The 57,671-nt window shown below is 49.6% G+C and carries 54 protein-coding genes and 2 tRNA genes (1 of these 56 only partly in view); 3 read left to right on the top strand and 53 right to left on the bottom strand.

The features are described 5' to 3' along the window. Window positions 1–395: 395 nt before the first annotated feature. The 20 genes from LG198_RS00550 to LG198_RS00455 all read right to left on the bottom strand — a co-directional run bounded on the left by LG198_RS00550 (window position 396) and on the right by LG198_RS00455 (window position 23,639). The gene (locus LG198_RS00550) at window positions 396–1,835 is read right to left on the bottom strand and encodes a mannose-1-phosphate guanylyltransferase/mannose-6-phosphate isomerase (RefSeq protein WP_230341230.1); all 1,440 of its coding nucleotides are present in this window, start codon (window positions 1,833–1,835) and stop codon (window positions 396–398) included. A gap of 55 nt (window positions 1,836–1,890) precedes the next feature. Beyond that, on the bottom strand, window positions 1,891–2,997 hold the full coding sequence (locus tag LG198_RS00545) for a DUF1972 domain-containing protein (RefSeq protein WP_230341229.1): 1,107 nt from the start codon (window positions 2,995–2,997) through the stop codon (window positions 1,891–1,893). Between the two features lie 6 nt (window positions 2,998–3,003). Beyond that, complete coding sequence (locus tag LG198_RS00540; protein WP_230341228.1) at window positions 3,004–4,152, bottom strand: glycosyltransferase family 4 protein; 1,149 nt, start codon at window positions 4,150–4,152, stop codon at window positions 3,004–3,006. Then, entirely contained in the window at window positions 4,145–5,599 is a 1,455-nt protein-coding gene (locus tag LG198_RS00535) for a hypothetical protein (RefSeq protein ID WP_230341227.1), read from the bottom strand. The genes LG198_RS00540 and LG198_RS00535 overlap by 8 nt, the downstream gene beginning before the upstream one ends. Window positions 5,600–5,743: 144 nt before the next feature. Next, entirely contained in the window at window positions 5,744–6,970 is a 1,227-nt protein-coding gene (locus LG198_RS00530) for a polysaccharide pyruvyl transferase family protein (protein ID WP_230341226.1), read from the bottom strand. A gap of 11 nt (window positions 6,971–6,981) precedes the next feature. Further along, on the bottom strand, window positions 6,982–8,028 hold the full coding sequence (locus LG198_RS00525) for a nitroreductase family protein (protein WP_230341225.1): 1,047 nt from the start codon (window positions 8,026–8,028) through the stop codon (window positions 6,982–6,984). Then, window positions 8,028–9,272 (bottom strand): lipopolysaccharide biosynthesis protein, encoded by a 1,245-nt coding sequence (locus tag LG198_RS00520; RefSeq protein WP_230341224.1) that lies wholly within the window; start codon window positions 9,270–9,272, stop codon window positions 8,028–8,030. Before LG198_RS00520 ends, LG198_RS00525 begins: the two co-directional genes overlap by 1 nt. A gap of 27 nt (window positions 9,273–9,299) precedes the next feature. Next, complete coding sequence (gene epsI / locus LG198_RS00515; RefSeq protein WP_230341223.1) at window positions 9,300–10,010, bottom strand: exosortase-associated protein EpsI, B-type; 711 nt, start codon at window positions 10,008–10,010, stop codon at window positions 9,300–9,302. Continuing rightward, window positions 9,985–10,872, bottom strand: a complete 888-nt coding sequence (xrtB, locus tag LG198_RS00510; RefSeq protein WP_230341222.1) for an exosortase B — start codon at window positions 10,870–10,872, stop codon at window positions 9,985–9,987. The genes epsI and xrtB overlap by 26 nt, the downstream gene beginning before the upstream one ends. After that, a complete protein-coding gene (epsG, locus tag LG198_RS00505; RefSeq protein WP_230341221.1) occupies window positions 10,873–11,763 on the bottom strand; it encodes a chain length determinant protein tyrosine kinase EpsG in 891 nt (296 codons plus the stop codon). It abuts the gene before it with no gap. Window positions 11,764–11,765: 2 nt separating this feature from the next. Continuing rightward, complete coding sequence (gene epsF, locus LG198_RS00500) at window positions 11,766–13,175, bottom strand: chain length determinant protein EpsF (protein ID WP_230341220.1); 1,410 nt, start codon at window positions 13,173–13,175, stop codon at window positions 11,766–11,768. A gap of 41 nt (window positions 13,176–13,216) precedes the next feature. Further along, a complete protein-coding gene (epsE, locus tag LG198_RS00495; RefSeq protein WP_230341219.1) occupies window positions 13,217–14,014 on the bottom strand; it encodes a polysaccharide export protein EpsE in 798 nt (265 codons plus the stop codon). A 38-nt stretch (window positions 14,015–14,052) separates the two neighbouring features. Continuing rightward, window positions 14,053–15,024, bottom strand: a complete 972-nt coding sequence (locus LG198_RS00490; RefSeq protein ID WP_230341218.1) for an EpsD family peptidyl-prolyl cis-trans isomerase — start codon at window positions 15,022–15,024, stop codon at window positions 14,053–14,055. A gap of 38 nt (window positions 15,025–15,062) precedes the next feature. Continuing rightward, complete coding sequence (locus tag LG198_RS00485) at window positions 15,063–16,448, bottom strand: undecaprenyl-phosphate glucose phosphotransferase (protein WP_230341217.1); 1,386 nt, start codon at window positions 16,446–16,448, stop codon at window positions 15,063–15,065. A gap of 10 nt (window positions 16,449–16,458) precedes the next feature. Next, the gene (gene epsL, locus LG198_RS00480; protein ID WP_230341216.1) at window positions 16,459–17,679 is read right to left on the bottom strand and encodes an XrtB/PEP-CTERM-associated polysaccharide biosynthesis outer membrane protein EpsL; all 1,221 of its coding nucleotides are present in this window, start codon (window positions 17,677–17,679) and stop codon (window positions 16,459–16,461) included. 18 nt (window positions 17,680–17,697) lie between these two features. Further along, window positions 17,698–18,375 carry a CAAX prenyl protease-related protein gene (locus LG198_RS00475; protein ID WP_230341215.1) on the bottom strand — a complete coding sequence of 226 codons (678 nt, stop codon included), beginning with the start codon at window positions 18,373–18,375 and terminating at the stop codon, window positions 17,698–17,700. A gap of 145 nt (window positions 18,376–18,520) precedes the next feature. Beyond that, complete coding sequence (locus LG198_RS00470) at window positions 18,521–19,351, bottom strand: PEP-CTERM sorting domain-containing protein (protein WP_230341214.1); 831 nt, start codon at window positions 19,349–19,351, stop codon at window positions 18,521–18,523. A gap of 119 nt (window positions 19,352–19,470) precedes the next feature. Next, window positions 19,471–20,292 carry a PEP-CTERM sorting domain-containing protein gene (locus LG198_RS00465; protein WP_230341213.1) on the bottom strand — a complete coding sequence of 274 codons (822 nt, stop codon included), beginning with the start codon at window positions 20,290–20,292 and terminating at the stop codon, window positions 19,471–19,473. A gap of 364 nt (window positions 20,293–20,656) precedes the next feature. Further along, a complete protein-coding gene (locus LG198_RS00460; protein WP_230342029.1) occupies window positions 20,657–23,227 on the bottom strand; it encodes a TonB-dependent receptor in 2,571 nt (856 codons plus the stop codon). 335 nt (window positions 23,228–23,562) lie between these two features. Beyond that, window positions 23,563–23,639 (bottom strand) — tRNA-Val (locus tag LG198_RS00455). Between the two features lie 142 nt (window positions 23,640–23,781). On the opposite strand from LG198_RS00455, the gene LG198_RS00450 reads away from it, so the two are divergent. Both LG198_RS00450 and LG198_RS00445 read left to right on the top strand, forming a co-directional pair. After that, window positions 23,782–24,420: a 2OG-Fe(II) oxygenase gene (locus tag LG198_RS00450; protein WP_230341212.1), complete on the top strand. Its 639-nt coding sequence runs from the start codon at window positions 23,782–23,784 to the stop codon at window positions 24,418–24,420. Then, on the top strand, window positions 24,417–25,919 hold the full coding sequence (locus LG198_RS00445; RefSeq protein ID WP_230341211.1) for a pyridoxal phosphate-dependent decarboxylase family protein: 1,503 nt from the start codon (window positions 24,417–24,419) through the stop codon (window positions 25,917–25,919). The genes LG198_RS00450 and LG198_RS00445 overlap by 4 nt, the downstream gene beginning before the upstream one ends. 12 nt (window positions 25,920–25,931) lie before the next feature. Here LG198_RS00445 and LG198_RS00440 read toward each other — a convergent pair whose 3' ends face one another. From LG198_RS00440 to LG198_RS00305, 28 genes are all read right to left on the bottom strand, one after another. Then, window positions 25,932–26,435, bottom strand: coding sequence for an SRPBCC family protein (locus tag LG198_RS00440; protein WP_230341210.1), 504 nt, complete (start codon window positions 26,433–26,435; stop codon window positions 25,932–25,934). Next, a complete protein-coding gene (locus LG198_RS00435) occupies window positions 26,432–27,409 on the bottom strand; it encodes a vWA domain-containing protein (protein ID WP_230341209.1) in 978 nt (325 codons plus the stop codon). The genes LG198_RS00440 and LG198_RS00435 overlap by 4 nt, the downstream gene beginning before the upstream one ends. Before the next feature lie 44 nt (window positions 27,410–27,453). Next, entirely contained in the window at window positions 27,454–28,026 is a 573-nt protein-coding gene (locus LG198_RS00430) for a hypothetical protein (protein ID WP_230341208.1), read from the bottom strand. Then, on the bottom strand, window positions 28,011–29,012 hold the full coding sequence (locus LG198_RS00425; RefSeq protein ID WP_230341207.1) for a vWA domain-containing protein: 1,002 nt from the start codon (window positions 29,010–29,012) through the stop codon (window positions 28,011–28,013). The genes LG198_RS00430 and LG198_RS00425 overlap by 16 nt, the downstream gene beginning before the upstream one ends. After that, entirely contained in the window at window positions 29,009–29,881 is an 873-nt protein-coding gene (locus LG198_RS00420; protein WP_230341206.1) for a hypothetical protein, read from the bottom strand. Before LG198_RS00420 ends, LG198_RS00425 begins: the two co-directional genes overlap by 4 nt. Next, a complete protein-coding gene (locus LG198_RS00415) occupies window positions 29,881–30,618 on the bottom strand; it encodes a DUF58 domain-containing protein (protein ID WP_230341205.1) in 738 nt (245 codons plus the stop codon). The genes LG198_RS00420 and LG198_RS00415 overlap by 1 nt, the downstream gene beginning before the upstream one ends. 157 nt (window positions 30,619–30,775) lie before the next feature. Beyond that, a complete protein-coding gene (locus LG198_RS00410; RefSeq protein WP_230341204.1) occupies window positions 30,776–31,795 on the bottom strand; it encodes an AAA family ATPase in 1,020 nt (339 codons plus the stop codon). Between the two features lie 142 nt (window positions 31,796–31,937). Further along, window positions 31,938–32,213 (bottom strand): methanol dehydrogenase [cytochrome c] subunit, encoded by a 276-nt coding sequence (locus LG198_RS00405; RefSeq protein ID WP_230341203.1) that lies wholly within the window; start codon window positions 32,211–32,213, stop codon window positions 31,938–31,940. Window positions 32,214–32,306: 93 nt separating this feature from the next. Further along, window positions 32,307–32,801, bottom strand: coding sequence for a cytochrome c(L), periplasmic (gene moxG, locus LG198_RS00400; protein WP_230341202.1), 495 nt, complete (start codon window positions 32,799–32,801; stop codon window positions 32,307–32,309). Between the two features lie 25 nt (window positions 32,802–32,826). After that, entirely contained in the window at window positions 32,827–33,669 is an 843-nt protein-coding gene (moxJ, locus tag LG198_RS00395) for a methanol oxidation system protein MoxJ (protein WP_230341201.1), read from the bottom strand. 79 nt (window positions 33,670–33,748) lie between these two features. Beyond that, window positions 33,749–35,548: a methanol/ethanol family PQQ-dependent dehydrogenase gene (locus LG198_RS00390; protein ID WP_230341200.1), complete on the bottom strand. Its 1,800-nt coding sequence runs from the start codon at window positions 35,546–35,548 to the stop codon at window positions 33,749–33,751. A 360-nt stretch (window positions 35,549–35,908) separates the two neighbouring features. Continuing rightward, entirely contained in the window at window positions 35,909–36,739 is an 831-nt protein-coding gene (locus tag LG198_RS00385) for an SDR family oxidoreductase (RefSeq protein WP_230341199.1), read from the bottom strand. Beyond that, entirely contained in the window at window positions 36,736–37,320 is a 585-nt protein-coding gene (locus LG198_RS00380; RefSeq protein ID WP_230341198.1) for an NUDIX domain-containing protein, read from the bottom strand. Before LG198_RS00380 ends, LG198_RS00385 begins: the two co-directional genes overlap by 4 nt. A gap of 26 nt (window positions 37,321–37,346) precedes the next feature. Beyond that, window positions 37,347–37,640 carry a DUF2818 family protein gene (locus LG198_RS00375; protein ID WP_230341197.1) on the bottom strand — a complete coding sequence of 98 codons (294 nt, stop codon included), beginning with the start codon at window positions 37,638–37,640 and terminating at the stop codon, window positions 37,347–37,349. 44 nt (window positions 37,641–37,684) lie between these two features. After that, entirely contained in the window at window positions 37,685–39,133 is a 1,449-nt protein-coding gene (nuoN, locus tag LG198_RS00370) for an NADH-quinone oxidoreductase subunit NuoN (RefSeq protein ID WP_230341196.1), read from the bottom strand. Between the two features lie 21 nt (window positions 39,134–39,154). Then, on the bottom strand, window positions 39,155–40,642 hold the full coding sequence (locus tag LG198_RS00365; protein ID WP_230341195.1) for an NADH-quinone oxidoreductase subunit M: 1,488 nt from the start codon (window positions 40,640–40,642) through the stop codon (window positions 39,155–39,157). Between the two features lie 6 nt (window positions 40,643–40,648). Further along, a complete protein-coding gene (gene nuoL, locus LG198_RS00360; RefSeq protein WP_230341194.1) occupies window positions 40,649–42,700 on the bottom strand; it encodes an NADH-quinone oxidoreductase subunit L in 2,052 nt (683 codons plus the stop codon). 59 nt (window positions 42,701–42,759) lie between these two features. Continuing rightward, complete coding sequence (gene nuoK, locus LG198_RS00355; protein WP_230341193.1) at window positions 42,760–43,068, bottom strand: NADH-quinone oxidoreductase subunit NuoK; 309 nt, start codon at window positions 43,066–43,068, stop codon at window positions 42,760–42,762. 13 nt (window positions 43,069–43,081) lie between these two features. Then, the gene (locus LG198_RS00350; protein WP_230341192.1) at window positions 43,082–43,720 is read right to left on the bottom strand and encodes an NADH-quinone oxidoreductase subunit J; all 639 of its coding nucleotides are present in this window, start codon (window positions 43,718–43,720) and stop codon (window positions 43,082–43,084) included. 145 nt (window positions 43,721–43,865) lie between these two features. Continuing rightward, window positions 43,866–44,357: an NADH-quinone oxidoreductase subunit NuoI gene (gene nuoI, locus LG198_RS00345; protein ID WP_230341191.1), complete on the bottom strand. Its 492-nt coding sequence runs from the start codon at window positions 44,355–44,357 to the stop codon at window positions 43,866–43,868. A gap of 42 nt (window positions 44,358–44,399) precedes the next feature. Continuing rightward, window positions 44,400–45,416, bottom strand: a complete 1,017-nt coding sequence (gene nuoH / locus LG198_RS00340) for an NADH-quinone oxidoreductase subunit NuoH (RefSeq protein ID WP_230341190.1) — start codon at window positions 45,414–45,416, stop codon at window positions 44,400–44,402. Then, window positions 45,413–47,836, bottom strand: coding sequence for an NADH-quinone oxidoreductase subunit NuoG (gene nuoG, locus LG198_RS00335; RefSeq protein WP_230341189.1), 2,424 nt, complete (start codon window positions 47,834–47,836; stop codon window positions 45,413–45,415). Before nuoG ends, nuoH begins: the two co-directional genes overlap by 4 nt. Next, window positions 47,829–49,154 (bottom strand): NADH-quinone oxidoreductase subunit NuoF, encoded by a 1,326-nt coding sequence (gene nuoF, locus LG198_RS00330; RefSeq protein ID WP_230341188.1) that lies wholly within the window; start codon window positions 49,152–49,154, stop codon window positions 47,829–47,831. The genes nuoG and nuoF overlap by 8 nt, the downstream gene beginning before the upstream one ends. Further along, the gene (gene nuoE / locus LG198_RS00325) at window positions 49,151–49,630 is read right to left on the bottom strand and encodes an NADH-quinone oxidoreductase subunit NuoE (RefSeq protein WP_230341187.1); all 480 of its coding nucleotides are present in this window, start codon (window positions 49,628–49,630) and stop codon (window positions 49,151–49,153) included. The genes nuoF and nuoE overlap by 4 nt, the downstream gene beginning before the upstream one ends. Further along, window positions 49,627–50,880, bottom strand: coding sequence for an NADH-quinone oxidoreductase subunit D (locus tag LG198_RS00320; protein WP_230341186.1), 1,254 nt, complete (start codon window positions 50,878–50,880; stop codon window positions 49,627–49,629). The genes nuoE and LG198_RS00320 overlap by 4 nt, the downstream gene beginning before the upstream one ends. Further along, window positions 50,873–51,469 (bottom strand): NADH-quinone oxidoreductase subunit C, encoded by a 597-nt coding sequence (locus tag LG198_RS00315; RefSeq protein WP_230342028.1) that lies wholly within the window; start codon window positions 51,467–51,469, stop codon window positions 50,873–50,875. The genes LG198_RS00320 and LG198_RS00315 overlap by 8 nt, the downstream gene beginning before the upstream one ends. A gap of 8 nt (window positions 51,470–51,477) precedes the next feature. Next, complete coding sequence (locus LG198_RS00310) at window positions 51,478–51,954, bottom strand: NuoB/complex I 20 kDa subunit family protein (RefSeq protein WP_011480281.1); 477 nt, start codon at window positions 51,952–51,954, stop codon at window positions 51,478–51,480. Between the two features lie 13 nt (window positions 51,955–51,967). Further along, window positions 51,968–52,324, bottom strand: a complete 357-nt coding sequence (locus tag LG198_RS00305) for an NADH-quinone oxidoreductase subunit A (RefSeq protein WP_230341185.1) — start codon at window positions 52,322–52,324, stop codon at window positions 51,968–51,970. 518 nt (window positions 52,325–52,842) lie between these two features. Here LG198_RS00305 and LG198_RS00300 point away from each other — a divergent pair. Then, window positions 52,843–53,730 carry a bestrophin family protein gene (locus tag LG198_RS00300; protein ID WP_268866752.1) on the top strand — a complete coding sequence of 296 codons (888 nt, stop codon included), beginning with the start codon at window positions 52,843–52,845 and terminating at the stop codon, window positions 53,728–53,730. Window positions 53,731–54,256: 526 nt separating this feature from the next. Here the strand turns inward: LG198_RS00300 and LG198_RS00295 are convergent. From LG198_RS00295 to LG198_RS00275, 5 genes are all read right to left on the bottom strand, one after another. Then, a tRNA-Leu gene (locus tag LG198_RS00295) sits at window positions 54,257–54,341 on the bottom strand. Between the two features lie 28 nt (window positions 54,342–54,369). Then, window positions 54,370–54,705, bottom strand: coding sequence for a preprotein translocase subunit SecG (secG, locus tag LG198_RS00290; RefSeq protein WP_230341183.1), 336 nt, complete (start codon window positions 54,703–54,705; stop codon window positions 54,370–54,372). Window positions 54,706–54,728: 23 nt separating this feature from the next. Next, a complete protein-coding gene (tpiA, locus tag LG198_RS00285; RefSeq protein WP_230341182.1) occupies window positions 54,729–55,487 on the bottom strand; it encodes a triose-phosphate isomerase in 759 nt (252 codons plus the stop codon). A gap of 69 nt (window positions 55,488–55,556) precedes the next feature. Then, window positions 55,557–57,251, bottom strand: a complete 1,695-nt coding sequence (gene recJ, locus LG198_RS00280) for a single-stranded-DNA-specific exonuclease RecJ (protein ID WP_230341181.1) — start codon at window positions 57,249–57,251, stop codon at window positions 55,557–55,559. Then, window positions 57,251–57,671, bottom strand: partial view of a hypothetical protein gene (locus LG198_RS00275; protein WP_230341180.1) — the final stretch only. It continues 524 nt past the right edge of the window; only the last 421 of its 945 coding nucleotides appear in the window; its start codon lies beyond the right edge, outside the window; it ends in the stop codon at window positions 57,251–57,253. The genes recJ and LG198_RS00275 overlap by 1 nt, the downstream gene beginning before the upstream one ends.

The raw sequence follows: 57,671 nt of genomic DNA, 5'->3' as shown, positions 1-57,671 counted from the left end.
CGATTCGACAAGGCACCCCAAGAAATCAATACGGCGCGTAATCATGTTGACACCAAAATCCTTGGAGGTTATTAGCGCCTAACGCAGGTGCTCGCCCCTAGGAGCGTAGTTGCATTCATGCTGGCTACGCGACGTAAAGGTTCAGGTTGCGGAAGCTGCTCGAAGCGATGAATCCTTACTTGCCCAGCATCTTAATCCAGTGCTGGGAAGCATGGCTTCGTAGAGTCGACACTCTTGTATTCGATACTGAGATGGCTTAGATGGAACGCAGCGTACGTATTCAACCCTCCCTTTGCTAACATCCATGTAGATGCAAGCAACTGCATAACCTGAAGCCGCCGAGAATAACCTGCCAAGAAACTGCTGGTCGAAGCCTATCTCATGGTAGCAGCTTATTATGACCTGCCGTATTGGTCATTGAACCGCACGATATCATCCTCGCCCAGATAGGCGCCAGATTGGACTTCAATCATTTCCAGAGGTAGCTTGCCTGGGTTAGCCAGCATATGGGTCACACCCAATGGGATATAAGTCGACTGATTTTCAGAAACCAGGAATTCTTCATCCCCTCTGGTCACCTTAGCTGTACCAGTCACTACGATCCAGTGTTCTGCTCTATGATGATGCATCTGTAGGGAAAGCATAGCCCCTGGATTAACCACAATACGCTTTACCTGAAAACGAGCGCCCATATCAATACTGTCATACCATCCCCAAGGCCGGTGCACTTTGCGGTGAGTCCTGGCCTCGGGTCTCTCCAGGGACTTAAGCTGCTCCACGATCTTCTTCACATCCTGAGTTTTGTTTTTATCAATCACCAGCACAGCATCGGTCGTCTCAATTACCGCGATATTCTGCAGGCCGACACAAGCCAGTAACCTGCCCGATGACACAGCAAGAGTATTCGAACAATCATTGAACAGCACATCCCCTAGCGAGGCATTACCCGAGTTATCCTGCGGCAGGATCTTCCAGAATGAATCCCAGGCACCTACGTCTGACCAACCGGCATCCAAGGGGATAACTATACCTGCAGGTAACTTGTCGACACCACGGGAAACATGCTCCATCACGGCATAGTCTATAGAATCGCTTGGGGTTTCCTGGAATTTAGCCTTGTCTACACGGACAAAATCACCGTCCCGCTGCTGACCATCCCAGGACTGTTCACACGAGGAAAAGATATCGGGACGGGTTTTTGCAATCGCATCCAGCCATACCGTTGCACGCATCATGAACAGACCGCTATTCCAGAAATAGCTCCCACTCGCTACATATTGCTGAGCAGTAGCCTCATCCGGCTTTTCAACAAACTGATCAATGCTGAATGCGGAGCTAAACCCATCCAGCGCAGCACCCGATTTAATATAGCCATAGCCTGTTTCCGCCCTGTCAGGCACGATACCAAAAGTGATAATCTTGCCGGCAGCAGCATGCTCAGCCCCAGCCCTCACGGTATTCTGGAATGCCTCTGCATTGACGATGGCATGATCGGCGGGCATGACCAGCAAGATGGGATCCTGGCCATGCCTTGTAGCCTCCAAGGCAGCCAGGGTTAACGCGGGGGCAGTGTTCTTGCCTACAGGCTCGAGCAGGATAGACCCACGCCTTCCCATAAGCCGCAATTGTTCAGCGATGACAAAGCGGTACTCTTCATTACATACCAGAATCGGGAGAAACTCAGATCCAACGACTGGATCGACCCTGCGTAATGTCGACTGTAATAAAGAATCATCATCAAGCAATGTCAGCAATTGCTTGGGATAATTTTCTCGGGAAAGTGGCCACAATCTTGTGCCAGAACCACCTGATAAAATCACGGCTTGAATCTGCATAATTTTCTCGCTGGATAGAAATATATAGGGGGAAGATAATAGGAGCAGCGCCTAACTACTTATTAGGTAGAAATCTTGCCAGTAATGTCTCATATTGCTGCAACACTGACTCCCAGGTAAATAAAGCGTCATATTGCGCCAGGCTGCCGCTTTTCATATCGTGCAACCGGTTTTCATCACTCAGCAGCGTCTCAAGTATGGTTTCGCAGTCATTCTCATTGGAGAAATAGGCTGCCTTATCCCCGGCAACCCAGCGATTGAAGCGGTTATTGTGCGCCAATACAGCATTGCCAGCTCCCAGCGCCTCAACCAGAGAGGGATTGGTGCCGCCAACCTGGTGGCCGTGAATGTATACCCTTGAGAAATATCTTAATGATTCAACCACGGGCTTATCGTAAATAGCGCCAGGAAAAAGCACTTCATCGGAACCGGCAGCCTTGACCGCAACCTGGTAGGCATGCTCAGGATTGTACTTGCCTAGCACGACCAACTTCATACCACGGGGCTTTGCAGACCAAGCTTTCACTACTTCCAGTATGGAATTTTCAGGCTCTGCGCGCGCAATCAGGATTGCATACTGACCCGCTTCCAGGCCATAAGACTTGAGATGGTTCAGATCAGGATTTTTAATCTTGTCTGCCCCGTAAGGAATCATCGTGATCTTCTCAGCCGCTACCCTGGTTTCCAAGTGCACAGCAATATGAGGATGATCCGCAACCAAGTGGTTACCTAGCAGCGAGCCAGCCCAGTCATTGAACCAGAACCAGGCCTTGGCAAGCTTGCCCCACTTTTGTCTATGCCATTCAATGCCATCCATGTTGATCAGGTTCTTAATACCCAGGAGCCGGTACAGCAGGCAGAAAATTGCCGTGTTGTAACCCAGCGTAAGAATCAGGTTGCGCCTTTTGGCGGCATGGATGGTCGACTTGAGGTCGAAAATAATGGTGCCCGCAGCGCCCAGGATATTCACCGGTATGTTGACTCTGTGCACACCTTGCCAGTTATCTTCAAAGACTGGGCCTTTACCATCGACCTGGCAATACACAGTCACTTCCCAGCCTTTTTTAACCAGATAAAGAGAAAGAAATTCTGCAAATGTCTCAAAACCACCATGTGCTGCAGGAACACCTCTCGTACCAAGGATGGAAAGAATTTTAGCCATTATTATTTACCTATAATTAGAAACTTCTTCATAAACAGACCCCGTGGTCTTACCAATAGTATTCCAGTTGAACTTGCCATTCATATCCCTGGTAGCATTATCAATGACGGCGTCAATATTTCCACTGTTAAAGATAGAATCCAGTTGCTTGGCAAGATCATGCGTATTTTCAGACTCGAACAAATAGCCATTTTCACCATGTTTAATTATCGCAGTCATACCAGGCAAGTTAGACGCAAGCACTGGACGGCCGAAACTCATGCTCATCAACAGGACGCCGCTTTGATAAATTTTCCTATAGGGAAGAACCACCAAGTCAGCAGCACTGTAGAAATAGGTAAGCTCACTATCCGGGATATACCTGATGAATAATTTACAAGACTCACTCATCTGGTACTGATCGATAATTTTCTGGTATTTAGCAAAATCATCCTTCCATACCTTGCCGGCAATCACCAACACCAAGGATTGATTTTCCGCGTTACTTTTACCGAATGCCTCCAGCAAAAGATCCAGTCCTTTTACCTCTTTGATCTGACCAAAGAAAAGAATGGTCTTGGCAGTCTCAGCAAGGCCTAGTTTAGCCCTTGCTTCAGCCTTGTTGACGGGAGCATCGATCAATCCATTGTAACTACCGTGAGGAATAATGGTAATTTTCTCAGGATTCAGATCGCTACTCTGCAGCAGCTCTTTCTTACTGATTTCATTATGGACAATGATCTTTGCTGCCAGCTTGTAGGCAATGGACCTTAAACTGTCGCTGGTCAGGCCGGCCTTGAAGGCTTCGACATCATGAACCGTGATGATCACTTTCAATGCAAACAGTCGTGCCAGCAATACACTGAGGAACTCCATGATCCCGACATGGAAAAAATGGAAATGCGCAATGTCTATCTTGCGTTTTTTTGCATCGATATAAGTTTTGAACAATCCTGCAACATATCTCAGCCCCCGCTTCCAGCTAGGATCCTTGCCCCAAATGTTACTGAAGGTTTTGACGATATTGATGTTGTAACTACCCCTGGCGCTGGAGATATCCGAGGTATACCAACTAACATCGATCCCATTTTCCTGCAGTCCGGCGCATAAGCCTGTATCGTAATAGTCCATCCCTCCGTGGCTGCCCACAGGTTCTATTATTGCCACCTTAACCATGCACCACCTCAGTCTTATTTATTTTATTAGAAATTTTTTCATACTCTGTTGCAGCCAGAATTAATCCCAGGATCATGAAATACCCTGCTGACGAGTTCGGACTCAAAGCTACCTCATTGAAGGCGATATTGATCAAGATACTAACAGCCAGTGTGGTAGCAAACACCTTATCCCTAACAGTGGGAATCGATAGCGACATTTTGATGAGTACACTAAAGAAGAAACCATACAGCAATATGCCAAACACACCCAATTGACCGATAATGATTCCCAGGCCGCTCTCCTTGATGTCACCGCCCTCTCCAGACAATATTCCCACATTGCCCAGCCCTCGACCCAGAGGGTAACTTGGCAGTGTCATCAAGGCAGACCACAAGCCCTGTGAGTGCGCTGCGACACTCTGTGTAGAATGCAGAGAAGAATAAATCAGGAATGCGACACCTACTGCAGCGGCGCCCATGCCAGCGATCGCGAATATCACTCTGTTGGTGTAAAAGTATGACCAAACCACAAATAAAACCAGCAGTCCTAGGAATGCCCCTTTACTGATCGCCAGCACCATACACACGATAGAGAGTATCAACAGCAAATATCTCTTTGTATACCAACCTATGCTGGCAATCAGGAATAGCACTGTACCGAAATTGACAGGGTCAGCATAGGATGATGCCATGCGCCTAACTTGCTCGCCAAAAATCCGCTCCGAGGAAACGAAGTTCAGTGGGAGGCCCCATTCTGCAATATTCCGCAAGCCTTTCTTAGCCCATAACATTTCGATATTCAGGTAGAGCCAGACTTGCTTGTCGAGGAAATACTCGAGAAAACCAAAGAAAATAATGAAATATCCCAGGAAGGATATCATCTTTAGCAAGGTATCAAATTTGACGACCCGGATACTCAAAAAGCCCAGCAGGAAAAAGATCCAGGGGGTGGATAGGTTACGGAATGAGCCAAACAAGCCTATAGGGCTGCCGCCCATGAATGCAAGCAAAACAACAGAATAGCCAATCATTAAAACCAGCATGGCAAACAGAATGATAGGCAGTTTGCTGCCTGATTTACTAACGCCGGTCACCATCAGCCCTGTCAGGGTAATCACGGCAAACATCCAATGCAGCATCAGAAACATCTGCAAAGCAAAAGCATCCATGTCATTCGCGAGCAATCCCAGGTATATATTCTGGAAAGCCGAAATAAACAATGGGAAGAGCAAATAGCCAGAAAGGTCCAGCTTGGTAATATTTGAAGTGCTGTAAAAAACAGTGACTAAGGATAAAGCAAAGATAAACAAAAACGATAGCAGCAGGATGAGTGGCCCACCATAGGTGGCCATCCCCAGCATGACGAATAAGAGAAAAAGCAGGAAAAATATCGGGAAATAACTATCCTTACCTTGAAATACATTAAAGCAAGGAGAAGTTAAAGACATATTATTTGACACATTCATCCCTAGCTCCTTGAGCTTCTCTCGTTTGAGTAATCGCTGTTAACATTGCATCATTAGGTATCCAGCCACGCCAGATTCCATACGCATTGCCCATGGCCCCAAGGGAAATGATTGCCAGAAGATATTTCATGTGCTTGATCAATATCATAAATATTCAAAGTTTTTCAGTGAGAGCTTCTGAACCTCAGGCACCTTGTCCTTTACCACTTTGGTTGCGGCAGGCAGGCGACTCAACCATTGATCAAAGAAGTCATTAACTGTATCAATTTCCGCTGCCGCGGCAGGGGAAATAGTTTCGCCATCACTAAAGCCAAAATGCTGGAACAAGCCTTCAAACTTCCCTTGATAGACTATGCCGGCAATCGGCACCCCTTGCCCCAACGCAGCTATCCCCAAATGCATGCGGCCAGTAAATAAGCCATCTAGATATGACACAGCCTTTTTGATTTCACTTGCATACAAGGGAACATCCAGTAAATACACGCTCTCTGGCGATGCAACTTGTTTTGCTATGTCAGCAAGAGGCACTCTATCATCCACCCCAGGACGGAAATCATGGGGCAAGAGTACAAAAGCGATATCAGGATGATTGCGGATAATTGATGCCAATGATGTCACCAGCTTATCCACATGCCCACTACCATTGGTTTTATTGAACAATAAATGAATGTTCAATCCGATGATTAATTTATTCTTGTCGTGGTTCTTTTTGACGAAATCCTCCAGACCACGCAATTTATTGGTAGTTTCATTCGGCTTGACCAGAAATGCCAGGTCAGCCACCAGGCTCATATCTAGATTGCCGATTTTGGCGAAACGGTCATAAGAGATGGGATCTCTCAGGCAATAATGAATACCTTTGCCGATCCGGGCGATTTCATTTGTAATCAGAGGATGGGGATTTTTGTTGAAGCTGAAGCCTAGGAAACTAACTTTTAGTCCCATATCCCGTGCCAGCTCGGCATAGCGTAAGCGGCGGATAGAGTCTGAATATGAATACAAACCATCCATCACATCAGCGCCCATGACATAAAAATGGGAATAGCGCGAAAAAACTTTCTCCGCCTGTTTAATCCCACCCCATTGAGTCCAGAAAAACTCTTCGTGCAGGGTGTGTTCAAAATTGTAAATGCTCTGGGCAGCACTATATCGGCCAACTGCAGTACTGTGTTGGTGAGTCTGACGCTGAGCAACACCATTAAGGGCGCCAGAGATCATCGCATCATCGCCTATGCCCCCGGCATCGGCGGCAGGCAGGAAAAGAATAGAAGGTTCAAGACTGTTGCTGCTCAGCTGGGGCTGGTAAGGCCTCATTGAAACTACTTGCAGATAATTTCTGATACTTTTTAATTTATTTTTTACACCAGCCATCTTTAATTCCCTTAATTGATTGTCAAGAGATTATCAACCGAAATCCGGGCTGAATCGCACACACTATAATTCTCTTCATAGTGCCCCCCAGCAATAAACATTATGATGACTTCATCATCAGGAATTCCGAAAGCCTGCCTGAAGGATTTATCCCTTTTTGCATCAGTACTCCAATTCAGCGGGCAGCTGCCTATACCCAATGCATGCAAGGCGTTAATCAATGACATGGCGAACATACCACCATCTATCCAGCCCTGATTTCTTTCTGATGGCGAGACAAAGGTCGTCAGCTTGGCACTGACGACAAACAGCACGGTTGCTGTATGACCAAACCCCCTATTGCCATTTTGGAATTTGAGCGCATGATCAATCTTGCTTCTTTCGGTGAAAGCTTTAACCCGCCAGGATTGTCTATTGCATACCGATGGCGTGAAGGTAGCTAAATAAACCGCTCTATTGATGATATCCGTGGAGACAGGCTCAGCAGAATAATGACGGACCGAATGGCGTTCATTGAAGAAGAAGTTGATTTCCTCGTCATTTGCATGATCACGAAACACCCGTGCATTGACCCCGCCTTTGGCGATATGCGGGCTTGGGTTATTCAGCCTGGAAATGATGTTGGCCAAATCGGTTTTCAGGTTAGAGATATAGTCTGAATGCAAGTCCTGCTTTTCATGCCATTGAATATAAAAACTGATGGTATTAAGGGCAGTTATAGTGCTTTCCCTGCTGCCATACTCGCGTTGATGATGCTCAATAGTGCGCAGCAAGTATTCAACAACCTGCTTACCAAAGAATGGTTTGGGTTCGCGCAGAGACAGGCCTTTTTCCAGTCGATGATAATTCATGGTAATCAGGGCATCATATTGCTCTACATTACCAGCCGCCTCACCCATGCAACTTGCGCGGTGATAGCGTGAGAAATCATAAACATAATTGATCACAAGCTGGGCATAGGCTCTGACCGACAGCAGTATCCTCACCACGCTTTTTGGCAAAATCTGTTTCAGTAATTTATAGCGCCCCTCTTCAGCAACTGCATAGCTCTTTGACATTAGTTAACTTTCACATTAATTTTTTTAATAAAGATAAGAAGATAGGAAGTATAAGCAAGCGCAATCAATATTTCACCAGCCACCAAAAGCTTGGCCATAAACGTTGATAGGTCGACTACTGGTGCAAAATAGAACGTCGTTGACAGAAAAAGCACTAGGACAATAAATTGCACAATCACCCTGAACCGTGTTTGCACATAGCTATTCAACGCTGTGCCACTCGCTGTGGCGGCAAATCTGAAGGGAATTGAAAATGCAACGATGGTCAGGATGCTCGATGCATTGATGTATTTTTCCCCAAATATATACAGTATTAAATAATAGGAAAGCAATGCAAATAATAAAGCAATTATCAGACCAGATGCTAGGGCTACCGACATGGCCTTAACGAAATATGGCTTCAATCTCGATGGGTTGTTTGCCACCAGATCATTGATCTTTTTACCCTGCACCCTTTGGAATATCGCAATCGGCAACAGATAGCACGCCATCAGCAATGAAATCGCAATAGAGTAATTCGCGGCAGCAATGGGGCCATCAAGGTAGTTTGCTACAACAACCCCCCCCTGCGTGTATGCCAAATATATAGACATGCTTAGTCCGTAAGGCCATGTCTTGATAAGCAACTCCTGAATGGGGATACTACTGCTTGGTTCAGGGGTTCTGACTAACGTCCACGCCCCAAAATTGTAAAGTGAGACTAATGTAGCTATAAGCGAGCCCAAACCAATCCCTGCCGCTAATACTAAGGGTGAGTTTGTAAAACTGATTAACACCAAGACGATAAGCAGTCTCAGTAGGTTGGGGGTGACTTGCGATATAGCCAGCCGGTAAAACGATTCCTGTATCTGCATTCTGGCAATTGCCAATTCAGTATAAGCATATGAGAGTGCTACAGGAAACATCAGCAACATCGTATAGGAATGCAAGGCATCACCATGCGAAGCAAAAACGATGGTAAAAACCAGGGAGATCCCCAAGGAGACCAGGCTAACGGTCAAAGTGGATTTAAGCAGATCTTCCAGCTTTGAGGATTTCTCAACATAGTTGCGGATGAGAAAATTGCCCATGCCGAAATGGCCCAGGGCGCCCAGAACAGCAAATAGGGAAAGATTGGAAGCCAGAATCCCGTATGTGGAAGCATGCAGGTTTCTGGCCAGTATCACTTGCAATAAAAGTGCTATAAAAGCCGCAACAATTGACGCAGACCATACTGCAATAATTCGGAAGACAGTTTTTTGCACGATATTTGAGACTGTGCTGATTAAAAATTAAGAGTTAACTGTACCAATTAATTGTGTACGTTCTGTTTCTCTGAGGGAGTTGAGCAGTTGTTGAACAAACTCTTGTTGCAAGGCAAATTCTTCTGCGGAATTTGTACCTACACTTGAAACACGGAACAACAGACCATCTGGCACATAACCATTCAGGCCGTATTTGATTCTGGCAACAGTCTGGCCCAGGCCGCCGTATACGGTGTGCTCACCGACACGCATCCAGTATGTAATTGGCTCTACGCGATTGCCGTTCGTGGCAATCAGCTTGCGGATCGAGATGTTGTGGTTCTGGTATTGAATGGATGAATTGCCCAGGGGTTTAACTACAAAACCCTGAGCAGTGTAGCAAGTTTCCGGCTTGTGTGCCTGCAGGGCTCTACTTTGATCCCCACCGTAGGCAATTGACAGCATGATGCGCTGGCCAGCGGCATTGATATAGGTTTTTGATAATGTCTTTTCATAGACCCTATCCAATGTGGCCTGCACCTCAGGGCTGACTTGCACCGGGACTATGGTGTCATCCACACTCCAACCGGCAAACTCTGTCGGGATATTATCAAAAGAAGAAATGGCAGGAATGACATCAAGGTGCTTGCTAGGCTTTAAGGAAAACCCCGCCCAAGCTGCAATAGCAAATACTATAAAAATCCAGAAATCATTTTTTCTTAGAAAAGTCATCTTATCCTCTTTGTAAATCAGCACCATGCTTATTCTTAATGCGTCGTGCTACAAAAAACTGCAACAAAGAGTCAACAGAAATAATCAAGGTCAACGCCACTACGAACAGCAATATCCCGGCAAAACCATGGACAAAACCTTGCCCGACCGCATCGCCAAAATAGTAGGTAACCAGCGTCAGTACAATGACGCGGATGACATTCGCAGTAAATGAAATCGGGATAATCAAGGTAGCGAGAGCTATATTTCTCAACAATGAATCATGCTTGACGATATTCAAGTAGAGCAAGCCCAGGGCCTCGAGGGAAATCAGCGTATGCAAACCGGCACAAGCATCCGCAACCAGTAGTTGATACTGGCCAATCTGCAATATGACACCCGTTCTCGAGATAGGATAATTAAAGAAATACAGAATATCCTCAGCAACATAGGACACGGCTATTTTCATGGGCAGTGTCACTGCATCCACCAATACCCCTGGCAAGGGGATCATGAAGATAAGGAAGAATATCGGAAACCAGAACGTCCTGACCCCTTTATAGCCAAAGTAGATGAGTAACAGCCCGATAATAATGGGAATCTGCGACCCCAGATCCAGAATGACGATATCTTGAGAACGCCCTAGGATATAGGCACATAAGCCGATGGCAATAAGCAACCAGCCAAGGACAGGAGAGGTCTTTCTGCTTTCTTTGCTGAAAATAAACTCTTTTTGCGTCCAGACCAGATAGCCGACCACCAATAATATCAGCGGGCCATGGGCCTGATCTTCACTGGTCCATACTGTAGTCACAAGATTTATGAAGGTAGGGACATACAGAACCAGTATGCCCACCCACAACAACCAATGCGCTTTCAGTCCATCTACTAAGCTAGTATTTTTGAACATTTAAAACTCTACAAGCACAGATCCGACAATGTGGGTCCCATTATTTGCCAGGCTTTCTGCCGCTGCGGAAATATCGTTCATTCTGGCCTCATGGTTTTTGATAACCATGACCAGACCATTGGTTGCAGTGGAGATGGCTTGGACATCTGCGCCATAAGAGAAGGCCGGAGTATCCAGCAGAATCACATCATACTGATTGGATAAATCGTAAATCAGCTTTCTGAATGAAGGCCTGGAAACAAGCTCTTGTGGATTTGGTGGCAATGTACCGGCAGGCAATACGGATAGGCTTTCAAATACACCCACCTTAGAAATGACCTCTTGTCCGGCCCGGCCAGCCAAAATGTCTGAAAGACCTTTTCTTTCTTCCAGCTCAAAAATGTCATGCTGACGTGGCGAACGCAGATTAGCATCGATCAAGAGTGTATTTTCACCTAGCTGTGCAAAAACAATGGCCAGATTTGACACAAAGTAGCTGACACCTTCCCCAGCATTCATGGAGGAAAAGCTCAAAGCTTTACGTTCGGGAGAAAACCAATGAAGCATTAACTGACTTCTCACCGCACGAAACACTTCGGACTTTTTGCTAAATGGCTGGTATGCGGAAACAAGCTCTTTTGCGTGCTTGCTATTACTTTCCTGAATCAGGTATGGATAGTCGAACTGCCTAGCCAAAACTTGCTGGATATCGCCTTCTGTAATCAAGCCCAAGCTTTTTGCAGCCTCACCAAAGCGCATGCCTTGATCTTTATGCAGCTTCATTATTTTTTCTGCATCTTCAGGGCTAATTTTGCCCATGCGTAGTAGTAGGCTACCGATATTAAACTCGGAGAATGGATCCACAGCTAATTGCTTATCTGTTGAAGCTACTGAATGTTGTGTCGAACTCATAATTAAACTTTCGATATTCTCAGTTGCGATGACTTATTGCCAAGTGAGCGCGCAAATTTTTGCTTTGAGCCATCTTTAGGAAACACACCAAGCACAGGCGCATCCAAAAGTACTCTTAAATCCTCTGCCGAACGAACCCTTCTATCGAGGACTTCTACCAGTATGCCCAGACCTAATCCAAGCAGGCCTCCTAAAAAAATAGCAATCACAGTATTAAGAAGTAACTTTGGAGAGTCAGGCTCCACAGGCGGTGTCGCTGGGTTAAGAACAGAAATATCTGACTGGTTGGAGTGTCCTTCAACATTAGTTTGTGTATATCTCTGTGTAATAAGTTGGTATGCATTCTGAGCGTTTTCAACTTCACGCGTCAGCACAGTCAATGCATCTCTATCTTTATTGAGCTCCAAGACTTTTGCACGCTGATTATTCAAGGCAGCACGAATTTCATCTTCACGCTGTTTCAAGATACGATAATTGCTGGCTACATTTACCGATGCTGCCTGGATTTGCTTATTTAACTCCTGCTTAAGGTTGTCAATTTCTGCCTTGGCTCCTAAATATGAAGGATGATTCCGATCAACTTTTTGACTGACATCGGCAAACCTGGATTCTGCTCGCGCTATATCAGTTTTCAGACCCTGAATAAGGGGATTAGCTGCAATATCAGGAGAGTCAAATGCATTACTCCCTGAAGAATTCCTTTGCCGAGATTGTGCTTCCATAGTTTGTGCCTGAGCAATAACGAGTTGCGAAGATAATTCATTAAGCCTCGCGCGCTCTACATCAAGACGCTCATCTACACTGATAATACCTTTCTCTTGCTGGTATTGTGAAAGACGAAGTTGGGCATTATTCAAGTCATCTTTAAGGCCTCTAACCTGCTGAGTAAAATACTCAGAAGCCTGACGTGATGGCTCCACTTTTAATTGAATATTGGTACGAATGTATTCTGCAGCAAAAGCATTTGCCATGACTGCAGCAAACTGAGGATTGGAGCCTTTAAAATTGATATCAATGGTACTACTTGTTCTAGATGGGCTGACATCTAGATTCTTCAGCAGTAATTTGGCTAGCCAGTTGTTGATATCCCCCTCCCCGCCGTCTTCTTCAAAACTAGCTTTAACACCTTCACTATCAGCCAATTTAAGTTGATCAATCACTTTAAGTGCAACGTGTTTACTGGAGATAATATCGACTTGGGTGGCCATATATCCCGGCAACAATTGGGCTGGCGATGCAAGACCAGTTACCGGATCAACCCCTTTGTAATTAATAATTACCGTGTTGGTCGCCTTATATGTTTTAGACAACACCAAACTGATGCCCAACGTGGCAACGACAATTACAAGCATCGTCAACAAAATAATTTTGTATCGAGCTTTGAGAATATGAAGAAACTGGGACAAGCTCATCGTGTTACCTTTTCGTCATGATTATTTGCACATTTAAACTTTTAGAAGAAGCTTTCCTTGATGTAAACAACATCATTTTGTTGAATCAGGTCATCATGCTTTGCCTTAATGACTTCGATAGAACCACTCTCATTTTGCCTCTTCAAAACAACACCCTTTTCTGTTCCGCGCATGGTGAGACCACCACCTACTGACAAAGCTTGCAGAACGGTCATGTTATGTTCTAGGCGATACTGACCAGGACGTTGCACCTCACCATAGATATAAAACTTCGGTGAACGTTCAACGTAAACAATATCGCCGCCCTTGATCTCGATGTTGTTGTCCAGATTTCCACTACGCATCATATCGGCGATGTCGATAGTGGTACGTGTGGTCTTGTCATTGACTTTCTGAACAATCGTAATGATGTCGGCACCATCTGGAGCAATGCCACCCGCCAATGCCAATACATCTGCCAGTGTCCGTGCACTATCTAGGGGATAGCGGCCAGGGCGACCAACTTGACCAAGTACCGAAGCCTGAAGGCTTTGCAACTGTGCAACAATGATGCTGACATGAGGATTTTTGAGATAGCCTCCTGTCTCCAACATATTTGCAATTTTCTTTTCTGCCTCAGCCGGCGTTCCACCGCCCACATGCACAGCCCCAATCAGCGGATAAGTAATTGTGCCTGAATCACTCACCCTTACTTCAAGAGAAAGATCTGGTTGCTCAAATACCGACACCTTCAAAATATCTCCCGGGCCCAGCAATACATCATCGGCCGCAAAAGAAACAGAAGATAAAAACAAGAATGTTAGAACTAGAGAAAAAAAGCTTTTATATAATTTATTCATAATAGTTCAGCCATAATTAAACGTTGAAATTTTGTTGCTTACTTCAGACCCTTGACGCCGCTTGCAATGTCATCATTTTTTTCAGGTACTTTCTCCGAGGCAGAAGCATTCTTACTGTTATCAGTACCGGATTTTTGATTACTTGAATCATCCACAACCTTTGGACTTAAATACTCAATCTTTGCTTGCTCTCGCAGTTGCTTGATTTCTGCCTCTCCAACTTCTTTTCGTTTTTTATTCAGCAATGTCTGCTCAATTTGCGGTGTTGCATCAGCAAGCGATACTGGACTATCCTTCACACTATCCATCAAAACCAACATTGTTCTTGGCCCCATGCCAATTACAAAAAGCTGACCTTTTCTAGCATCATTTAATCTTTCAGAAATTTGCGGGGGTAATTCCGCAATGCTACGAGCCACCTCACCGCGATCATACTGGATACCTTTCGTATCCAGCCAAGCTGCCACTTCCTGCAAGGTTTTGAACCCACCAAGCGCAGCTTTAAATTCATCACTGATATAACGTGAATCTATTAACAATTGCTCCATTTCAACTAACTTACGCTCCGCGAACAACGCAGGATTGTCTTTGTAGAAGGACTCAACCTCACTATTTCCAGGTTTAGTGACACTTGCGACCTTAGCTTGCAAATAAGCCTGAGCAACAATTTGCGATTTAGCTCTCTCAATGGCTTGCATCACATTAGGATCGCGATCAACCTTAGCCTTGAGTGCAGCCTGCTCAAGTAATTGCCTATCGATAAGTGCATTAAGAATTTGCTTTGATGCTGCATCTTTTTGCGCCGCTTGAATATTCGCGCGCGCCAACTCCTCATTGAGTTGATGAACCGTAATCTCTTTACCGTTTACACTGACAAGTGACTGACTAGCTTTAGCTTCTCGCCCCTTATCACCACAGCCTGCCAAACCAACACTAATGATGGCGCACACTAATGCACCTGCACTAAGTTTTGGCCACTTATTCATTGCATTCCCGCGTTGTGTCTTCAACGTACAATCTCCTCAAAATCCAGTGGTGCCACCATTAATTAATAAGCGTTGTCTTTTTTAAATACAACCAAAACCGTCCTGACGATAATCCAAAAGTCAAATGCTAATGACCAATGTCGAAGGTAATCTAGATCGTATTCAATACGAGCTTCCATCTTGTCCAATGTTTCCGTTTCACCACGTAAGCCATTTACTTGAGCCCACCCAGTAATTCCAGGCTTAACCTTATGTCGCAACATATAGCCCCGAATCAGCTTTCTATATTGCTCATTATGAGCAATGGCATGTGGACGTGGTCCAACTATACTCATTTGCCCTTGTAGCACATTGATAAATTGGGGCAACTCATCAAGCGAGTTCTTCCGCAAAAACCCGCCAATAGGGGTTAACCGCTGGTCGCGCTTTTGCGCTTGGACAACCTTATCGCCATCCTCCATTACCGTCATGGAACGAAACTTATAAACAATAATTTCTTCACCATTCAAGCCGTAACGCCGCTGCTTGAAAATTATAGGGCCTTTTGATGTCAGTTTCACAGCCAATGCAATCGCCAACATAAAAGGGGAAAGCATTAACAGGATAAGTGAGGCAAGAATAATGTCACTAGTCCGTTTGATTAAACTGTTAAAACCTGTGAAAGGACTTTCACAGATTGCCACCACAGGTACACCAGCCACATCATCAAACCGGGCTTGTACCAGGTCAAAAATGTAGATATCTGGAACAAAGTATATAGACGCCGTTGTATCCTGAAGCTCTTCAAACAACTGCCTAATTCGTGGCTGTGCGGACATTGGCAAACTGATAAAAATAATCTGGGTATTGTTAGCGCGCACATAGGGGGCAATATCCCCCATTGAGCCAAGCAAAGGTATATTACGCATACCTTTGGGATGACGGGTTACCTCTCGGTCATCAAACAGGCCCTTAATGTTCATAAATAAGTAAGGATCATCGTTAATACGGTTAACAAGACGCACACCAATATCATTTGCACCCACAATTACAACTGAACGCACCTCTCCATTTTTGTGCAAGTCTGAGGCAATCTTACGAATTGCCAAATGCGCCATAATAAAAATGGCTGGTACACAAACAAACCAAATATAAATCATTTCATCTAAATACTGGCTGGAGAGATCTGCGGCATACCCAATGAATAACAGTACAGCAACCACAATTGCCCACCCAAAAAGGATGTCTCGAATATATCCCAAGACTTTTCCACTGCGCCAAGTGCGATACAGATCAAGGCGCTCATAGACATTAGATGAAACAAAATAAGCTAATAGCGCCAAAATCAGGTAATAGCCATTAAATGGCTCGCCATACAGGAGAGTGAATCCATACAACGTCCCCAAAATAACAAGAGGATCAAGCAGCTGCTTAAAAAAAGCGACTAAAGGAATATCATTAACTGTCATTTAATCACCATTAAAATTCGTATTGCCCAGTGATTGAGATACTTGTAGAAGTAAATTCTGCTCCACTTAAATTGGAGTCTCGTTTAACCCTACGCAATGATGAGTTTATAGAGAATGACTGGGTCGGCCTATATGTCATATTCAAAGCAGCAGTTTTATTTTTATCTACGCGCTCTTGATTAAACAGCAAATCACCTTTGAAATCCATTTCTTCATAACGCAATGCGCCCTGTAATGAAATTTTACTGGTAGCAAGCCAATTTACCGCCGTACTTAAACCTCTATTCTGAGTATAAGTAGTAGTTACAAATGACCGGGCATTATTATCCTGCCATGCACTAAAGCCAAAATTAGTTTTGCCTGTCATCGAATACCGATAATCAAGGCGCGAGTTCCATACTCTGAAATCGCGCTGAGATAGATCATCATGCTTTCGCTCGACAATACCCCCAAGAAAATCAATATGGGACTTACCACTAAATTTCCATTGCACACGAGCTTTAATTTCATTCTGATCATAGCTATTATCAATCAGAAAAATCCCAAACCGCTGTGCTACTGGCCTATCCCCACGGGCATGTCGATAAACAATCCCAATCAAATCGTCATCAGTGGCAAGATAATCTATCCCCACATTTTGTGATGTTTCATTTAAAGCCGCAGCACGCTGTTCAGTAGCACTGTACTCGACATCGTAGTCAGCCACACCTGTGCGCAACTGCCAACTAGGATGGAATCTCCAAATCAACTCAAATATTTTTCGATTTTCAGTTCTTAAGTTCTGCGTAATACCTCTAAAATCAGAAAAAGGCACCAAGGCCTCTTTGTGAAATCCTTCAATTTTCCCATGCAACCTGCTACCTAACTGCCAATCCCACCTTGCAGTCGCGGTCTTACCATCGTTATCAAGCTCTGTTGCACGATCAAATTTGGTTTTATTAACATTCACATCAACATAAAAATTTTGTTGACTAATTTTCTTATCGAGAATAATACCGACTTGGCTTTGAATAAAAGTGTCTGAACGATCACGCCGACCTGTGGCAGCCAAGGATCGTTCCTCAGTGCTAAATCTACGTAAATTACTATCATAAAAATAAGTTGCACTCGCGTAAGGCCGTATGACATCCCCTTCCGCTGCCCACGCAACAGAATCAACAACTGCGACCTTACAACTAATGGCCAGAGCAAGAGCTGTTTTTTTTAAATTGATTGAGTGAGGTAACCGCAAAGAATACTTTCCCAATTATTACCAGTAATACCAGTTACCGGTGTAAATGACCCAAATCCCCAATATGCCATTAGTCACCGCATGGGCGATGATCGGCATCCATAAATTTCCGCTACGTATATAAAGCAAACCATATGCCAACCCAGCAATCAGACCAGCAAGCCATTCCGTGTGCTCTATAGCAAATAATACGGATGAAACCAGCAAAGCTATGAATCCTACCTGCTGCGGCTCGACTTTGAGGAAGTTCTGATTTTGAATCCAGCGCATCAAGAATGACCGCCAGAATAACTCTTCCATTAAGGGCACAACTAATGCCGCCCCCATCACTCTTGTCGCCATTAGCAGACAGGCTTCTAACCCACTACCTGGATTAAACCCTTCAGATTGATCGCCGAGCAACATCCATGGCGCATCCAGATTTATCCAGGCGATAAATACTAACACACCTATTACGACCGCGCTCAGCCACAACTTTAAACTCAATAGGGATAACTTAGTAAGCTCCACATAGTGTTTACGCAAAGTCCAAAGCAATAAGGCAACCAAGACTACCTTGACGCCATAAAGCCATCGCACATCCAGGCCTGCTGGGCCGAACTGGACGACCAAATCCACTGCAGCCATGAACAGCATATATAATGCAAATGGCGCAACACGGCTCAACCAGGCTGGATCTAGTTTAGAGAGAAACATTAGTTTGAAGATGAATTAATCTTGTACATGATACAAAACTTTACCCACAAATGATATAAATTCTCATTTGAGTAGTCCGTTTGGGCTAAAAAATAAGTCGGCATAAAGCCGACTTATTAAATATTACTGGGCTACTGCTATAAATTTATGACAAGTCTTTGTTTTTGCGACGACGCGCAACAAATCCCATCATACCCAAACCAATCAACATCAGCGCATATTCAGATGGCTCAGGTACAGCAGCGACACGGAAACCACTCAGCCAGATTTCTTGGCCTACGCGGCCACCTTCGCTGGTAGAGGCACCCTGAATGATACCAATAGCATTGCTACCAAACACATAGGTGTACTGGGATGCATCCACGCTCAGGAAATAGATTCCGGAATTGGGGTTGTTTTCACCGATGCTGACATCGGTACGAATCGCTACCTTATCCAAGTCTAAGTAAGCGCCCGCAGCTGCAGCTGTTGCATTATACGAAGCTACATAGCCGGAACGGGATGGGTCACGCAAGCGATAGCCATCTTCAGCGCCACTATAAATGCCTTCAGCGAAATACCAAGCGGCAGAGATAGTGTCAACGTCAGAGAATCCGGTGCGGACAATGGAGTTGATTTCAGAGATACCGCCACCGCCATGGATATTGCCTGTGGGGTAGTTAGGCAACAACTGGAAGTAACTGCCGATAATCAGTTGGTTGGTCGTTGCATCAATCCATACAGTGTCAATAAAGTTACCAACCTGAATACTATTGTTGATAGGAGAGTATACAGCTGTAGTAATGGAGGCTTGCTGAGCCCAGCCGGAGGGAATACCGCCGGTCAGGAAGAATGGATCAGTAAGCACATTGTTGACGCTGCCTGGAGTACGTTCACCTGTGTTCAGGACATCGACAAAACCACCAGCATAGACACTGCTGACACTCACAAGAGTCAGTGCAGCACCAACAATAGCTTGTTTGAATACTTGTTGCATTTTAAGAATCCCCTCTAATATTGAGTCATTGCCTTATGAACAGGCAATGACTCTGTTCTTGATTAAACTACTTTCTCCATAGTGCTCGGCATGATTACTTACGCCAAGCGGCCTGGCCATTAAGCCAGATTCTGTTTTTTGCGACGTGAAGCCACAAAACCAACCACACCAAGGCCCAGCAGCATCAGTGCATATTCCGATGGTTCAGGCACTGCAGCCACTGTTGGAACAAACCCACCGATAAAGCCACCAACCACCGCCTGACCTTCTTCACCAGCTTGGTAATAACCAATTGCCTTGTCACCAAATGCGTAATCTGTGGCATCGGTCTTGACTAGGAAGAGGCCACTATATGGATTCCCTTCACTTACACTGATATCAGATTTCTGACGTACTGCATCTGCATCATATGCAACCGTGGAACTAAACGAGTAGTCATCAGTGCGCCCCGTTTCATACAAACGCAAGTCATAATCGGACAGGAACAACCATGCGGCAGAAGTTTCATATCCTTCAAAGCCGTAACGGTAGAGGAAGTTCACTTCTTGGTTGTTGTTGATTTGGTTGATATAACGAGTACCGAATACCAGAGAGTTGTCGCTGCTATCACGGAACACAAAGTCATAAACAGTTGCCTGGGCCACGCCTGGCAGCAATTCAACACCCGTATTGATACGGTAGTCCAACAAAGTAAGAACGCCACTGCCAGAGTTTGCCGAATAGGAAATAGAAGTGGCAATCAACTGGCTTGGGTGGCTGCTATAGCCATCCAACCATGTAAAGCTAGTTGCATCCAGATACAAAGGATCCCTGAACGGATTATTGGCGCCAACGATCAAACCGCCATTTGCCGCATTGAGATTCGCCAAATCATCGCGCAAAGTCACAAAGTCACCCGCATATGCCGATGACGCTGTGACCAGCATGGCAGCAATTGCCATAGACCTTAATTTCATCATCAATCTCCTTTTTGTTTATTAATGATTCAGCCTCTATGAACGAGGCCGCATCCCGAGACAGCTCGCAATGTAGCCATCACATAGCCTCTACTGCAAAATCCAGGCCCAATCAGGAATAAAAATGAAGGCGGAACGAGAAGGAGAAATTAAGTGGGAGCAACAAAATATTTACAAATCATTTACATATGGCTTATTTTCAGCAGGAAGGTGTGAAACAAAATAGGCAAAAATTAGTCCGAATGGACTAATAATCAAGACTTTTGGAGCCGTAATTAACCAGCCGTATTTACATTTATTCCGGTTATAAACAACCAATGCGGCTATCTACAACCACCAACAACCAACTCTATTTCTGGGTATTGGAATCTGCAGCGAATTTCTTCCAGTTCAGGTCGAAAGCGAGACCGATCCATATGGCCCGTGGTGCCCCTGGCCCGATAAATGTGGTGTTCTGCCACTGGGTAGTATCAGAATTAAAAACTCCGCCTGACCCAAAAGGGCTGCGTCCCAAATCCCCGGCTGTGGAATATTCCTTGTTGAAAATATTGTCAGCTTTGACAAAGAGGGTCATGCCATAATCAAACTTGTATGTAGCCCGCAGGTTGAATATGGCATAACCAGGAATGGCTCCCTTGCCAATATAGTCATAAGGATCGGCATTGGAGCATCCGCTTAATGTGCAATACTGGGCATCAGTTGCCGAACGTGGCCGATGCTCATTATTCTCGTTGCCACGCACATATGAAAATGAATGCATGATCATGTTCAAGGTGGCATCGAACCTGTCGTTGAATTGATAATTCCAGTTGGCCTGTACAATATGCCGTGGCATTCCCGATAAGCTATCCCCTGGCTCGATATTTACATAAGATTGCAATGTCTGCGGGGCAGTATTGCTGCTGTTGTTGGGGTTAATCGCATTGGCTGGAGATTCAAACGTCGCCAATAAATACGTGTAATTAATCCCGAGCCGGCTTCTGCCTATTTCCGCCTTGAAGCCCATTTCAACCCCCTGGCGCAGGGTTTCACCAAAGTTATCGAACACGCCACGGTTTTTACGTCCCAGAGGCATGAATAAAATATCGTTTTTAAGTTCTGTTCTGAAAAAACCAACATTCCAGATAATTCCGTCATGCCTCCCGCGCACACCAGCTTCATATGAAGTTGATCGCACCTGCTTCAGGTAAGGATCGGCAGATAATGAAGTAGGAATCGAACATCCATATTGAAAATTGGTACTACCAGGCTCATTGTCCCTGGTATGGTCACGCGCGCACCCAAGCTCAACGATGGTCGGAATGCGCGCACCGCGGCTGATATTTCCATAAAGGCTAAGACTCTCGATAGCCTCCCAGACTATCCCAATAGATGGATTAAAGCTTTTGTACTTGTAATCTCCATCCGTACAAACAAAACGAGCAAAAGTTTCAAAAGGATCGCCAGGAAGCGGGCAACGTTGTCTTCTGGGATCCAGTAACCGACCGCTATTCCCATTAATCGGGTTTGCAGGATTGATTTCGAACTGATAAAGATCATTGCCAAAATCAGACATCAATTCATTCACTACGTGCGACCAGTTAAACCTCGTGCCATAAGTGATGTGCAGATTGTCCTTGGGAGACCAAGTATCACTAAAAAATAAGCTTTTGGTTGTGCTATGTCCTTTAAGGTCATTACGCAATACAGGATACTTTGCCGCATACAACCCATCCCAGTAATACCCCTCATCCCTGACCGGGTTGACTTGACGGTCACCATCAATCTCGCCGTACATTTCCTGCTGCCTGAATTTGACCTTGTTCTTATCAAAGCTCCCGCCAAATACTATTTGATGGTTACCGGCATCCCATGCCGCCTGTAGGGTAATGCCAACACTATCTTGGTTCAGATCAGAAAGATTAAATCGCCCATTGATGTAATCAATATTCAACCGGCCAACAAGCTGCTGATACTCATCATAAAAATCGCCGTTCATGGCAGACTGGTTCATCTTACGTTTATATGCCAAGGCGGAAATTACGAAATTGTCACTCACATCCCAGCGCCCATTCAGGTTGTAGTGATCAAGCTTGTTGCTCGACTCATCCGGCGAAGTAAACACCCATTTGCGGTTGACTTCTGCCATTTCAAAAGGCACCAAGCCATTGCCAGTCAATGCTGTATCCACATTGAGCGCGCTCAGGTTGATTTCGCCTTTTGGCAACTTCAAGGTAGCGTTGTTGTATAACTGGCGAAGATTGCTAGGCGAATTCCGGCGCCAGCCATCTTCCTCGAAATGGTTATAGGCGGTAAACAAGCCCAGAACGCCGTTATTGATACCATTGGAAAGCTGCATCTGTTGGCGCCCCCAGGCACCTCCAATGACTTCCCCACGGGCGAAATTATCAGTGAACCCGGTCTTGGTGCGAATTGCCAGTGCCCCACCCAGGGTATTCAAGCCGAACAACGGACTGGAACCAGGCAGCAGATCCATGGAGGCAATCGCATTCATGGGCAGCAAGTCCCAGTTCACTACATCGCCGAATGCTTCATTGACCCGCACGCCGTCCAGATAGACTGAGATTCCCTGCGGGGTGCCGATCATCGGCGAGGCGGTGAATCCGCGAAAGTTGAGATCCTGTTGGAAAGGATTGCCTGCATAATCGTTGATGCTCACCGACTGCATGTTGTTGTTCATGAATTCGGTGATATTGATCGCGCGCGACTCTGCGATTTCTTTTCCCGTCGCGCTCTGGATATTGGTTGCAGCCTGTTCCCGATCTATGCCGACACCAGGCAGTGGACTGACAATACGCACGCGTGGCGCCCTGATCACGATTTCCTCAACCCTGATCGCAGGTTCGGGCACCGCATTACCTTCAGCTACGTCGGGCTCGAGATCATCGCCTTCAGCCGCTATAGCCGCTCCTGCCAGCATCAATAATATGTACGCCACCCCAATACGGCCGGCCCAACCCAGCCTTTCTGCAACCAACACGCGCACTCCTTCTCCATGTCCATCATTTTGTTTTTTTGGTCAATACCGGCTTTATAGCCGGCTTGGAGATCAGTTCAGCAAAAGTTGAGCCATTAAGGTTAATAAACACTAACTGTTTGTTTATTAACCAAGACTACTGAACACTTAACCGGAAAACGTTCGGAGTTGGCTGTAAATAGACCAGGTGGTTACAACCATGTGGCTGTATATAGCCAATCAAGCAATAAGGAGGGAGAACAAGCAAAAAGCCACCGAGGGGGTGGCTTTGGCAATGTTGGTAGACCCGAATGGACTCGAACCATCGACCTCTGCCATGTCAAGGCAGCGCTCTAACCAGCTGAGCTACGGGTCTATTTGCTCTTGCTTGAACAAGAGAGTTGCGCATTCTAGCGCAATGCCCCTGGGTTCGCAATCCTGCCCAGCAAAAATGTGGGTGCTTCCATGCATGCACCGCACTGCCGCTATAATGGCAATACACTCGAATAAAGGCCTGTATGCTTCCTTTTCCCCACTTAAGCCACCATATTGACCAGCTCACCGAAATCATCGCCGACCAGGGCTATGCAGTCGTGCCTGAGTTCTTCCCAGCCAGTTTTATTGCAGCGCTACGGCAGGAAGCGCTAGCATTGCAAGAGGCAGGCAAGTTGCAGCGCGCTACGATAGGCAGAGCGGAAAGCAGCAAGCTGGACAACAAAATTCGTGGAGACCTGATCCATTGGCTTGATCACGCCCAGCCCAGCTCAACACAGCAGGATTTTTCCAACAGCATGGAAGCCTTGCGTGAATCATTCAACCGCCACCTCTTCCTTGGATTGTTCGAGCTTGAAAATCATTTTGCAATCTACCCGCCCGGGGCAGTTTACAACAAGCACCTGGATCAATTCCGTGGTAACGAGGAGCGCCAAATCAGTTGCATCCTCTATCTAAATGAAGACTGGAAAGAAGAATATGGCGGCCAGTTACGCCTATATCTGAATGGTAAAGAAGCCGAGCCATACATTGACATTTCCCCAACAGGCGGCACATTGGTCGTTTTCCTGTCAGGCAGATTCTGGCATGAAGTATTGCCTGCCATCCAACCACGCATCAGCCTGACCGGATGGTTCAGAAAGCGCGGATCAACTTTGCCATGACCTTAGCAGAGCTTAACCATCTATTTGACCCGGAACAGTTTCGCGTCAGTGGTCATGCGCTCATTGATTTATTGGCTGAGCAATTGACTAATCAATTAAACGGCGATGCAAGCCTGGTCAAATGGCAATCTCCGCTTGAAGCAGAACAAGCTTGGCGGCAGCCTATGCCGGAATCGCCAGAATTCAGCAATGAAGAATTCATTACCTGGCTAAAACAAGAGGTATTACCCCGCAATCTGTCCATGCATCATCCGCACAGCATGGCCCACCAAGCCGCACCGCCTTTACCAATCGCGGCACTATGTGATCTGGTCGCCGCATTAAGCAACCAGGCAATGGCTGTATATGAAACTGGTCCTGCTGCCACCCTCATAGAGCGCCAGGTCATACGCTGGCTCAACACGGCTGTTGGCTGGCCCCAAGGCGCTGGTGTGCTGACCTCGGGCGGCAGCCAAGCCAACCTCACCGCCCTACTTGCTGCAAGACAGCATATGGGGGCCAATATCTGGAATAAAGGGATGGCCGCAACGCCGCGCTTGCGTATTCTAACGTCGGAGTTTTCGCATTATTCCATCAGGCGCGCGGCCGGCATCATGGGCCTGGGTGTTGAAGCCGTCATTGCGGTAGCAGTAGATGAGCAAGGACGCATGCTGCCCCAGGCCCTGAAGCAAGCACACGAAGCATGCGCACAAAACCAAGAGCAGGTTATGGCGGTTGTTGCCACCGCGGGCTGCACTCCGACGGGCAGTATCGACCCTTTGCAGGAGATAGGAGAATACTGTCGCACGCATGGTTTATGGCTGCACATTGATGCAGCCCATGGTGCTTCTGCGTTACTGTCTGAGCAACACCGCGCAAAACTGCACGGTATGGAAATGGCGGACTCGGTAACCTGGGATGGGCACAAGCTTTTATATATGCCTGCAACAGTATCTGCTGTGTTATTTCGCGATGAAGCAGCGAGCTATAGCGCTTTCGCCCAAGATGCTTCCTACCTATTCCATGAGGAGGAGGATTCAGAAGCACGTGGTTTCAACACGAGCTATCGAACGTTGGAATGCACAAAACGCATGATGGGACTGAAGCTATTGGCTGCATTCAAGCTCTATGGCAGGCAAGGCATGGCAAGCCTGGTTGAACATGCATTTACATCAGCCGGATATTTTGCCAACCTGGTCGCCCGCACCTCGGGTTTCACGCTGCTAATGCATCCGCAAACCAATATTGTTTGTTTCCGCTATCACGGCAATAGCACTTTAACCTCAAGCTCTGCCATGTTGAATGAACTGCAGGCTAATATCCGTAAAAAGTTGCTGCACCAAGAGATGTTCCATTTAAGCCAAGTCAATATTGGCGACAACATCTGGTTACGGTGCACATTCATGAATCCATATACCCAGCAAGCACACCAGGAACAGTTGTTAAAGGCAGTTGCCTGCATGGGTGATGACTTAAGTGCAAATAGGAAAAGGGCGTTTCCGCCCTTTTTCTGTAACTAAAGCCTGGCCTGACTACTTGCCAGATTCCAAACCTGCCAGACCTGCCTTGATGAAATCATCAATGGCATTTTGTGCAGTCTCATCATCCTGACCTTCTGGAGGCTCATTGCCGGTATCAAAACGGTAGAAACGTGCCAGCCAGCTTACCTTGGAATTGCTGCCATCTGCTTCCACCTTGATACGTCCGGTTAACGAACTGACTGGCAACGCTTCCAAGGCAATCTCGCCACCAAGGCGATAAGACAAAGTCTTGTTTTCTACATCCAATTCATCCACTTGTTGCTGAATCTTGCCGCCGTTCTGCAAAGTCAGGTTGACAGTCTTGTCATCAACCGCCTCGCAAGCCTTCACCTCAGGATGCCATTTGGCAATGCCGCAAGGCTCGGCAATCTTAGCCCATACTGCGTCTGGAGCCGCCTTGACTACCACCGCCTCATCCGTTTTACGGGGAGTAGGTCCATGTGCAAATGCAGGTGCTGCAATGGCAAGGCTGAGTATTGCAATGAGTAACTTCATTTCTTCTTAAACCTCAAATGTTGTTGAACGAAATCGAAAAATCTTGGCGGCATGAAAAACGCCAAAATCAATAATAGTGCTGGCAATGCAAACCACGGCCTTAAATCGGTTTTTCCCGAGCGCCAACTTGCCATAGTGGTTGCTGTAGCATCCCGTGCAAACCCATGCAATGAATTCAGGCGTTCGTAGTTAAGACCCGTCACCTCTGCCAAATGTTTCAAAGTTTTTTCATCCAGACCGGAAAGATTGGCCTTGGTATCTTCTGCCGGATTACGCCCGTGAGGAGCGTTACGATTATGCACGCCGCTTTCCTCTACCTCCATATCCGACTCCATCTCGGCAACAGATTTTGAAGTCATAATACCGAAGGTAGCAAAACGCATTACCTCTTCCAGCTCCCAGTAGCCAATGATATTGTCGTGTTCATCCAGCTTGGGAATACGGCTAAGCTCCTCTTTGCCAGTACCCACCAATACGCCCTCCACCTCGCCAATCTTTCCTTCAAACTGAGGTAGGTAATCAGGGTTTGCCGGTGGCGCTTGATGCGCATCGGTGAAGAATGCCAGCCGGGTGTCCGGGCCAAGTTTGGCTGTCAGATCAACCGCACTAAATACCCCATGGGTAATAAATGAATCGGCAGCCCAGGCCATGCGCCAGTCCATATGGTCTATGGTTTGGTCAAGTGAAGAAAAATGCGCGCATACTTCAAGGGGCCGTACGATATTCTGGGTACCACGCTCGGTAAACATGCCCAATGCCACTGTGGAACCACAAGGCAAATCCCGCAAAGCCTCACGCATTGCCCTTTTGGAAAACTCAAGGCGACTGATGCTTTTACCGTCCAGTGTGTAATCACGAACGTTCATGCTCTGGGTAATATCCAACACGAAAAACCAATCGAACACCCGCCGTGGCAAGGTGGCATGTGGGCTCAGCATAGTGATCGCAAGCAACACTACCGTTGCCAGCATCATGCGGCCGCGCAGGTCCAGATTGGAAAAGTTCAGACGCTGCAAAATCAAGGCATCCCTCTAGGAAAACCCGGGATTGACGGCCAACCGTCAGGACGCTTTTCGTCCTCCTCTATTTCGTCGTCTTCCTCATTGTAACGATTGGGTGTTTTTACTCCGGCAAAAGACGGGGACAAACGCAACGCGAGCTCAAGATTATATTTTGCTTCAATCCAGTCAGGGTCAATGAACAAGGCCTTGCTGTAGTTTTCCTTACACAGCGACATCAAGGGCCCCACCTTATCCCAGGATACATATCCTTCGCTTTCCAGAATATCTACGCTTTGCGTCAGGTAGAGGTTGCCGGAATTAAAATAGGCCGCCTTGCGCAGGTCGTCATCTCCTTTTGCTGCAGCTTCAATGTAAAGCTCCAGCGCCTTTTCTGTTTGTCCTTGATCAGCCAGCAGCCAGGCATCTGCAAACAACTCCCGTGCAGACTTTCCTGCCTGCTGTTCTCCAGCCGCAAGCTTCTGGTTGTAAACATGTGCACGATATAAACTGACACTGCTCCAAATCAGCCCTGCCACAGCCAGCACCAGCAAAAGCAACATCCATGGGAACAGCCTTAAACGGCGCGCCATCTCTTAACCTCCGTCAGGTGTAGGGCAAACAACGCTGCGGCAGACAGCAGCGCCAGCAAATAAAACATCCAGCTCAAATCCTGCCGGGCAGCAGCCTCGAAATATTTCACTGGTTGGTTCTTGAGCTGGGAAATATCGGCAAGCGCATCTTCCACAGCTTTGGGGCTTTCTGCTTCATAAACATGATAATTCACGCCGAGTGACTTGAAATAATCATGCAGTTGATGCTCAGGGTAAGCGTCCCGGTCGTCATCGTCGAGGTTCTCCTTGAGGCTGACACCATTGGCAGAGCGTAGATAGACCCAATAAAGCGAGGCGCCCTGACGATGGAACATTTCACGCAACAAATCCTGCGTTTTTACATCCAGATGCGCACCACCATCAGAAACCAGCAAAATCGCACGGGCACCGGTCACAGGCCGGCCTTCAAAATAATCCAGCCCCATGCCGAGACCACGCGCCACCGCAGTAAAGCCCATACCACCGGCTTCAGTGGCACGCAGTGCAGCCAAAACAGCTTCACGATCGCCACCCAAGGGAGCAACCAGAATAGGAGAAGTACTAAATGTCACCATCCCAAGCAAATCTTCTCGGCTTTGAGCAACAAACGATTGCAGCACCCGCCGGGCTGCTGCCATTTTCGATTCGCTGTCACTTTTAGCCGTATCGGCAAAACTGTCGTTCATACTGGCGCTGCGATCCAGCACAATCATGACGTGGGCGCCACGCCCAACCTTCTCCAGTTGTTGTTCTCCCCAGTAGGGGCCAGACAGTGCAATTGCCGTTGCAGCAATCGCCAATGCCCCTGCCCAGCGCCAGAAACGCTCAATCCATAAGGAAAGCTCATCTTCCGGCAGGCGCGAAATGGCAGGATAAGGAAATGCGGCATGCCCACGCACCAGCAATGGCACCAAGGCGAGCAGCAACAACACCAGCCAGCCTGGCGACTGTAAGCCAGCCCCTGCAGTTTGGAGAAACTCGCTCACGGCGTCTCCATCAGGCTCAACTGGCGTGCCAGTTTTTCCACCTCTGCCTGGGTGATCGTGTCTGCCTTGCCGGCAAAAAACATCTCGTGGGAAGCCACAAAAAATTGCTCTATGGTTGCCTGGAACTGTTGCATCTCAGGATGCCTGACAAAAAACTGCTTGAGTTCCTCTTGCGTCACCGCCATTTGTGCATAGTCATTAAATGCGCGGCTCAATACACGCACGGAAGCCTGCACACCATTCTCCTGTGTGCGGAGACTGCGGATTTCCCGCGCAGCATGGCGGAAAGGCTTGGCATGCTGCTCCCTGAAAGGCAGCCAATCAAATCGCCAGGCAAAATAAAGAACCGCTACCAATAACCCAATCACCGACCAGCCCAACTGTTGCAGGATAGGTTTCAGTGGCTGCAAATGCGGCTCAATCGCCGCACGCGGTGTTGCCTGCTCTTTAGTCAGCATGGTAGGCAGCATTGGCGCCATCAACACTTCAGCTGCGTGCAACCTGGCTACCAATATCTCGTCACCTTTGCGGAACTGCAATTCCAGGTCACGCAGTGGAATGAGTCTGACATCTCTCAACGCGCGGAACACCTGCCAGTCAAACAATAGAATATGCTTGACGCCCTGAGCCGTACTCTCAGTCTCGTGAGTAAGCTCGCGTAGCTCGATATGCGCCCCTGCCCCCCTGCGTTTCGGCAAGGAGCCTTCATCCAATTGGAAACCTTCAGGCGTCACCACCTCGACCCGCTGCTCCACAACGTCACCCACGCGGTAACCTATGTCGCGCACAAAAGACTGGGCATTAATACTTTTTTCCGCAGCAACAGCAGGCAAGCTCAGAAATAACAAAGACAAGATCAGATGTCGCATCAACCAGCCTCCAAAAGATGACGCGTCAGCAAACCAGCATCAAATTTATCTTCAATAAAAAATGGAGCCCGAGCACCGAATTTACGACATAGCGTCTTCAGCTCATTCCTACGCGCGAGATACCTTTGCTCGATTTCCCGCTTAAGGCTGCGCCGCAAGAATATGGAGCGGTCGCCCCCACCTTCCATATCCCTGACCCGTGCCCAGCCCCAGTCAGGCAGATCGCGATATTCACTGCTATCCCAAAGCACCAGCGGCACCACGTCATGAGTAGAAAAACTTGCCAACGTGCTATTCAACAAAGCTTCGTCCAGGTGAAAATCAGAAATCAGAAAAACCAATGATCGACTTGGGCGCATTTGCTCGATCGCGCACGGCAAGCCTTTGGCTCCGGATTGCGGGCGAATTTCCGCGCTTAGTATTTTTTTATGTGACTCCTGAGCCAAGCCGCGCCGTCCGGAAGGGGGAATAAACAAATCCTGCCGCACCGCATCATCACAAGCCAGTAATGAAAACGCGTCACCATGGCGCGTGCTGGACCAAGCAATCGCAGCAGTAATATCGGCAAGCAAACGTTTCTTCTCGGCATTGCCGGCAAAACGCATGGAGGCGGACACATCCAGCAGGGCATAGACCACAATTGCCCCGCGCTCAAAAAATGAGCGCACGACATAGCGCCGGGGAATCACGCGAAGACTCGCGCGCAAATCCAGGCGGCGCGGGTCAGGGTTATCCATGAAGGATACATGCCCGGCAAAATCCGCCCCGCTGCCGGGAGTACGGGTTGCATGGGCACCTGGCTGGGCACCGCGAGCGCGCCAGCGCAGGTGATAATAGAATTCCTGTGGTGTAAAACTTGCCAAAATAACGCTTGCCTGTCAGGGCCTGTGCAGACTAAGGCGCAGGGATTTTGTTGAGTACGCCGCTCAGCAACTCAGGGGCAATTTCGTCGCGACGCAATTCATACGCTGGCGTAAAGAACACCCGGTGACCTACAGTCTCGGGGAAAACGGCACGAATATCATCCGGGGTCAGGTAATCACGACCTTCCAGCCAGGCCCGTGTACGTGCAGCACGCATCAGCATTGCCATGCCACGCGGACTGGCGCCACCCGCCACTAGACGACTGATATCAACATCTTCAATTTGTATGCCTGCGCGTTCAGGATTACGCAGTGCCTGCCAAATATTGATTGCGTAATCCTGCAAAGCCAACTCAGCGCGCACACTTTCCTGAATGGTTGCAGCAACGGCATTGAGCTTGTCATAAGGCACCAGGCCGGCTTCCAATGTATCAATCAACGCATCCGCATCATGGAAACGGGTACTAAACATCAAGTCACGCTGCAGCTCTCTATCCTCAGGTGCCGTCACGGAAACTTCCATAAAGAAGCGGTCACGTGCCGCAGCAGGAAGTTCAAAGGTTTCTTCACGCTCCAAGCGATTGCGGTCGGCGAATACGATCAGGTGAGGGAAGGCATAATCGCGGTTAAAGGCATTGACACTACGCTCTGCCATTAGACGCAACAACAGCGAGTGAGCTTGGGGACGGGCACGATTGATTTCATTAAAGAAAAAGACGGCAAGATTTTCTTCATGTCGCAGTAATGGGCCTGGAGCCACAGCGGGCTGGCCATTCTGGTCGATATAGGCATGATAAAGAAAATCACCAGGCATGAGGTCAATAGCACCCTCGATCCGTTGGTAAGCGCCACCAAGCAAGCGGGAAGCTGCTTTCAGCAAAGTGGTTTTACCAACCCCCACATCGCCTTCAAGGAGAACATGACCTCGCGAAAAAATGGCAATCGTCAGGGCACGAACTTGTCTCTCCAGCCCAAGCACTACCTTATTGGCAGCTTGCTCAAATGATAATGCGCGTTCCCGCCATTCATTCAGATTTATTTGCTCTTGCATGGTATTGCATCCTGCTGACTGAAGATTTTATTTAAATGCACTTTTAAAAATGTCATTTAAATAAACTATTAAGCCTATCTAATTGCATTAGCAAAAAGGCTGATGTTCGCCTTCCGAACATCAGCCTTTTACGATGAACAGCTTACTTCACGTCAAACTTGAAAGTACCTGTAGCCTTTGCGTTTGCAATACGCTTAGCATTGCGCTCGTCAATTGCCTTGATGGCAGCTTCTTGCTTGCTGAGTTCAGCAGGATCGTGCTTAGGATCGTACTTGGAACCGGCAATCTTTTCTGGATAGCCAGGCTTGGCCTGCCAGCAGTCGCCAGCAGCACGGCAGGTTTGGCCGTCATATGCGAAGGCAAGCCCAGAGGCAACCATCGCACCTACAGTTGCTACTAATGTCAAAACGCGTTTCATTGATATCTCCTTGTGTTATGGTTGCTGGTGGTACTACTGATCTGCCGGGGGCCACCAGTCAGCATCCCGGCAGAATCTTCTTACTGCTTAAAATCAGGAACCTTTTTTCTCAAAGGCATCTACAGCCTCCTGAGCTTTCTTAGGATCACTGTGCAAACCACGAACCCAACTCATTATGTGCAGAATTTCATCTTGAGTGAGCAAACCTTGCTGAGGTCCCATCATGCCGGCTGCACCGCCAAAAATGGTTTCAAACAGGCCTTTATCTTCCAAGTTGGTTGGATAAGTCCAGTAATCATCATTCAATGCTGGACCCAACTTGCCTTCTGCCAAGTGACCATGACAACCTGAACACGCAGTAGCAAAAATAACATAGCCTTTGCTCATTGCTTCTAGATCATCGTTATAGGGATTCTTACCAGTATTTCTAAACTCAAGCACTTGGGGAGTATCTTCCTCACCACTAGTGTCAAGAACATCACCGGAAAGCGTGCCTCGAAACTCCAATTCAGCTTGCGCAGGCATCAATGCGAAACCAGAAGCCAAAAGGAAACTCACACTACTCACTACTGCTAACTTTTTAAACATTTACTACCCCGGAGTTACAAAAAAACTAGATTGGCAAGAGAGGAATGTGTTCTCGCTCGAGAATCGCATCAATCTCTTTCTGACTTGACGTAATTGCTTGATCCAATTCAGCCTTCAAAGCTTCATCTCCAAGACGAACGCCCATTACTACTTCGTACTGCATGGGAATCTTGCTGCCATTGGCACGCTTAGCATTGTCTTCGATCAGTACCATATTCAATGGTGTCTTAGACTCATGCACGTACTTAGCGACCGAAGGTCCCCATAAAGCAGCAGCATGCAAATTCTTACTTACAACATCATCCACCAACTTACGCTCATCGATCTTGACATAGCGATTACGTGTTGACTTAAAATCAGTCAACTCTACGAGATAATCAAACATGTCATCGAAGCGGTTGATTTCAAGCGCCATATTCTTGGCGGGACTATCAGGCAAGAAGCCAATGCGGAAATTACGTTCCTTGAGATATGGATGATCCCAAGAAGTAATATCAATTTCCCTATCCTTACGCGTCACAAATACATATCCAGACTTGTAGTAGACCTTGGTATTAAGTACCCGCGGGTCTCCCTTATCCAAGCCGAGCAAAACATCACATTGCTTCTTGTCAAGAAAATCCCTAACTGAATACCGTGGATCAGACCACCAGACAAACTTCACTGTACGGTTCAGCGCATTGCCAAGAACCTTGGCAATCTCATTTTCAAAACCTTCCTGCTTGTCATTGGAGTAAGGCAGCTCCTCCTTACCTGCACAGACCTTCAATTCATCTGCTGCTTGCGCCTGCAATGCAACCATTCCGGCAAAACCAACCAATGCAGCTTTCACAACATTGATACAGGATTTCTTATTAGCAATATGCATGTTTACCTAGTTCCAAAAAACGCAGTTCTACTTAGAACCGGGGCGGCCAGGCCGCCCCGGAACATGACATCAGCTTAAATTACAGGCTGAACACCAACAGGCCACCGCCCATTTGAGTGTGATTCTGCAGTTCCTTGAAGGCACCTACAGCACCAAGACCAGCACTTGGGTCAGTCAGGTCGAATACCAGACCAACACCAGGCCAACCACCAACACCGTAGTAAGAACCGATGTATTGCTTACCCTTGAACTGGTAGGTCATAGGAGCACCGATACCACCGGATGGCATCTTAAACTTCCAGAGATCCTTACCGTTGTCCTTATCAAGCACCTTGATGTAACCATCAAGTGTGTTGTAAGCCACGAGACCGCCCTTGGTAGCCAAAGTACCGCCCCAAACTGCGAACTTTTCCCACTTGGTCCACTTGTACTTGCCGGTCACAATGTCCATGGCACGTACTTGACCCATTTCCTTCTTGGTTGGGCCGCTAGGTCCAGGGTACATAGCCAGGGTTGCGCCAACGAAGAACTGACCTGCACGGTATGGCAGCATGAACGGCTCCCAATCCATACAAATGTGGTTCAGACCAACGTAAAGGATAGGATCGTCAAGATCCAGTGCATCCAGACCTTGGTTGTGGAAGCCCATTGCAGAAGGACAAACGTTTGTGCTCTTGTGGTCCATACGTGTACTGAACTCTGGATCACGTACTGGCGTACCAGTCTTCAGATCCACCTTCTTGAACACATTCACTGCGGGATCAACCTTGGCAGCCTGGATCAGGTTACCGTTGTCACGGTTCAAGGTGTACAGGATGCCGTTACGGTCAACGTGGGTGAGCAGAGGTGTCACCTTGCCATCGACCTTGTGATCAGACAGAACCATTTGATTCACACCAGCAAAGTCCCACTCATCGTGAGGAGTCTTTTGGTAGCCCCACTTGGCTTCGCCTGTATCCAGATCACGTGCCCAGATGGTCATGGTCCACTTGTTGTCGCCAGGACGCATGGTTTCATTCCATGGTGCTGGGTTACCGGAACCGTAGTAGAACAGGTTCAGCTTAGGATCGTAAGCATACCAACCCCAGTTAGTACCGCCACCAATCTTCCATGCGTCACCTTCCCAAGTCTTCAGACCCAGGCCGAATTGACCATAGTGTGGATTGTCGCTGTTGAAGTTCTTGGCCAAGCGCACTTCTTCGTCAGGACCAGTTGCAAAGGCACGCCATTGCAGTTCACCAGTCTTAAGATTGAAGGAGTTTACAGCACCACGAACACCCAGTTCAGCACCGGAGCAGCCAACCAGAACAGTATTCTTGACGATGAATGGAGCCTGAGTCAGTGTCGCACCAACCTTAGGATCGCATACTTCAATTTCCCAAACGATCTTGCCACTCTTAGCGTCCAGAGCAACGAGCTTGCCATCGAGCTGAGTCTTGACAATCTTGCCGTCACCGTAAGCCAAACCGCGGTTAACGATATCGCAACATGCAACTGCCTTTACCGAAGCAACTTGCTTAGGCTTGTGCTGCCAAGCAATCACGCCTGGATCATTCAGATTGATTGCAAATGTGTTGTTAGGGAACGCACTGTGAACATACAAAAAGTCGCCAATTACCAATGGCGCACCTTCATGACCATTCAACACGCCAGTGGAGAAAGACCAAGATGCTTTCAGGTTCTTAACATTACCTTTATTGATTTGGTTTAGCGTGCTGTTATGTTGTCCGTTATAATTACCGGTCTGCAAAGCCCAGTTGTCTGCATTTTTTTGCAAATTCAGCACTTCCTGATTTGCTTGGGCACCCTGCATTGTGGCAAGCACGAGCAAACTACTAACCGCAGCGCCGATACCGACGTTGGTTACTCTGCCTTTCATATACTTCTCCTCATTCTGGTTTGATTACAAACTCCCTGCCGATTGGTTGTTACTCGGCAGAAACAATTCTTAACAATTTGTAACAAGTACAACAGATGAAAGATTCCCGATTAAAAAGGAAAGTGTTCACATACTGGTCGTGAGGTTGCGTATGCCCAGAAGTATTATATTTGCAAGCTATTCACCCAAACTTCATTAGCTACTCTTGCTAAACATCTGTTGGTAAATTGCTATATTGAAAAATTATCCTTGGGAGAATATCCCAAACCATCTAAGGATTATTGTTAGGTTGCCGTTAAAGCAAAAACGCCATAGGCATAGCCCATGGCGTTTTCAATGAGTTAAGTCAGCTAAATCAAGTCAGGACATTGCTTCAAGCAAAGCGCTATAGCCGGACTCATAATCTGGGTAAATAAACTGATAACCGCTTGCCAGCATGCGCTGGTTACTCAAGCGTTTGTTACCGCCTGCTAGCGGAATTTCAATCGCTGCAGTCTCCACTCCCTGCTTGGCTGCAAGCCATTGCAGAAGATCATAGACTGGCAATGGTTGGTTGTCCGTAACGATATACAAGCGCTCCGGCACTTTATGTTCGAGCTGTTGAATCAGATACGTGATAAATGCAGCGCCATCATCCCGGTGGATACGATTCGTCCACCCATTTCTTGCTGGCCACTGTTGCGGCTTCTGCGCCAGCGTAATCATACGCGTGCGGCCTGGCCCATAAATCCCGGAAAACCTCAGAATACTGGATGGGTATGCATCAAGCAGGGCCTCCGCCTCCAGCATGCGCTGCCCGGTGAAATCACTCGCGATTGCCGGGTTATCCTCATCAAGCAATGCCTGTGTTTCCTGGCCGTACACACCTGTGCTGGAAACAAAGAACACGTGCCGCAACGGGACATCCTGCAACGCAGCCAGCGCATTGCGCAACCCTTCAACATAGCTGAGGCGATAATTCTCGTCGCTATGCTCACTGGCTGAAACACAATAAACCAGCAATTCAGGCTGAATGGCAGCCAGCGACTTTAGCGTTTCGGGACGCGTCACGTCCGCAAGCGCAATCTGTACGCCATCAGGCATTGGATGAGCAGAGCGTCGCAATCCGGTGACCTCATGCCCTGCTGCCACCAACCGTCGTGCCAGTTCCAGCCCGAGATCGCCGCAACCGGCAATCAATACCCTGCTCACTTCTCCTCCTCGGCAGCCCATTCGCCATTAAGGAATTTCTCGGCACGGAACAATGCCACGATGGTCTTGCCATCGGTCAGCTCACCCTGCCGTATCATCTGCAAGCACTGCTCAAGACTGGCCTCGAACAACTGCAATGCTTCGTCGATATCCCGGTTATGCGCTCCGGCAGACAAGCCGCGTGCCAAGTAGATGTGGATCACCTCATTGGAATAGCCAATGCAAGGGTGTTGTAGGCCGAGGTAGAACCATTCCGTCGCCGTATAGCCGGTCTCCTCGAGCAGTTCGCGCTTGCCTGTCTCAAGATGCAGTTCGCCCGCATCTATCTTGCCGGCAGGCAGCTCTATAAAAACGCGGGACAAGGGGTAACGAAACTGTCGCTCCAGCAGTAAATTACCATTATCCAGCACAGGCACCACTACCACGGCACCCGGATGAATGACATATTCGCGTTGACTAGTAGCCCCGGATGGCACGCGCACTTGATCCCGCTTGACCAGCAACATGCCGCCCTCAGCGATAGTCTCTGAAGAAATTTTGGTTTCAACGAGATCTTGATCGTCGTATTTGTGATCACTCATAAAATTGCTCTTGATAAATGGCAGGCTTATACCTTGCGCCAGAGATAGCGATAAACAAAACCAGGAAATGCAAACACTAGAAACAGGCTGAAGGTAATGGCGTAAAACTCCCAGCCCTGCGCAGTCACCTGGCCAATGCTGCCACGCTCAACGGCAATCGCAATGGCGCCAATGGCAAAGTACAGTACGATCAATTCCAACAGGCTCCAGCCAACAGCCTTGGGCTGGTTTTTCAGTGGGATAAGATAAAACAAGCGCTCGGAAAACCAAGGCAGGTTGGCGGCAAGCAATGCCAGCAGCAACAGGATAGTAATTGTCATGACGTTAAGTAACCTACGGCGCAGCAGAACTGCACCCTGCCTGATTATTGAATGCTATGGATAATGGCATAGGCACAAGCGTCCATGAGACGCTGCGGCAGCATGCCCAATATCAGTAAACCGATAGCATTAATACTCAAGACCAGCTTCATGTCAACCGGTGCAACAATGGCAGCGTGATCTTCCGGCTCGTCAAAGTACATATATTTAACGACGCGCAGGTAATAGAACGCACCGATAAGGGCCATGATGACAGCAAAGACGACCAATACAATAAACCCAGCCTGCAAGGCAGCTTGCAGCACGGTGAACTTGGCATAAAAGCCCAGCGTTGGCGGAATGCCCGCCATGGAGAACATCACTAGCAACATCAGGAATGCATACCAGGGGCTACGCTGGTTCAGGCCCTTGAGGTCTTCCAGCTTGTCTGCTTCAAAGCCCTTGCGGCTCAAGAGCAGGATGATGCCAAACCCGGCCAGCGTCATGAGCACATAAGACAGGATGTAGAAAGTCGCAGAGGCGTAGCCGTTGAGGCTGGCGCTCAGAAAGCCGAGCAGCAGGAAGCCGATATGCGAAATAGTGGAATATGCCAGCATGCGCTTGATATTGGTCTGAGCAATCGCAGCAATATTACCGACCGCCATGGACAGCACCGCCATGATGATTAGCATGCCCTGCCAGTCTGCTGCCAGTACAAACATGGCCTGAATCAGCAGCCGCACCACCATGGCAAAGGCTGCAATCTTGGTCGCCGAACCGATAAACAATGTTACGGCGGTAGGAGAGCCATGGTAGACATCCGGCACCCACATCTGGAATGGCGCGGCACCAAGCTTGAATGCCAGACCTGCGACGATAAATACCAGCCCCAACACCAGCACGCCATGATCTGGCGCACCGTTAAGCAATGCTTCCGCAACACCATTAATATCAAGGTGACCTGTCACGCCATAAAGCATGGACATACCATAAAGCAACATGCCGGATGCGAGCGCACCAAGCACAAAGTACTTCATGGCAGCCTCTGTAGAGCTGGCATTGTCCCGATCAAGCGCTACCAGCGCATACAGCGAAAGTGAAAGCAACTCCAGCCCCATATACAAGGTCAGGAAGTGTTGGCCCGAGACCATGATCATCATGCCAAGCGTGGAGAACAGCACCAGTGCATAGAACTCGCCACGGAACATGCCGCGCAGGCTGATGTAAGAACGGGTATAGATCAGGGTCACGGAGGTAGCAAGGTAGATCCCCAGCTTGAGCACATCTGCGAGCGGGTCATCCACAAACAGGCCATTGAAGGCATACTCCACGACAGAGGTATGTGTCAGCGCCGTGATAACCGCTGCTCCCAGCAAGGCCAGTTGCGAGAACACATAGATCAGGAAGCGGTTTGCCGGCTTGAGGAACAGGTCCAGGAGCAGGATGAACATGGCCATGGCCAGCACCAAGATTTCCGGCAGCGCTGTCATGAGATCAAAGGATATGGCATTCATTTAGGTATCATCTCGTCACGATTACAGTGGCGGCAGCTTGCTCAGCGCCATATGCTCAAGCAAGTGGCCCACTGTGGCATGCGTTATTTCGGTAATGGGCTGCGGGTAAATACCAAAGCCCAGCACAAGGATGGCCAACAGGCCGAGGATAAAAAACTCACGCCGGTTGATATCCTTGAGTTCAGCCACCTGCGGATTGGCAACCTCGCCATAATAAACGCGCTTCACCATCCACAGGGTATAGGCTGCGCCGAAAATCAGCGTGGTTGCGGCAAGGAAGGCGTACCAGAAATTGACCTGCACCGCGCCCAGGATCACCAGGAACTCACCGACAAAGCCGGATGTTCCTGGCAAGCCAGCGTTGGCCATGGCAAACAATACGGCAAAGGCAGTGAAGACCGGCATTGTGTTGCCCACGCCGCCGTAATCGGCAATCTGGCGTGAATGCATGCGGTCATACAGCACGCCGACCGAAAGGAACATGGCGGATGAAATAAAGCCGTGCGAGATCATCTGTACGATGGCACCTTCCAGCCCGAGCGGATTGAACAGGAAAAACCCCAGGGTGACGAAACCCATGTGCGAGATGGATGAATAGGCAATGAGCTTCTTCATGTCCTTTTGCACCAGGGCCACCAGCGCAATATAAACCACTGCAATCAGCGACAGCGTGATCATAAAGCCGGAAAGATAATGTGAGGCATCCGGTGCAATCGGCATGGCAAAGCGCAGGAAGCTGTAACCGCCCAGCTTGAGCGCAATCGCCGCCAGCACCACGGAGCCGCCTGTCGGGGCCTCGACGTGGGCGTCAGGCAGCCAGGTATGTACCGGCCACATTGGGATCTTGACGGCAAATGCCAGGAAGAAGGCAATGAAAATCCATATCTGCACACTCAATGCCAGCGGCATGCGGTAATACTCGGCAATATCGAAAGTGCCGCTCTGGTGGTAAAGGTAGATGAATGCCACCAGCATCAACAGAGAGCCGAGCAAGGTATAAAGGAAGAACTTGATAGTGGCATACACCCGGTTGGGGCCGCCCCAGATGCCGATCACCAGGAACATCGGGATCAGCATCGCTTCCCAGAAGATATAGTAGAGAATCGCATCCAGCGCCGAGAATACGCCGATCATGATGCCGGACATGATGAGGAAGGCCGCCATGTATTGCGCAACGCGTTTTTGTATGACCTCCCATCCCGCCAGGACCACAAGGAACGTGGTAAAGCTGGTGAGCAAGATCAGCGGCACGGCAATCCCATCCACGCCAAGATGGTATTGAATGTTGAACGCCGGAATCCATTGCAGGCGTTCCACAAACTGAAAACCGCCATTCTGCACATCGAATCCGAGATAAAGCGGCACAGTAACAGCAAACCCGGCAATACTGCCGAGCAATGCCAGCCAGCGTGCCCTGCTGGCATTATTGTCCCCGCCGGTAAAAAGCACCAATATGCCCGCGACGATAGGCACCCAGATCGACAGGCTCAGGATGGGTAAGTCGTTCATAGCTTTTTATATTTTCATGAAGACGGTAAGCAGGAGGAAAGCGCCAATAATCATGGCAAACGCATAGTGGTACACCAAGCCGGTTTGCAAACGCCTCACCAGCCCGGCAATGTGTGCCACCAGCCTGGCAGAGCCATTCACCAACAAGCCGTCTATCAGCTTGACGTCGCCAATCTGCCATAACTTGTCGCCGAGGAAACGCGAGCCTCCGGCGAGAAATTTTTCATTGAAACTGTCAAAGCCGTACTTGTTGTCAAGAATACGATAAATCAAACCGCATCTGGCCTTGATCGCCGCCGGGATGTCCGGGCGCTTCATATAGAAGAACCACGCCAGCGCCACACCTGAGGCAGCCAGAATGAATGGCAACGATGTCAATCCATGCAATGCCATGGCGCCTGCACCATGGAAATGATGGGCAAGCTCCTGCATGGCGCCGTGCTGCTGGTGATCGACATAAATCACATCCTTGAAATAATCGCCAAACACCATCAGGTCGATCGCAACATAACCGATAATGACCGAAGGAATGGCCAGCAACACCAACGGCAGCGTCACCACCCAGGGCGACTCATGCGGCTTGTCGTTGGGTCCCAGGCCATGGTGGTGCTCATCGTGGCTGTCATCCGTGTCGTCCGCATGCTCATGCTTTTCATGGGCATGATGGAGGTCATGTCCGTGATCAGCTTGCTGCATCCATTTTTCCTTGCCATGGAACACCAGGAAATACATGCGGAATGAGTAGAAGGCCGTGACGAATACGCCAGCCAATACCGCAAAATAGGCAAAACCGCTGCCGGTAATGTTGGAAAACTTGACCGCTTCGATAATGGAGTCCTTGGAGTAAAAACCACTAAACAAGGGTGTGCCAATCAGCGCCAGGGAACCGATCAGCGAAGTGATCCAGGTAATCGGCATATATTTGCGCAGCCCGCCCATATTGCGCATGTCCTGGTCATGGTGCATGCCCATGATCACCGAGCCTGCCCCGAGGAACAGCAAGGCTTTGAAAAACGCATGCGTCATGAGATGGAATATTGCAACTGAATAGGCGGATACACCCAATGCCACGGTCATGTAGCCAAGCTGCGATAAGGTTGAATACGCCACCACGCGCTTGATATCGTGCTGGATAATGCCGAGGAAACCCATGAACAATGCGGTGATGGCACCGATCACCAGCACGAAGGACAAGGCTGTGCTGGACAACTCGTACAATGGCGACATGCGCGCCACCATGAAGATACCTGCGGTCACCATGGTGGCAGCGTGAATCAAGGCGGAAATCGGTGTTGGCCCCTCCATGGAGTCCGGCAGCCAGACATGCAGCGGCACTTGTGCGGACTTGCCCATCGCACCGATAAACAGCAGGATGCAAATCACGGTCATGAGCGACCAGGGCGAGCCTGGAATCAACTCAACCGTGGCATCGGCAAATTGCGGCGCTATCGAGAACACGGCAGCATAATCCAGACTGCCAAGATAATAGAGCACCATGCCTATGCCAAGCAGGAAACCAAAATCCCCCACCCGGTTCACAAGAAATGCCTTGAGATTGGCATAGATCGCCGTCGGGCGCTTGTACCAGAAGCCGATCAGGAGATAGGACACCAACCCCACCGCTTCCCAGCCGAAGAACAACTGCATGAAGTTGTTGCTCATCACCAGCATCAGCATGGAGAAAGTAAACAGCGAAATGTAACTGAAGAATCGGCTATAGCCCGGATCCTCAGCCATATAGCCTATGGTATAGACATGTACCATCAGCGAGACGAACGTGACCACCACCATCATGGTGGCAGTGAGGCGATCAATAAGAAAACCGACCTCGAAGCGATTACCGCCACTGGTCAACCAGGTATACACCGCGCCATTGAACACATTGCCTTGCAACGCATCCATGAATACACATACCGACAGGGCAAATGACGCCGCCACTCCGGCAATGGTCAGCCAGTGCGCTGATGCGCGCGGCAGCTGACGCCCGAACAGGCCGACCACGGTTGCCGCAAACAAAGGCAGCAGAGGAATCCAGAGATAAAGGCTTTGTACCGTCATGTCACCACCCCGGATGACACGGCAATATCCTGGCTAAAGATCAACAGAGTGCGCATCATCTAGCCTTTCAAGCTATCCAGGTCATCAACATTGATGGTCTTCAAGTTGCGGAACAACAACACCAGAATCGCCAGGCCGATCGCTGACTCGGCCGCAGCGACTGTGAGGATAAAGAACACAAAAACCTGCCCGGCAATATCGTTAAGATAATGCGAGAATGCAATGAAATTCATATTGACGGCCAACAGCATCAACTCAATTGCCATCAGCAGCACGATCACGTTCTTTCGGTTGAGGAAAATGCCGATCACACTGATAGCGAACAATATCGAGCCCAATATCAGGTAATGAGAAAGCCCTACGCTCATTGATTCATCCCCATCATTTATTTTCAGCCGCAGGCTCAGCTGCGGACACACTTTCTTTTTCTGCCGGCATACTGATGATACGCAACCGGTCTGCGCGCTTGACCTTGACCTGCTCGGCAGGATCGATGAACTTCGAATCCTTGCGCTCGCGCAATGTCAGGGCTATCGCAGCAACGATTGCGACCAGAAGCACGACCGAAGCCAGCTCAAACGGCAGCAAGTAATCGGTATACAGCTGGCGCCCGATCTCGGCAGTATTGCTGTATCCCACCGGGCGAGGGGCGGGTGCATTGAGCATATCGGCACTAAAATGCTTGCTGCCAAGGATCATGACCATTTCCGCCGCCATGAGGAGGCCGACAGGCAAGGCCACTGGCAATGCGTTCCAGAAACCCTCGCGCAGCCTGTCGAGATTGATGTCCAGCATCATCACCACAAACAGGAACAGCACCATGACCGCACCCACATAAACCAGCACCAGCGCAATGGCAAGGAATTCCGCCTCTAGCAATAGCCATATCCCTGCTGCGGTAAAAAATGCCAATACCAGGAATAGCGCGGCATGTACCGGATTGCGTGCCGTAATCACACGCAAGCCGGCAAACAGCAGGATGGCGGCTAGGGCATAAAAAACATAATCCTGGAATATCATGGTTATTTTCGGGTGGCTACAGGCAAGGCAATGACTCTTAGAAACACGCGTGCGCCGTACACCATCACTCCTCCTCGTGACTTTCTTAGCTTAACTTTCTAACGATATTACGCATTCACTGCCTAACGATACTGCGCACTCACTGTTACCGATACTGCGCATCTGTGGCCCGATCCGCTGCAATTTGCTCTTCATACTTGTCCCCGACTGCCAGCAGCATAGGCTTGGTGTAAAGCAAATCGCCGCGCTTCTCACCGTGATAATCGAAAATCCTGGTCTCGACAATGGAATCCACCGGGCAGGACTCTTCACAAAAGCCGCAAAAAATGCACTTGGTCAGGTCTATGTCATAGCGCGTAGTACGCCGGGTATTGTCTTCCCGCTGCTCGGATTCAATCGTGATTGCCAGCGCCGGGCAAACCGCCTCGCAAAGCTTGCAGGCAATGCAGCGTTCTTCGCCATTGGGATAGCGGCGCAAGGCATGTAACCCACGGAAACGCGGGCTCATGGGTGTGCGCTCCTCGGGAAACTGCACCGTCATTTTGCGTGCGAAGAAATAGCGCCCGGTCAGGGCCATGCCCTTGACCAGCTCAAGCAGCATGAAACTCGCGAATAACTCTCTTATCTTGCTGATCATCCTAGTTTCTCAATGAAGTAGTTTCTCAAGGAAGCCCATCGCTCAATGAAACAAATAAGCCCAGCGCGTCTGCATCATTCCGCCAACAAATAGAATCCATACCAGCGTCACGGGGATAAACACCTTCCAGCCCAGCCGCATGATCTGGTCATAGCGATAGCGCGGGAAAGTGGCACGAAACCATAAGAAGAGGAACAACAACGCTGCCACCTTGAACAGCAGCCAGAAAATACCGTCAGGCAGGAAAGGTACGGGAGAGAGCCAGCCACCGAGGAACATCAGGGCTGCCAGCATGGCCACCAGGATCATGTTGGCATATTCCGCGAGGAAGAACACGGCAAACGCCATCCCCGAATACTCCACATGGAAGCCGGCGACGATTTCCGACTCGCCTTCCGCCACGTCAAACGGCGCGCGGTTGGTTTCCGCCACTGCGCTGATGAAATAAACGATAAAAAGCGGGAACAATGGTAGCCAGTACCACTGCCAGAAGCCACCGGACTGGGCAAGCACGATCTTGCCAAGATTAAGGCTGTTGGCAGACATCAATACGCCGACCAGCGCAAAGCCCATGGCAATTTCATAGGACACAATCTGCGCGGCGGATCGCAGCGATCCGAGAAAAGCATATTTGGAATTGGAAGCCCAACCCGCAATGATGACGCCATAAACACCCACAGATGTCATCGCCAGGATGTACAGCAGTCCCGCATCGATGTCAGCCAGCACCAGCGTCAAATCAAACGGTATCACCGCCCAGGCAGCAAACGCCGGTGCAATCGCAAGCACGGGCCCAAGCAGAAACAGGGTGCGGTTGGCAGCCGTGGGGATGATGATTTCCTTCATCAGCAACTTGAGGCCATCCGCCACAGGCTGCAGCCAGCCATAGCCGACGCGATTGGGGCCAAGACGAACCTGCATGAAACCAATCACCTTGCGTTCAGCCAGGGTCAGATAGGCTACTGCCCCCATCAGCGGCACTACGATCGCCACGATCTTGAGCAGGGTCCAGACTACCGGCCAAAGCGGTCCCAACAGGTTTTGCGCTTGAGCGATCATGCAATAGCCTCGTCAAGCGGCTGGGTTGCCGGAATTCGCTCTATGGTGATTTCGCCCAGTAGGTCGCCCAGCCCGGCAGTGCTTGGCAAGGCACCAGGAATGCGCACGCATCCCAGTGGCACGCGGATATCTGCATACGCATCCAGGATGGCACTGCCATCGCCCTGCCTGACAAGGATGCGCTCCCCTTCCTTGATGCCCAGTTTTCTCATTTGCTCAGGATGCAGGGCCGCCAGTACTGCCTTTACCACCTGGCGCGTCTTCTGCAATGGCGGGGAGCGCCGCACAATAGCATCCGACTGGAACTGCGGAATTTCTCCCACACGCTGCAAATCACTATCCAGCCTGACCTTGATTTCGACATCGATCAATTCGCGCAGGTTGTTGTTCAAGGTGCGCCAGACAACGGCAGAGGGCTTTTCGCCGCCGAAAATCTCGTTCTTGATTTCTTCACTGCTATCAAAGTCAAACTTGGACAGTCCGACAAGATTGCCCAGTACACGCAATACTTTCCAGCCAGGCCGCGCTTCACCCAATGGCTTGGTCACGGCAGTAAAGCTCTGCACTCTGCCCTCCATGCTCATGAAGGTGCCAGAGGTTTCCGTAAATGGCGTGATCGGCAGCAGGATGTCGGCATCTTCCAGCGCTTCCGACTTGTATGCCGTAAGCGCAACCACGCACTCAGCCTGCTTGATAGCCTGCCGTGCGAGGGTAGGATTATGGCAATCCAGCTCGGGCTCTACATTGACCAGCACATAGGCCTTGCGCGGCGATTCCAGCATGGCGCGCGCATTCAGGCCGCCCGCCTTGGGCATGGCGCCCACGAGATTGGCGCCGACGCTGTTGGCTCCTGCGCTCAATACGCCAAAGGTGGCGCCACTGAGCGAGGCAATCGCTTCTGCCAAGCTGAATATCTCGGTATAGCGCGGGTGGTATTGGGAAATATTGCCCAAGAACACGGCAGAGCGCGGGCTGATCAGGTCCACGGTTTCCCCATGCCCGGTCAGGCTCAATGCAATATCCCGGCTATTGTCCCAGACCCTGACGCCCTCCAGCAACTCGCTCAGAGACTTCGGCAGGCACAGCGAAAGCCGCTCCAGGCCTGACACCGCCTTGAGGATTTGCGACAGCACGTTCACCATATCGTTGGGCGAGCAGATAGCTTTATGCCTGATCGGGATCAACGGATCGTCATCGAGTGGGTTGACCACCGAAAGCTCTGCCCCATTGGCCACGGCACGGCGGATGCGCTGCGCAAGCAAAGGATGCTCGTTGCGCAGGTTGCTGCCGATGACGAGAATGCGGTCCATCTCCTGCACGTCTGGAATGTTGCACCCCATCCAGATCACGCCCAGGCGCTTGCCGTCGTGGCGGAAATCGGTATGGCGCAAACGATAGTCTACGTTGTCGGAACCCAGCCCATGCGCAAACCTGGTGGCAAGGTGGGCTTCCTCCATCGTGCTGTTGGGCGAGACCAAGACGCCGAGCGCATCGCCACTTTCACTGTTCACGATATCCTTGATCTGGCCTGCAGCCAACTCAAGCGCAGTTTTCCAGTCAGTCTCATGCCAGACGCCATTATGCTTGACCATGGGCACCTTGAGCCGGTCCGGGCTGTTGAGCCCTTCATAGGCAAAGCGGTCGCGGTCGGAAAGCCAGCATTCGTTGATGGTCTCCTTCTCGCGCGGCAATACCCGTAGCACCTTGCCATCCTTGATATGCACTTCAATATGAGAACCCAGGCCATCATGTGGCGCAATGGAGGGGCGGCGGATAAGCTCCCAGCTACGCGCGGTATAGCGGAAAGGCTTGCTGGTCAATGCGCCCACTGGGCAAAGGTCGATGATATTTCCGGACAGTTCCGAGTCCACGCTCTTGTCGACATAGGCCGTGATCTCGGCATGCTCGCCGCGGTTGATGAGCCCCAGCTCCATCATGCCGCCGATCTCCTTGAGGAAGCGCACGCAGCGGGTGCACTGGATGCAGCGTGTCATGTCGGTGGACACCAACGGCCCGATGTTCTTGTTGAGAACCACGCGCTTTTCCTCGGTGTAGCGAGAGGCAGGCGCGCCATAGGCCACGGCGATATCCTGCAGGTCGCATTCGCCGCCCTGGTCGCAAATCGGGCAATCCAGCGGGTGGTTGATCAGCAGGAACTCCATGACGCTCTGTTGGGCCTCCACGGCCGCCTTGGAGCGGGTGAATATCTTCATGCCGTCGGCTACTGGCGTCGCGCAGGCCGGCAAAGGCTTGTTGAATTTCTCGACTTGTACCAGGCACATGCGGCAATTGGCCGCTACCGAGAGCTTCTTGTGATAGCAAAACCGTGGAATGGCAATGCCCAACTGGTCTGCGGCATCAATAATGGTAGAGCCGTGCTCGACCTCAACCTGCTTGCCATCTATCTCGACATTAAGCATAGGCTACCTCTTGCTGCGCCTGGATTCGTCCTGCCAGGCCGTCTTCCACCATGCTGCGGTCATGGCGGATGTAGTATTCGAATTCAGGGCGGAAATGCTTGATGAAGCTCAATACCGGCGTAGCCGCGGCATCACCCAGTGCGCAGATGGTGCGGCCGGAAATATTGCTGCTGACATCGGTCAGCAAGTCCAGGTCTTCCAGTCGTCCCTGGCCATCGACGATGCGCTTGATCACACGGTACAGCCATCCCGTGCCTTCGCGGCATGGCGTGCACTGTCCGCACGACTCCTCGAAGAAGAAATAGGACAGACGCTTCAAGGTTTTCACCATGCAGGTGGTTTCATCCATGACTATCATGGAGCCGGCGCCCAAGCTTGAACCAGCCTTGGAAAGACCATCGTAATCCATTGTGGCCCCCAAGATGGCTGAAGCTGGTAAAACGGCAGTTGACGGCCCTCCGGGGATGACGGCTTTCAACTGTCGCCCCTTCCATACACCTCCAGCCAGCGCCATCAATTCGGCAAAGGGGATGCCCATGTTTACTTCATAGTTCCCGGGCTTGTCTACATGACCCGAGACCGAGAAGATTTTGGTTCCCCCTGAATTGGCGACGCCAAGTTCCTGAAAAGCTTGGCCACCGTGCTCCATGATCCATGGTATCGACGTGTATGACTCCGTGTTATTCACATTGGTCGGCTTGCCAAACACACCGTAGCTGGCAGGAAAAGGCGGCTTGAACCTCGGTTGCCCTTTCTTGCCCTCTATCGACTCGATCAATGCGGTTTCTTCGCCACAAATATAGGCGCCGTAACCGTGCACCGCATAGAGATCGAAACTGAAACCGGTGCCGAACAGGTTTTCACCGAGATAGCCAGCTGCTCGCGCTTCTTCAAGCGCCGCCTCGAATATCTCGTAATCCTGCCAGATTTCACCGTGTATATAGTTGTAACCCACTCGCGCGCCCAAGGTATAGGCGGCAATCGCCATGCCCTCGATCAACTGGTGCGGGTTGTAGCGTATGATGTCCCGGTCCTTGAACGTGCCGGGCTCACCTTCGTCGGTATTGCATACCAAATATTTAGTGCCATCGAAATAGCGCGGCATAAAACTCCACTTGAGGCCGGTAGGAAAGCCCGCCCCGCCCCGCCCGCGCAATCCGGAAAGCTTGACCTGGCTGATGATGTCAGTGGCCTTGACCTTTTCCGTGACTAGCCGCTTCAGCTGGGCATATCCGCCAAGCTTGAGGTAGGTTTCCAGCGAGGCGGGATTCTCCTGCCCGACCGTACGCAAGCAAACCAGTGTTTGTGCTGCGCTCATTTTTCCAGGCCCTCCAATATCTGGTCGACCTTTTCCGGCGTCAGGAACTCATGCATCTCGGTATTGTTGATGTGGAACAATGGCGCCCCGCCGCAACAACCCATGCATTCCCCTTCCTTCAGGGTAAAACGCTCATCTGTCGTCGTTTCGTTGAAGCCGATACCCAGGCGCTTCTGCAAGTGCTCCACAATTTCGGCAGAATCCCGCAACATGCAGGAAATATTAGTGCAGACCGTGATCTTGTACTTGCCGACCGGCTCCAGCTCATACATGTTGTAGAAAGTTGCCACCTCCAATGCGGCAATCGCCGGTATGCCCAGATACTCGGCTACTTCCGTGATGATTTCCTTGGAGAGCCAGCCTTTCTCAGTTTGTGCAATGCGCAATGCAGACATCACCGCCGCCTGCCGATGCTCGGGCGGGTACTTGGTCAATTCGCGGTCAATCTTGGCTAAGGATTCAGCAGACAAACTCATCGGTCAATTTCTCCGAATACAATATCCTGCGTACCAATAATCGCCACCAAGTCGGCAATCATATGGCCACGTGTCATCTCATCCAGGGCTGCCAGGTGAGCAAAGCCGGGGGCGCGAATCTTGAGACGGTAAGGCTTGTTCGCGCCATCAGAAATCAAGTAGATACCAAACTCGCCTTTGGGATGCTCAACTGCGGCATAAGCCTCACCTGCCGGAACATGGAAGCCTTCGGTGAACAACTTGAAATGGTGGATCAGCGCCTCCATGTCGTATTTCATCTCTTCACGTGGGGGAGGTGCCACCTTGGTATTGTCACTGATGACAGGGCCGGGATTCTTGCGCAGCCAGTCTATGCACTGCTTGATGATACGATTGGACTGGCGGAACTCCTCCATCCGCACCAGATAGCGATCATAACAATCCCCATTGACGCCAATTGGAATATCGAAATCCATCCTGTCATAGACTTCATAGGGCTGTTTCTTGCGTAAATCCCATGCAAAACCGGAGCCGCGCAACATTGGCCCAGTCAACCCCAGTGCCAATGCCCGCTCGGGCGAAACCACGCCAATCCCTACGGTACGCTGCTTCCAGATACGGTTATCGGTTAGCAGGGTCTCATATTCATCAATATAAGCAGGGAAACGGTTGGTGAAATCCTCGATAAAGTCCAGCAGCGAACCCTGGCGGTTTTCATTGAGCTGCTTAACGTCTTCCTTGCTACGTACAGTAGACTCCTCATACTGCGGCATGCGATCGGGAAGGTCGCGATAAACGCCGCCCGGACGGTAATAAGCTGCATGCATGCGCGCGCCGGAGACTGCCTCGTAGCAATCAAACAAATCCTCGCGTTCACGGAAGGCATAGAGGAATACCGTCATCGCACCGACATCCAGCGCATGAGCCCCAAGCCACAACAGGTGGTTCAAGACACGCGTGATCTCATCGAACATGACACGGATATACTGAGCGCGCAACGGTACTTCCAGCCCAAGCAACTTTTCTATTGCCATGACATAGGCATGTTCGTTCACCATCATGGACACGTAGTCGAGGCGATCCATGTAGGGCACTGACTGCAAATAGGTACGGTTTTCGGCAAGCTTCTCGGTGGCGCGGTGCAAGAGGCCAATATGCGGATCGGCACGCTGGATCACTTCCCCGTCCAGCTCCAGCACCAAGCGCAACACACCGTGCGCCGCAGGATGCTGGGGCCCGAAGTTCATGGTGTAATTGCGAATCTCAGCCATGGTGGAAGCCTTCCTCGCGTATCACCCTCGGCACATTGTTGCGGGGATCGATGCTGACCGGCTGGTAAATGACGCGTTGCTGCTCGGGGTCGTAGCGCATCTCCACATTGCCTATCATCGGGAAGTCCTTGCGGAACGGATGGCCGACGAACCCATAGTCGGTCAGCAGGCGGCGCAAATCCGGATGGCCTTCGTACATGATGCCAAAAAGATCAAATGATTCTCGCTCGAACCAGTTGGCGACAGGCCAAAGATCCACCACGGTAGGCAATACCGGGAAATCATCATCCGGCGCAAAAACCCGCAGCCTTAGCCGTTGATTGAGGCTGATGGAGAGAAAATGATATACCGTGGCATAACGCAAACCAGACCAGGTGCCTTCACCATAGTCGGCATAATCAACGCCGCACAAGTCGATCAACTGCTCGAACCCCAATACCTTGTGGTCGCGCAGCAAATTGCATACTTCCAGCAAGCATGCGGCCTTGCATTCAATCGTCACCTCACCGACATTGTCCTCCAGGCGGACAATGCTATCCCCCAGGACTTCCTGCACATGTTGTTTTAATTGTTCCAGACGCGTCATCAGCTTGACTCTCAGCGGGCAATCGTATTGGTACGTTTGATCTTGTTCTGCAGTTGGATAATGCCGTAGAGCAATGCTTCCGCAGTAGGCGGGCAACCAGGCACATAAACATCCACCGGCACAATGCGGTCGCAACCGCGCACCACGGCATAGGAATAATGGTAGTACCCGCCACCATTGGCGCATGACCCCATCGAGATCACCCAGCGCGGCTCGGCCATCTGGTCGTACACCTTGCGCAATGCAGGGGCCATCTTGTTCACCAGCGTTCCTGCCACGATCATGACGTCAGACTGGCGGGGGCTGGGACGGAACACGATACCGAAGCGGTCAAGGTCGTAACGGGCGGCGCCGGCATGCATCATCTCTACAGCGCAACAAGCCAATCCAAACGTCATGGGCCACAAGGATCCGGTGCGGGTGTAATTGATCACCGTATCCAGCGTCGTGGTCACAAAACCCTTCTCGAGCACGCCCTCAATACTCATACCGCATTACCCCTTACTCCCACTCCAGCGCCCCTTTCATCCACTCGTAGACAAAACCCACGACCAAGATTCCCAGAAACACGATCATTGCCAGAAAACCAAACAGGCCAATTTCCTGCAGTACCACGGCCCACGGAAACAGGAAGGCAATTTCCAGATCGAACAAGATAAACAGAATAGCAACTAGGTAGTAACGCACATCGAACTTCATGCGCGCATCCTCGAACGCCTCAAAACCGCATTCATAAGGGGAATTCTTCTCAGCATCAGGCCGATTGGGAGAAACCAGCTTGCCAAGGACGATAGGGGCCACACCGACAGCAAGCCCCACAATGATGAACAGCAATATTGGAAAGTAATTCTCCAGCACGTTCAAATCCTATACAAATCAGCTCTGAAAAAAATCAAGATTACCTACCTTGCGGCAGGGACCAGCGAATACATCATACCCCGCATTTGTAAATGAATTGTAACACACAAATTACAACTAAACAGCCTTGAACGCAGCCACAGGGGCGGAATTGACGCTTACCACCTGTTTATTATCAAGTTTGATTAAAAATAACCGTATAAAAACAAGGTTAAAATGAAAACAAATTAACTTTTTGTTACAAAAATAACCTTACAAGATACAGGTTATACCAACAAAACGCACAATAGTTCTGTGAAGATCGCATAAGTTGCAAATTTCGACTTAATCAATTGCAACTGAGCAAAATCCGGGCTATGCATGCGGTCCAGCACTGTTAATGAATTAGTAACTTCACCCCTCTTTCCCGGCAATGCCTCCACGTGTAGCCCAGTGCTTTGTTTATGGAAGAGGTGATCACTCGAGGAAGCAAAGCGATATAATTGACCCGTTATATTTAAAAATACATATCCACTCAGATGATTATCCGCAATAGACCAGGATTGATTCACTTGTTTTTCATTGTGCGCGGATCCATCATCATGCGCATTTTTCCCAGAATCCTCGTCATCACCTTGATGTCAGCACTGATCGTGCTGACACACAGGCTGCTGCCAGATTGGCTGCCAGCATTTGAAAGCGCGCCGTTTGCCCTGCTGGGAATTGCATTGTCAGTGTTTTTGGCATTTAGAAATAATGCGTGTTATGACCGGTGGTGGGAGGCACGGAAACAATGGGGGGAACTCGTTACAGTTACTAGAACCCTATCCAGACAGACCATGCTGCTATCATCAAAAGCGAATGAGGCCCGGTGTCGGCTTTTAAACCTTGCCATCGGTTTCACATATGCCTTACATGACCAACTTCGTTCGAATGCGGACCCTACAACCCAGAATATTCCGACGAAGTCGGGCAAGTCAGCAGATTACTTTCTTGAAGAAATGCAAAAGGAGATTGTGGCCTTAAGGGAAGAAGGGAAGCTGACTGATATTACATACTCGCTGCTTGACCAATCATTTTGCCGATTGACGACCTTACAAGCTGCTTGCGAACGGATTCTGACAACGCCCGTGCCCTTTGGCTATACTCTGCTGCTACACCGTACCGCATACATTTTCTGCTTCTTGCTCCCTTTCGGTTTTGCTGACAGTTTAGGTTGGGTCACCCCCTTTGCATCAGCATTGGCTGCTTATACCTTTTTCGGACTTGATGCGCTTGGAGATGAGCTTGAGGTACCATTCAGCAAACAGCCCAATGCATTACCTATCAGCACCATTTCGCGCCAAATTGAAATTCACCTGCTACGATCAATGGACATAGAGAAATTGCCCTCCATCCCCCAACCAGAGAACTATATCCTGTACTAGGCAGAGGAGTTGCAAAAAGCATTTCCATCGCCTGAAGCCACCTTCAGGCTTGGTCAAGCATTCTTTATTACAAGGCCGCTCCTCCTTATTGATGATGCTGCAATTGTTTCTTGGCATGGAGCCTTAAAAGCGCATTCATATCGATGATGGAGCCCACAGAAAAAAACAGGCCCTTGCGGGCCTGTATGAATTTTCTGGGAAATTCAATGCGCGTAAACGCATTGATGAATACTGTATTACCAAAATATTTCAATATAAATAAACAAGAACTAGTCCGTTCCCTTAATCTGCAAATTGAGATAAATCCTCTAGCTACCACGGTTATCTGACAAGACCTGTTAATTGTTTAGCAAATTGAGCATAGGATCATCTCAAAAATGAGTTCATTTTCGCCATCTACGACCGTTGCACTTAACAGTAAGGGATTTCTTGAGAAGAACAAATATGGACTGAAAAGAAAAAACCCGCCAAACTCTAGGTTACATGCAGGTTTTGATATGGTTTGATACTGCTTGATTTTATTTTTTGGTGCCGACGGTGAGACTCGAACTCACACGGCTTTCGCCACTACCCCCTCAAGATAGCGTGTCTACCAATTCCACCACGACGGCATTGGGCTTCAAACCCATCATCTAAAAATTACTGAGGTACATCCTTGGCCGATGAGGGTTCGGCAGGCTTGGGCACATCAGATGCTGGCGCAGATTTTACTACAGACTTCTGCACCACGCTGCCCTGTTCTGAACGATGACTGGCAAGATACGCAAGACTCATGCTGGTCACGAAAAAGATAGCAACAAAGATAGCAGTAGCTCGACTCATAAAGTTTGAGGACCCACTTACTCCGAACAGGCTGCCGGAAGCGCCGCTACCAAACGCAGCGCCCATATCGGCGCCCTTGCCGTGCTGCAACAGCACAAGGCCAACAACGCCCAGCGCAGCAATGACATGTATGACTGTTACAATGGTTTCCATTTTCTCTTACAATCCCTGCCCGCTTAAATTTTGCAAGCAGCGCGACAAATTCTTTCAAAATCATTAGCATCCAGCGAACATCTACCAATCAGTCCGCCGTCAATGTCCGACATAGACAGTAATTGTGCCGCATTTCTCGGATTTACGCTACCCCCATAGATAATTCTTGCGCTTTCCGCCGCCCCAGGATGCATGGCTGCAATCCGCTCACGAATAAAGGAATGCGCAGCGCGAGCCTGTTCAGACGTCGCATTCTTGTTGGTACCAATTGCCCATACCGGCTCATAGGCAATCACGGCCCGGTCCAGTAAGGCACCACCCGAGACTGACAGAATCGCGTCCAGTTGATTGGCAATCGCATACTCCATTACTCCGGACTCACGCTCCTGCAAGGTTTCACCGACGCAGAAAATAGGAGTAATGCCATGTTGCTTGGCAATGGCGAACTTATCGGCAATATTGGCACTACTCTCGCAGTAGGCATCGCTACGCTCAGAGTGCCCGACAATCACATAGCTAGCGCCAAACTCCTTGAGCATGGCTGCACTGACCTCGCCGGTATAGGCGCCATTCTCATGCGAGGCGACATTCTGAGCACCCCAGGCAATGTTGGTTCCAGTCAGGATATGCTGCGCCTGGAACAGATAGGGATAAGGAACGCAGACGGCGATATCAACATGCCCTACACCCTTGAGACCGTGCACAAGCGCTTCCAGCAACCTCTGGTTTTGTGCAAGGTTGCCATTCATTTTCCAGTTGCCGACAACCAGCTTGCGACGCATAAAAAACCCGAAAAAAATTTCTTTGATATTACCGCGCTGCAACAAACACGGTCAATGCGAATACTTGGCCTAGACTGACTCGCGCCAATGCTGTAGGCAGAGCTGTACTGACTGCACGCCACGATACTCATTTACTTGGACTTGATAAACCACATGCACGATTTCAGGCAGAAACTCCTCTTGCCTGAAAAAAATCGCGGCAAACACCTGGCCCGATTTTTCCAGGTTGAGCTTGAGGTGGCGCTCACCGACAATGCGTTGGTCAACCACCCGGAACTCATCAAAGAAGAGTGGCGGCGGAAAACCCTGCCCCCACACCTGTCGCTCCAGTGCATGCGCCATGTCCAGGCCGACATCCTCAGCCGGCAGCGAGCCATCGACCTCAATCACGGCCTCAAGCTGCTCCGGAGTCAGCAGGCTTGCAACCACTGCTTCGAAAGCAATATTGAACCGGGCAAAATCCTGCTCGCGAATGCTCAAGCCTGCGGCCATGGCATGTCCGCCGAACTTCAACAATAGACCGGGCTCGCGCTTGGAGAGCAAATCCAGGGCATCACGCAGATGCAGGCCGGGAATTGAGCGTCCCGACCCCTTGATTTCGCCATCATTGGCAGGCGCAAATGCAATCACCGGACGGTGAAACCGTTCCTTGATACGCGATGCCAGGATACCAATCACGCCCTGGTGCCAATCTGCCTGAAACAGGCTCAGGCTGTATCTTCCCACCGCATCGATTTCATCCAGCACGATCATGGCACCATCCTGCATGCCGGCCTCGATGTTACGCCGTTCCTGATTCAGTTCATGCAACTGCTGCGCCAGAGCACGGGCAACACCCGGATCCTGTTCCAGCAAACAGGCAATCCCCAGCGTCATGTCATCCAGACGGCCTGCCGCATTCAGGCGAGGGCCGATACTGAACCCGAGGTCCTGCGGGCCAGCCTTGGCAGTATCCCGCCCCGCCACCTCAAACAAGGCCAGGATGCCTGGGCTGCACTTCCCTGCGCGAATTCGGCGCAATCCCTGCTCCACAAGAATCCGGTTGTTGTCGTCGAGCCGTACCAAGTCGGCCACCGTTCCCAATGCAACCAGGTCCAGCAACTCGGTCAAGTTAGGCTCTGTGCTTGCGGCAAACACGCCACGCTTGCGCAACTCAGCACGCAGCGCAAGCAGCACGTAAAACATCACCCCTACTCCTGCCAGGTTTTTGCTGGGAAAATCACAGCCAAGCTGATTGGGATTGACGATACACGCTGCGCGGGGTGCGACGTCGCCAGGCAAGTGATGGTCGGTTACCAGGACCGGGATACCCAGTCTGTGCGCAGCCTCTACGCCTTCCACACTGGCAATGCCGTTATCGACGGTCAGGATAAGGTCAGGATGCTGGCCTGCCGCCAGTGCCACGATCTCCGGCGTGAGGCCATAGCCATATTCAAAGCGGTTGGGCACGAGAAAATCGACCTTGCCTCCCATGCTACGCAAGCCCTTGACGGCGACCGCAGTAGCCGTGGCGCCATCGGCATCGTAGTCACCCACCACCATGATATGCTTGCCAGCTTTTATGGCATCGGCCAGCAAGCCGGCCATTTTCTGATTGCCCGTCAGCCTTTCAGGCGGAATTAATCGCGCGAGGCTGGCTTCCAACTGCCCGGCTTCGCGAATGCCACGCGCAGCAAGCAGGCGCGCCAGTGCCGGGCGAATACCGGCATCCATCAATGCCTTGCAGGCATTCTGGTCAAAACTTCTTTGTACGATCTGTACCATCAAAAATACGTTTCTATTGTTTTTGGCTTGCGCCAGAATTTCCAGAGATCGGCCGGCCTGATCTGCACATGCAGAATACGGCCAGGCCAGGCCAGATACAATTCAAGGTGATGCAATCGGCGTGCCTTCAATGCCCGCCACAATTGCCCACTCAAATCAGCGTCCACTGCACGGAATGACGCCTGCACCAGGCAATACGCATGCTGTTGCGCCAGGACTTCGTCCAGGCCGGTAAAAGGTGAGATTACCGCACCGGAAGACACTGCCATGCCACACAGGCTGGCATCGTCACTATAAACCCTGCATGGCAAGGCATGGCCAGAAGACGGGACACCGCCGCCGCCATGCAGCCAAACACTATTGACGGCAAGGTCCCCGCGCGCTTCGCGCTCCTGATTCACCGCATGGCTGAACAACAGC

Origin of the sequence: Methylobacillus arboreus, assembly GCF_020532725.1 — a bacterium.
In the GTDB taxonomy this organism is placed as follows: domain Bacteria; phylum Pseudomonadota; class Gammaproteobacteria; order Burkholderiales; family Methylophilaceae; genus Methylobacillus; species Methylobacillus arboreus.
This window is presented reverse-complemented; position numbering and strand designations above follow the sequence as displayed.

Coding starts and splice junctions, on each gene's coding strand:
- LG198_RS00550 (WP_230341230.1), bottom strand. CDS start 1,835: ATGCAGATTCAAGCCGTGATTTTATCAGGTGGTTCTGGCACAAGATTG.
- LG198_RS00545 (WP_230341229.1), bottom strand. CDS start 2,997: ATGGCTAAAATTCTTTCCATCCTTGGTACGAGAGGTGTTCCTGCAGCA.
- LG198_RS00540 (WP_230341228.1), bottom strand. CDS start 4,152: ATGGTTAAGGTGGCAATAATAGAACCTGTGGGCAGCCACGGAGGGATG.
- LG198_RS00535 (WP_230341227.1), bottom strand. CDS start 5,599: ATGAATGTGTCAAATAATATGTCTTTAACTTCTCCTTGCTTTAATGTA.
- LG198_RS00530 (WP_230341226.1), bottom strand. CDS start 6,970: ATGGCTGGTGTAAAAAATAAATTAAAAAGTATCAGAAATTATCTGCAA.
- LG198_RS00525 (WP_230341225.1), bottom strand. CDS start 8,028: ATGTCAAAGAGCTATGCAGTTGCTGAAGAGGGGCGCTATAAATTACTG.
- epsI (WP_230341223.1), bottom strand. CDS start 10,010: ATGGTGCTGATTTACAAAGAGGATAAGATGACTTTTCTAAGAAAAAAT.
- xrtB (WP_230341222.1), bottom strand. CDS start 10,872: ATGTTCAAAAATACTAGCTTAGTAGATGGACTGAAAGCGCATTGGTTG.
- epsG (WP_230341221.1), bottom strand. CDS start 11,763: ATGAGTTCGACACAACATTCAGTAGCTTCAACAGATAAGCAATTAGCT.
- epsF (WP_230341220.1), bottom strand. CDS start 13,175: ATGAGCTTGTCCCAGTTTCTTCATATTCTCAAAGCTCGATACAAAATT.
- epsE (WP_230341219.1), bottom strand. CDS start 14,014: ATGAATAAATTATATAAAAGCTTTTTTTCTCTAGTTCTAACATTCTTG.
- LG198_RS00485 (WP_230341217.1), bottom strand. CDS start 16,448: ATGACAGTTAATGATATTCCTTTAGTCGCTTTTTTTAAGCAGCTGCTT.
- LG198_RS00475 (WP_230341215.1), bottom strand. CDS start 18,375: ATGTTTCTCTCTAAACTAGATCCAGCCTGGTTGAGCCGTGTTGCGCCA.
- LG198_RS00470 (WP_230341214.1), bottom strand. CDS start 19,351: ATGCAACAAGTATTCAAACAAGCTATTGTTGGTGCTGCACTGACTCTT.
- LG198_RS00465 (WP_230341213.1), bottom strand. CDS start 20,292: ATGGCAATTGCTGCCATGCTGGTCACAGCGTCATCGGCATATGCGGGT.
- LG198_RS00460 (WP_230342029.1), bottom strand. CDS start 23,227: ATGCTGGCAGGAGCGGCTATAGCGGCTGAAGGCGATGATCTCGAGCCC.
- LG198_RS00450 (WP_230341212.1), top strand. CDS start 23,782: ATGCTTCCTTTTCCCCACTTAAGCCACCATATTGACCAGCTCACCGAA.
- LG198_RS00445 (WP_230341211.1), top strand. CDS start 24,417: ATGACCTTAGCAGAGCTTAACCATCTATTTGACCCGGAACAGTTTCGC.
- LG198_RS00440 (WP_230341210.1), bottom strand. CDS start 26,435: ATGAAGTTACTCATTGCAATACTCAGCCTTGCCATTGCAGCACCTGCA.
- LG198_RS00435 (WP_230341209.1), bottom strand. CDS start 27,409: ATGATGCTGGCAACGGTAGTGTTGCTTGCGATCACTATGCTGAGCCCA.
- LG198_RS00430 (WP_230341208.1), bottom strand. CDS start 28,026: ATGGCGCGCCGTTTAAGGCTGTTCCCATGGATGTTGCTTTTGCTGGTG.
- LG198_RS00420 (WP_230341206.1), bottom strand. CDS start 29,881: ATGCGACATCTGATCTTGTCTTTGTTATTTCTGAGCTTGCCTGCTGTT.
- LG198_RS00415 (WP_230341205.1), bottom strand. CDS start 30,618: ATGGATAACCCTGACCCGCGCCGCCTGGATTTGCGCGCGAGTCTTCGC.
- LG198_RS00410 (WP_230341204.1), bottom strand. CDS start 31,795: ATGCAAGAGCAAATAAATCTGAATGAATGGCGGGAACGCGCATTATCA.
- LG198_RS00405 (WP_230341203.1), bottom strand. CDS start 32,213: ATGAAACGCGTTTTGACATTAGTAGCAACTGTAGGTGCGATGGTTGCC.
- moxG (WP_230341202.1), bottom strand. CDS start 32,801: ATGTTTAAAAAGTTAGCAGTAGTGAGTAGTGTGAGTTTCCTTTTGGCT.
- moxJ (WP_230341201.1), bottom strand. CDS start 33,669: ATGCATATTGCTAATAAGAAATCCTGTATCAATGTTGTGAAAGCTGCA.
- LG198_RS00390 (WP_230341200.1), bottom strand. CDS start 35,548: ATGAAAGGCAGAGTAACCAACGTCGGTATCGGCGCTGCGGTTAGTAGT.
- LG198_RS00380 (WP_230341198.1), bottom strand. CDS start 37,320: ATGAGTGATCACAAATACGACGATCAAGATCTCGTTGAAACCAAAATT.
- LG198_RS00375 (WP_230341197.1), bottom strand. CDS start 37,640: ATGACAATTACTATCCTGTTGCTGCTGGCATTGCTTGCCGCCAACCTG.
- nuoN (WP_230341196.1), bottom strand. CDS start 39,133: ATGAATGCCATATCCTTTGATCTCATGACAGCGCTGCCGGAAATCTTG.
- LG198_RS00365 (WP_230341195.1), bottom strand. CDS start 40,642: ATGAACGACTTACCCATCCTGAGCCTGTCGATCTGGGTGCCTATCGTC.
- nuoL (WP_230341194.1), bottom strand. CDS start 42,700: ATGACGGTACAAAGCCTTTATCTCTGGATTCCTCTGCTGCCTTTGTTT.
- nuoK (WP_230341193.1), bottom strand. CDS start 43,068: ATGAGCGTAGGGCTTTCTCATTACCTGATATTGGGCTCGATATTGTTC.
- LG198_RS00350 (WP_230341192.1), bottom strand. CDS start 43,720: ATGATATTCCAGGATTATGTTTTTTATGCCCTAGCCGCCATCCTGCTG.
- nuoI (WP_230341191.1), bottom strand. CDS start 44,357: ATGATCAGCAAGATAAGAGAGTTATTCGCGAGTTTCATGCTGCTTGAG.
- nuoH (WP_230341190.1), bottom strand. CDS start 45,416: ATGATCGCTCAAGCGCAAAACCTGTTGGGACCGCTTTGGCCGGTAGTC.
- nuoG (WP_230341189.1), bottom strand. CDS start 47,836: ATGCTTAATGTCGAGATAGATGGCAAGCAGGTTGAGGTCGAGCACGGC.
- nuoF (WP_230341188.1), bottom strand. CDS start 49,154: ATGAGCGCAGCACAAACACTGGTTTGCTTGCGTACGGTCGGGCAGGAG.
- nuoE (WP_230341187.1), bottom strand. CDS start 49,630: ATGAGTTTGTCTGCTGAATCCTTAGCCAAGATTGACCGCGAATTGACC.
- LG198_RS00320 (WP_230341186.1), bottom strand. CDS start 50,880: ATGGCTGAGATTCGCAATTACACCATGAACTTCGGGCCCCAGCATCCT.
- LG198_RS00310 (WP_011480281.1), bottom strand. CDS start 51,954: ATGAGTATTGAGGGCGTGCTCGAGAAGGGTTTTGTGACCACGACGCTG.
- LG198_RS00300 (WP_268866752.1), top strand. CDS start 52,843: ATGATTATCCGCAATAGACCAGGATTGATTCACTTGTTTTTCATTGTG.
- secG (WP_230341183.1), bottom strand. CDS start 54,705: ATGGAAACCATTGTAACAGTCATACATGTCATTGCTGCGCTGGGCGTT.
- tpiA (WP_230341182.1), bottom strand. CDS start 55,487: ATGCGTCGCAAGCTGGTTGTCGGCAACTGGAAAATGAATGGCAACCTT.
- recJ (WP_230341181.1), bottom strand. CDS start 57,251: ATGGTACAGATCGTACAAAGAAGTTTTGACCAGAATGCCTGCAAGGCA.